Below are 55759 nucleotides of genomic sequence, written 5' to 3' on the forward strand. Positions count from 1 at the left end.
GTTCCGACAACCGTTCCTATTGCGTGCTGATGGAAGTGAAGAGTTCGGTCACGAGCGGCGTTGTCGACAAGGGCTGGGGTACCTTCATCACCTACAACGCCGGCACGCGCAGGATCAGCCATCACGCGCCGCATCCGAAATTCGATACCAGCACTACCGGCGCTTCCGAGGGCGATGCCTACTCGCAGCGTGAAGCGGTGCGCATCTTCAAGAAAACCGATTCGCGCAGCTTCCTCATGGCGGGCGCGCGCCGCAGCGCCAACCTGATCGACAGCACTTGCCAGAGCGGCAATTGGGAGGCCGACTGCTCGCACAACACCAACAACATGTTTTACGCGGCCAATGTGGCGCTCAACAATTTCTACACAGCGCGGTCGGAAGACTGGACCGCCATCGAATGGCATGCCAAGGCCGCGTCGACCTGCAGCAACGACATCTTCATGAGCCCGGGCCGCAACACAAAGCCAGCGGTCGGCTCGAAGCTCGCCTTGCTCAAGGCGGCGATCGAAACGCAGAAACCGGCCTGGGTCGTGGAAACGACGGGCGGCACCAGCAGCTGTTCGCTGACCGCCACGACCAATACGGTCGGACGCATGCTCAATGGTGTGACAAGTAACGTCTGCAATACGGCTGCCACGACGACATCCGGCAAGTTCATTCATATCGAACAGACCACGGGCCTGCTCGCCACCCTGGACGCCACCGCCACCGCGTGGGCAAACGCGGTCGTCTCCGCCTTCCCGTAAGCGTTCAATGAAGCACTGGCCATTTTGCGTGTGCATCGCCCTGTGCGCCGTCGTGAAGGCTTCCCCGCTGGCATGGGGAGCTGCCATGGACGGCGTACGGGCGCCGGCAAGGTCCCACACGATTGAGCTGAAGGGCATGCTCGCGGCCGGAAGGGCCAGCCTTGCATTGCTGTCGGTCGACCACGCGCCAGCCCGGCTGTTCGCGATCCATGCGCAGGTTGCCGGCGGCGTCAGCGTGGTTGCAGTGACAGCAGACGATGTGACGCTGTCCGACGGCCGCGTGCTGCGCCCCGTGGCAAGCCCCAGGCAGGTGGCAGAGGAGACCGGCGAGGACAGGCTTCCGGTGGCGCGCGTGCAGGTGACGACGAGGGCGCCCGACCTGCGCGGCGGGCGCGTCGAGCAGATCCACGTCAGCCAGGTCGAGTAGCGCGCGGCGGCCTAGTCAGGGGGGGCTCGATGGATTCGATTTGTTTGATCAAGCGGATATAAGCGTCCGGCAGGCCAATGAGGATGCGCGCCGCTTTAATGCGTGGTCGCCACGACCGATCGCTGGGTGGAAGCGGCGCTGGGCCGTTTCATTCAGCTGGCGACCGAGCAGCTCATGGTGCCGGATGTCTACAGACCGGGCCGGCGCCCTGTCCATACCAGCAGCGTGTCCTTGCGATAACTTATAATTCGCCTCTTATTTGAGTTGAGAGGATGGTCGCATGACCTACGAAGAATATCTGGACGAAGTCACGACGCTGATCTTCGAGAAATACGGCGTGGCCGAAGCCGCCGCCGTCAAGCTGGTGGTCAACGCGCAGGACGAGGAATTTTTCGTCAAACACGACGAAGACAAGAAACTGCGCACCATCGACCAGGCGCATAAAGACGCCAAGACCATCTACGAAGCAGCGCAGAGCGGCAAGCAAAAGCCAGCTCGCTAAGCATGTGCTGAATCTGGTTCAGGCGTCTCCTGCGTAAATGATGTCGGGCTGGCTGGGATAGCCCACGCTGGCCCGGATGTGGCGCCAGCATGGCGTCCCATTTTTTCAGTAGCGCTTCTATGTCATCGGCACCGGTCAATGGGATTCTTCGGTTGTCGTGAGCTGGCTGTTCATCAGGGGGCGGTAGGGGCCATCCCGCGTTGCAGTTCCTGATGGCGGCCCTGCTGCACAACCGTGCCTTGTTCGAATACGGCAATGCGGTCGGTTTTGACGATGGTTGAAAGCGGTGGGCAATGATGATGGTTGTGGCCTTGCATCAGCAGCACTCTAACCCGGCCCTTTAACAGTCGGAACGAGCATGAGGATCGGGATTATGCGGATGCAGGCACCAGTCAGGCTTGCCGCTGTAAAGCCCCGAGCGTCAACCGGACTGAAATCCTTTTGGGACAGCCAGGGAGAATCGTCCTGACCCGTTCGGTCGTATTGCAGGCGCTCACTTGCAGACAAACTTAATGTCCATCGGGTCGCGACCCACCTTATTCCGAATTTTCATCGTGCAGGTCTTGACCCTGTCGCGGTCATGCTTTAACTCCTCCCACCAAGCAATGCTGGTGCCCTTACCGTAATAGCAAACGAACCATCTGGTATCGAGCGGCATCTCAATGTCAGTACCCCCTTTCACCTTGCTTTCGGGGCCGCCGTGGAACTCGATTCGGGGCTTAAAGTTGTAGGGAGAGCCCATCGCGCTTGCACCTGACAGCTCTTCCCTCGCGACGATGCCCTTTCCGTTGTGCCTGTACGGGACCTCTGCGAGAGCCGTGTCTTCCCACGGATAGAACTTCGGGCACTCAACCTCCTGCGCTTGAGCGGTAGAGATGAGGGTCAGGCAAACAAATAAAAAGTTTTTCATGGCACCACCACCACATAGAATTCGCTGGCATTGTCGGACGGTGCCTTCCTCCTGCGTTTCGCTTCCTCGGGGGTATAGGCAGCAAGTCCCCGCTCGCCGACGCCTCCTCTCTTGTTGACCCATTGGTCGATCATCGAAAAATGGCATGGCTCCCCGTTCGACATGACTCTCCCGTACTCGTATCGTTGGAAGAGCCCAGCGTGATAATTATGTTCATTCGGGTATTTTAAGTAACCGTTGACGAGCTTGAAGTTGGCAATGACGGTGCCGGGAAGGAGGAAAGCGAGATCAACTACCCTCGGCCCCGGGAGCCATCGGCCCGTGTAACCAACATCTGTGAGCACTTGGGGGAGCCTGGCGCACTGTCCGTTGTCGATGTACTGATTTGCCCACTTCTCCTTTAGCTCCTCAAGATCGCCTTGGTATATAACGTTGCGGGCCATGTCGACCTCGCCTTACACGCACTTGTTTGCTGCACAGTCCCATCCGCCCGCGGTGCTGCCTTCTGCACCGCCCTTGATGCTTTGCTTGGTATACGTCCACTTCATTTTCGAGTAGGCCAAGTGAACCTGCTCGGTGATTATCCCGCCATCGCCACTGTTCGGCGTTACACCGGAGATCATCACGTTCTCTAATTCGATCGTATAGTAGTTGACCGGCTTGCCAACGCCATCAGCCCGCATAAACTCGATCCTGGCCTTGGGGATCGTCCTACCCATCGCACAGTGCTGCTGGAGGATTGGAGAGGATAGGTCGGCCAGTTTCTTGAATGTGAGATTGGACAGCTCCGACCTACCGCTGGTATGACCTCCGGCAGTTGATAGTGAGGCCGCCCTCGGCTGGTGGATGCTCCATGTGACGTGGGAAATCTCAATCCAGTTCTTGTGCTTGTCGTCCATCGATTCACCCTTGATGCCTTCGATCTGCAGATATGCGTCGATTGCCATCGTGCTTCTCCTATAGTTGGTCTACTTGCTGGGTTTGCCGGCCACGCGCTGTCTGCGGGCGGTTCGGTTTGGTCAGTACCCGTAGGGGTAGAGCGAGCGTCAAGCAATGCTAGGCGTGGTCGAGCTGATTGGCTTCCCGTTGGCGCAAAGGGCAACGCCCAAGACGCGAAGTGCCGTGTCGGCGTCGTGCCGGTTATTTGTCTTGCGCCGTTCAATCCAGCCGCGAGGTGGGATACGCTCTTGCATGACGATTGCCTCCAGAAATAGATTGGATTCCGAAGCGCCATTGTTGCGTGGCTTGCCCTGTAGGAGGTTGGCTGCTATCAATTCGGCTGGTGCGTGCGATCAATGGGTCGACTTCCCGCGCGACGCGCAAGATGGGGGGGCAGGTTAGTGACAATTGAAGCGCAAACGGTGGCTGAGGATGTCGAGTGACCGGCGCCAATAGGTGTGCCAAGCGGTGCCAAATCCGGTGCCGCGCTATGGGGCCGACGGCACAAGAGGTGGAGGCGCGCAGTGCCGCGGAAACAAAAAAGGCGTCACGATCACTCGTAACGCCTTCATTTGCTACTGCTAAATTCTGGTAGGCCGTGCTGGGCTCGAACCAGCGACCAACGGATTAAAAGTCCGCTGCTCTACCAACTGAGCTAACGACCCGGAAGGCAGCATTATAGCGGCTTCGTTCCGATCGGCCAAGAGGGAACGCGCATTCGCACCATGCCGGACCGCTCAAGGCACATCGGCCAGCTGGGGCAGCAGGGGCGTAAACTCGGCGGCCGGGACCGGGCGGCCGAAGTAATACCCTTGGAATTCGTCGCATCCCAGCTCGCGCAAGGCGTCGACCTGGGCAGCCGTTTCCACGCCTTCGGCCGTCACCCGGAACCCGAGCTCGGATGCGATCGAGATGACCGCGCCGATGATCCTGCGGTCGCGCGTATCGTCCGGCAGCCCCGCGACGAACGCTTTGTCGATCTTCAGGCCGTCGATCGGCAGGTGTTTGAGGTAGGCCAGGCTGGAGTAGCCGGTGCCGAAGTCGTCGACCACGACCGACACGCCCAGCGCGCGCAGCTGGTGCAGGGCGTGGACGGTTTCCGTCGGGTCGCGCATCAGCACGCCCTCGGTGATTTCCAGCTCCAGCCGGTTGGCGCCGGCGCCGCGTTCGGCGATCAGCCTCGACACGGCGGCAGCCAGGTCGCGGCCGTTGAACTGGCGCGGCGACAGGTTGACTGCGATCCGGAATTCGTCCGGCAGTTGCGCGTCCCAGGCGCGCAGCTGGTCGCACGCGCTGCGCAGGACCCAGTCGCCGATGTCGACGATCGCGCCGGTCTGTTCGGCGAGCGGGATAAAGTCGGCAGGCGAGACGAGGCCCAGTTCGGCGCTGCGCCAGCGTACCAGCGCTTCGGCGCCCGTCAGGCGGCCGGTGCGGGCATCGAACTTGGGCTGGTAGTGCAGCACCAGTTCGTTGCGCGCCACCGCCTGCTTGAGCAGGTTCTGCATCCTGAGCCGTGCCGGCGCCGATTCGTTCAGTGCCGGCTTGAACACGCAGTAGCCGCTGCGCTTGTCGCGCTTGGCCTGGTACATCGCCACGTCGGCGTTCTGCAGCAGCGCGTCGACATCCGTCCCGTGTTCGGGCGAGAGCGCGATGCCGGCGCTGGCCGACAGGAAGAACTTGTGTTCGCCGACCTCGATCGGACGCAGGATCTGCTCCCTGAGCGCCACGGCCAGGCGCGACACCGATTCGGCGCCGCACGCCTGGCGCACCAGGATCACGAATTCATCGCCGCCCAGGCGCGCGGCCATGGCGTCGGTGCGCGCGGCGGCGGCGTCGACCAGCCGCTGCGCGACCTGGGTCAGGACCCTGTCGCCGACCGGGTGGCCGAGGCTGTCGTTGATTTCCTTGAAGCCGTCCAGGTCGAGCAGGATGATCGCCGGGCGCCGCGCGCCACCGACGGCCGACAGCGCCTCGTTCAATGCGTCGCGCAGCGCATTGCGGTTGGGCAGGCCGGTGAGCGGGTCATGCATTGCGAGGAAGTGCAGGCGCTTGCGGTCTTCCTCCAGCCGGCCGGCCATGCTGTCGAACGCGCTCGCCAGCTCGCCCAGTTCGCCGCGCGCCTGGATCCGGCCGACGCGCGTCGAATAATCGCCTTGCCGCAGCGAGTTCGCGGCGCGCCACACGGCCCGGATCGGGCTCGAGACCAGGCGTTCGCTGGCGAACCATGCGAGCGACAGCGCAATGATGACGACCACGGCGATTGCGCCGGTATGCAGCGCGGTGTCCCAGACCACCTCGTCCAGCGCGGCATCCACCGGCACCCCGACCCGCACACCGATTGCGCCGTTGGTCGAGACGAACAACGGGACGTAGACGGTGGCCCGGCGCACGCTGTCGGGCCATACTTCCTCGTGTGCCAGCGGCGTGGTGCTGGCCAGTTGGGGGCGCAGCGCCCGCCATTCCTGCATCCGCTGACCGGCATATGCGAACGAAGCAGGCGCCGATGCGACCACGGTGGCTTGGTCGTCCACCACGACTGCCACCGTGTCGGCCGGCAGACGCAGGCGCGCGACCGCTTGCTGCAGCGCGTTGGCCAGCCAGCGCGCGTCCAGGGCCAGGATCAGCACATACTTGAGCTGGTTGCCGTCTCCTCGCACTGGACGGCTGAAGACGATCGATGGCTTGTCCGAGAGACGACTGGTCAGCAGGTTGCTGATCGTAAAGCTGCCCGTTTGCCGCACTTGGCGAAAATACGCCCTGTCCGCCACGTTGATAATGCCGCGCGCGCCGTTGTCGTTGCACATGATCGTGCCGTCCGGCATGGTCAGCGCCACCGAATTGAAATAGGGGTGCGTCTTGAGCAGCGGATCGAACAGCTGCCTCACTGCGGCGCAATCATTCGGCCGCAGGTTCTCCAGCTGGCGCGCCAGGTGCGCCATGTAATCGTTCGGTTCCGGCAGGATCACCTTCGGATGGTCGGCGATCAGCAGGGCCGAATCGGTCGCTTCCATATAGGTATGGCTGACCCGTACCTGGTACAGGGCGGCGGCTTGCAGGCTGAGGATGATGGTGACCGGCGTGACGATGAGGAGCACCAGCAGCACGATTCTCGCGCGCAGGCTGATTCCTCGCAGGGTAATTCTTGGCAACAGGTCTCTCCAGCTATGAACGGCGGAAATGATAACATTGGCATGGTTGGCTTGCGCGCCACCGCTCGGCGCGGCATGCGTGCTGCGCCGCGCCAGTCTAAGATGCTGGCATGGCCGGGCTCTCCGCCGCGGCCGTCCGTGCGGAGGCTGCCTTGTTTGGACAGATCGAGGAACAGGTCAGGAGCGCAGTCGAGTGGCTCAGGCTGGTGGTCGAGACGCTTGGCGCGTTCGTCATCGCAGTCGGGGTGGTCGTGGTCATCGCCGGGCTGGTACGCCACGTTTTGACGGACCGCGGCAGCGGCTTTACGCCGATCCGGCTGGCGTTCGCGCGCTACCTGACGCTGGCGCTGGAATTGCAGCTGGCGGCCGACATCCTGTCCACTTCAGTGGCGCCGACCTGGGACCGGATCGGGAAACTGGCCGCGATCGCGGTGATCCGGACTGGGCTCAACTACTTTCTGAGCAAGGAGCTCAGAGACGAGGGCGGCGGCGCAGGGACCTGACTGGACAAAAACAAACACCCGCTGCTTATCTCGTCGTTCCCGCGAAGGCGGGCACAGCGCCACTGGCGCTATTCCCCCCATGCTGAGTTGGAGCGGAGATTGCATACGCCGCTAGAATGCGACCTCTGCATGGGGCCGCGCCTGCGCGGGAAGTCGTTCTCGCCAGTGGCGGAAACGACGGTTAGGAACCTTAACGCACCATGCTCGGCCGCTTGGGGTCGTAGGTCCACCCCGGCACCAGGTAGCGCATCGCCATCGCGTCGTCGCGCGCGCCGCCGGCCACCCGCTTGTACAGCTCGTGCGCCTGCGCGATGCGCTCCATGTCGGGCTCGATGCCAAGACCCGGTGCGTCCGGCACCGCCACCTGGCCATTGACGATCTTGAGCGGTTCGCGCGTCAGGCGCTCTTGGCCTTCCTGCCAGATCCAGTGGGTGTCGATCGCGGTGATGGCGCCCGGCGCGGCCGCGGCGGCGTGCGTGAACATCGCCAGCGACACGTCGAAGTGATTGTTCGAATGCGAGCCCCAGGTCAGGCCCCAGTCGTGGCATAGCTGCGCCAGCCGCACCGAACCTTGCATGGTCCAGAAGTGCGGATCGGCGAGCGGGATGTCGATCGCGCCCAGCAGGTGCGAATGCGACATCTGGCGCCAGTCGGTGGCCACCATGTTGGTCGCGGTCCGGATGCCGGTGGCGCGCTTGAATTCGGCCATGATCTCGCGTCCCGAGTAGCCGTTTTCAGGCCCGCACGGATCCTCGGCGTAGGCCAGCACATGGCCCTGGCCGCGGCAGGCGCGGATCGCATCGAACAGCGACCAGGCGCCGTTCGGATCGATCGTTGCGCGCGATTGCGGAAAGCGCCGCTTGATCGCGGCCACCGCCGCCACTTCCTCCTCCGGGTGCATCACGCCGCCCTTGAGCTTGAAGTCGCGAAAGCCGTATTTGTCGACGCTCGCCGCGGCCAGCTCCGCGATCGCCTCGGGCGTGAGCGCTTCTTCGTGGCGCATGCGGTACCAGCCGTCCTGGCCGTCACTAGTCAGGTAGGGCAGGTCGGTGCGGCGGCGCTCGCCGATGTAGAAGAGATAGGCGAGCATTGGCACGTGGGTGCGCTGCTGGCCGGCGCCGAGCAGGTCGCACACGGGCACGCCCAGGTGCTGGCCGAGCAGGTCGAGCAGCGCGGCTTCGACTGCGGTGATCACGTTCTCGAGGCGCAGGTTGATTTCGTGCGGCTGCCTGAGCACGGCCTCTTCAAAGCTCGAGGTTACCTGGTGGCTGGCGCCGCCAATCGCCTCGCGCAGCGCGTTCAGGGTGCGGTTGTAGCGCGCGATCTCGGTGCCGGTGACCAGTGGCACAGCCTTTTCCAGCGCGCGCAGGATGCCGTTCGACCCCGGCACCTCGCCCATGCCGACATGGCCGGCGCTATCTTCGAGCAGCACCAGGATGCGAGTGAAGTAGGGCGCATGCGCGCCGCACAGGTTGAGCAGCATGCTGTCATGACCGGCCACCGGAATTACCTGCATCCGGGTGACGGTCGGGCTGGCTGCCCGCGAAATTGGATTCATCGAACGGTTCTCCCAGGGTGAAAAAGTGTTAATCAGACAACGCTGGCGATCGCATAGATGGCGTTGCTGTTAGCATTTTTTCTACCTATAATGGTTGCGCTATCATTTAACCAGTGTGAAGGAATTCCGATGTCGAGTCAATCTATTATGGCTGCCGGCTTGCTCGGCATCCTGCTTAGCGCCTGCGCTGCCACCGGCAACGTCGACACTTGCGCGACTGGCGCCGGGAACGGCCACTAGGTCGCGTCCTGGGGCACGGCGCAGCTGGTGCCGGACAAGCAGAACGAGCTTCCCGCCGCACATTGGGTTGACGCCACCTTGCGCCAGATCGTGCGCGTTTCGCTCGGCGGGCGGTCGGTGCGCGTGCGGATCAGCAATGCCTTCGGCACCGAGCCGCTGGTGATCGATGCGGCCAGCCTGGCGCTGGCGGCCGCCCCCCGGCCGCGCCGACGTCGACCTGTCCAGCATGCGGGCGCTGCGCTTCGATGGCAGCGCTACCGTAACAATTCCGGCAGGCGGGGTCCAGGTTGTCCCAGTGGTTCAGTACCCGCAGCGGCAGTTGCGGCTTTGATTTCAGCGCCAGCGTGCCGGCCCCGGCGCCGCCATTGACCTGCAAGTGGCGCAGGTAGGCGAAGCTCCCGTACAGCAGGCCGATGTCGCTGTTGGCCGCGATGACGGTCACGTCGGCGTTCGACAAGCGAGTGCGCTCCACCAGGTAGTGCGGGGAGGGGGCGCTAACGCAGCCACAGGTCGTAGCCGTCCTCATCGAAGGCCTGGGCGGCGGTGGTCAGCAAAATGCCTGGCAGGAAAGCGGCGAGAAGCCGCGCGAATGATCGGTGCACTTGGGTCGCCTGGTTATTCTTGGTCTGCTCGGGAATGTTTGCGCAAACCTTTAAATTGAGGATATGCTTTCTTATATTTCTCCGGCTATAAACGGTAGTCGAAGGTGAACTGTTAGCTATGTTAAGATAGCGCAAACAACAGGTTGCAGGATGCCGCGGAAATGAGTAAAACCAAAACGGATGCAGGCGGGGACGACGGCGAGCGCCGCGGCCAGCCAACCATGGCCGATGTTGCCAAGCTGGCGGGCGTGTCGGCGATGACCGTCTCGCGCGTGATGAACGGCAAGGGGCTGGTGCGCGAAAGTACCCGGCAAAAGGTGGCCGAGGCGATCGCCGCCCTGAACTACACGCCCAACCAGGAGGCGCGCAACCTGGCCGGTTCCAAGCCGATCCGCATCGGTTTCTTGTACAGTAATCCGAGTGCGGCCTACCTGAGCGAATTCCTGGTTGGCCTGCTGGGCCAGTCGGGCCTGAACAACGTCCAGCTGTTCGTGGAAAAGTGCGAGGCCGGCGAAAAAGAGGAAGAGCAGACCCGGCGCCTGATCGAGAATGGACTGGACGGCATCATCCTGCCGCCGCCGCTGTGCGACAGCGAGGCTGTGATCGACTGCATCGCGGCGGCCGACATCCCGGCCGTGGTGGTCGCCTGCGGCCTGCCCGACCAGCGCGTGGGCTCGGTCAGCATCGACGACTACCAGGCGGCTTACCGCATGGCGCGCCACCTGATAGCGCTCGGCCACCAGCGCATCGGCTTCGTGGTCGGCCACCCGAACCAGACCGCCAGCGCGCGGCGCCTGGCCGGCTATCGCGCAGCGATCGCGGAAACCGGCGCCGACGCGTCGGAAGAACTGGTGGTGCAGGGCATGTTCACCTACCGTTCGGGGCTGGACGCCGCCGAGCACCTGCTTGCGCTGGCCGACCGCCCGACCGCGATCTTTGCCAGCAACGACGACATGGCCGCGGCCGCGGTGGCGGTGGCGCACCGCCTGGGCCTGGATGTGCCGGGCGACCTGACGGTCACCGGTTTCGACGACACGGCGCTGGCGACCACGATCTGGCCCGAGCTGACCACGGTGCGCCAGCCGATCGCCGAAATGGCGCGCGAAGCGGTGCAGGCGGTGGTGCGGCGCGTGCGCGCGCTGCGCGAAGGCGGGCCGGCGGCGCCGGAGCAGGTGACGATGGACTTCGAGTTGGTGCGACGGCAGTCGGATGCGGCGCCGCGGACCCGTCCGCCGTCAGGGCTGCCGCTCGCGCCGAACAGGCAGCGTTACGTGAGCTGATTACCACGGCCAGTTGCCGGAGGCGTAGGGTGGGCACCTGTGCCCACGCGGTTCGCGAACGCGGCGTAACGAAGCAGCAGCCGCAAGTCGGCATGCCGTGACCGCGTGCGCACAGGTGCGCACCCTACGCCGCTGATTCCCGTGAACGGCCCAATAACAACGCCGACGTCCCATAACGCATCCCGTAGGGTGGGCGGCTGTGCCGCCCACGCGTCCAGCAAACGCTGGCACAGTGGTTGTGCGTTCGGTTGATCCCCCCTCTGTTTGAACGCGTGGGCGGGAAACACGCTCACCCTACGACCTGCCGCCCGCTCCCCACTCGAGCTTCTTCAGCAGAAGATCGAATATCAATTGACAAGGTCGAAGATGCCCGCATAGACTTGAATGGTTGCGATAACATTTCTGTTAATGGAATGTTTGCATGCGAACGGCAGACAAACAACAACAAGAGTGGAGACAACAGTCATGGGTATCAAACGCAGACAGTTCCTCGCATCCGTTGGCGGGCATGGCGGGCATCGCCGCCGTTCCCGCAGCCGTCGCAGCTAACAAAGCCAATAATGGCGCCGTGCCCGTCTATAAGCTGGCCAGCGCACCGGTCAACGCGCGCATCGAAGACCTGCTCGCGCGCATGACGCTCGAGGAAAAGATCGCGCAGATGCAGTGCGTGTGGCTGACCAAGTCCGATCTTCAGAACTCGGACATAACAAACGAGAGGAATCATGACTAATCAAGCCACCTTGCTGCCCGAGGACCTGGAGCACGCGCTGCTGGTCGGCCGCGTCTGGCGCATTGGTGTGGGTCCGACCGTGGTCGCGGTGCGCGGCGGTCGCTTGGTCGACATCACGCTTCATGCGGCGACGGTGTCCGACCTGTTCGAACGCCACGATCTGACAAGCCTGGTGCGCGACGCCGACGGCGAAGACCTCGGCTCGGCCCAGGAGCTGGTCGAGGCTGCCCTGCGCGGCGAGGCTGGGCCGAACGGCCTGCGCCTCTTGGCGCCGTGCGACCTGCAGGCGATCAAGGGTTGCGGCGTGACCTTCGCGGTCAGCTTGCTCGAGCGCGTAATCGAGGAACAGGCCAAGGGTATTCCGGCGCGCGCCGCCGAGCTGCGCCAGCAGATCCAGGCCTGCATCGGCTCGAACCTGTCGGACATTCGACCCGGCTCGGATGGCGCGATGCGCCTGAAAGCCCAGCTGATCGAGCAGGGCCTGTGGTCGCAGTACATGGAAGTGGGCATCGGCCCGGACGCCGAGGTGTTTACCAAGTCGCAGCCGATGTCGGCGGTGGGCCACGGCGCGGCCGTTGGCCTGCACCCGGCTTCGCACTGGAACAACCCGGAGCCGGAGATCGTTCTGGCCGTGAACAGCCAGGGCCAGGTGGTCGGCGCGACGCTTGGCAACGACGTCAACCTGCGCGACATCGAGGGCCGCAGCGCTCTCCTGCTGGGCAAGGCCAAGGACAACAACGGCTCGTGCGCGATCGGCCCGTTCATCCGCCTGTTCGACGGCGGCTTTTCGATGGACACGCTGCGCCAGCTCGAGGTGCGCATGCGGATCGACGGCGTGGACGATGGCTTCGAACTGGCCGGTGCCAGCCGCATGCGCGAGATCAGCCGCGATCCGCTCGACCTGGTCGCGCAGACTTGCGGCCCCCATCACCAATACCCGGACGGCTTCATGCTCTTCCTCGGCACCATGTTCTCGCCGATCAAAGACCGCGACGCCGCCGGTGCAGGCTTCACCCATCATCCGGGCGACCGCGTCAGCATTTCGACGCCATCGCTCGGCACACTGGTCAACACCGTCCAGCGCAGCGACGAGATTGCGCCCTGGACCTTCGGCGTGCGCGCCCTGTATCACAACCTGGCGCAACGCGGCCTGCTCGCGCCGCCGGACAGTCGCGCCGGCTGAGCCGGCGCAATCATTCGAAAGACACTTCATGCCTGACAACACAGAACAAGCCTGGGTCTATGCGACCTATCCTGACCTCGCCGGCAAGCGCGTCGTCATCACCGGCGGCGGCAGCGGCATCGGCGCCGAACTGGTGACCGCGTTTGCCGGACAGGGAGCTCGCGTCTATTTTCTGGACATCGCCGAGGAAGCCTCGCGCGAACTCGCGCAGGCCCTGAGCCGTGCGCGCCATGCCCCGCGCTTCATCAAATGCGACTTGACCGACCTTGACGCGCTCAAGGCGAGCTTCGCCGCGATCGAACAGGAAGCGGGCGGCGTCGACATCCTGCTTAACAATGCCGCCAACGACGACCGTCACGAGATCGAAGAGGTCACACCAAGCTACTGGGACAACCGGATGGCGGTCAACCTGCGCCACAAGTTCTTCTGCTCGCAGGCGGTGATCCCGGGTATGAAAAAGCGTGGCTATGGTGTGATCCTGAACTTCGGTTCGATCTCGTGGTACCTGGCGTCGTCGCAGCTCGACCTGTACATGACGGCCAAGGCAGGCATCGAGGGCATGACGCGCGGGATGGCGCGCGACCTGGGCCGCTACGGCATCCGTGCCAACACCGTGGTGCCGGGCGCCGTGCGCACTCCACGCCAGCAGGCGTTGTGGCACAACCCGGAAGAGGAGGCGCGCATCCTGGCCGGCCAGTGCATGCCCAAGCGGGTCGAGATGCAGGACGTGGCGGCACTGGCGCTGTTCCTGGCCTCGAACAACGCGCGCCACTGCACCGGCCGCGAGTATTTCGTCGATAACGGCTGGTACGGGGCATGAACAGCACCGCGCCCCGCTGCGTGTGGGAGGTGCAGGCCACCTTGGGAGAGGGCGTGCTGTGGCACGCTTCCCGCGACTGCGTCTATTTCGTCGACATCAAGGGCAAGCAGATTCACCGCTGTTCGCCTGACGGCAGCGTGCGCCGCAGCTGGAGCGCGCCGTCACAGGTGAGCTTTATCGTGCCGGTCGAAGGCGGCGGCCTGGTCTGCGGCCTCGAGGACGGTTTGTATCGCTTTATCGAGGAGAGCGGCGAATTCGTGCCGCTGCGCCAGGTAGAGTCCGACCTGCCCGGCAACCGCTTCAATGACGGCCACGTGGATGCCGCGGGGCGCCTGTGGTTCGGTTCAATGGACAACGCCGAGGCGATGCCTTCGGGCGTGCTGTACCGCTTCGATGGCGCGGGCGCTGCGCACGCGATGGGCACCGGCTACGTGATCACCAACGGCCCGGCGATCAGCCCGGACGGCCGCACGCTGTACCACACCGACACGCTGGACAAGGTCATTTACGCGTTCGACATGGCGCCAGATGGTGGCCTGTCCAACAAGCGCGTGTTCGTGACCATCGAAGGCGGCGGCTACCCGGACGGGATGGCGGTGGACGTTGATGGCAACCTGTGGGTCTGCACCTTCGGCGGCTGGCGCATCGACCGCTTCGATGCACAAGGCACCAAGACCGGGACAATCGCATTCCCGTGTTCGAATATCACCAAGCTGGCCTTCGGCGGCAATGACCTGCGCACCGTCTTTGTGACGACCGCGCGCAAGGGGCTGTCGCAGGAAGAGCTGGCAGCGCAGCCGCTGGCTGGCGCTCTGTTCACGTTCCGGTCTGATACGCCGGGATTGCCGCAGCACGCGCTGCGGCTGCAGGAGTAAAACCATGAGAGACAACAACGGCAAACGGCGCTTCCGGTCGCAGGACTGGTTCGACAATCCGGAGCGCATCGACATGACGGCGCTGTACCTGGAGCGCTTCATGAACTACGGGATCACGCCCGAGGAGCTGCGTTCGGGTAAGCCGATCATCGGCATCGCCCAGAGCGGCAGCGATATTTCGCCGTGCAACCGCATCCACCTGGAGCTGGCCAAGCGCGTGCGCGATGGCATCCGCGATGCCGGCGGCATTCCGATGGAGTTCCCGCTGCACCCGATTTTCGAGAACTGCCGCCGCCCGACCGCGGCGCTCGATCGCAATCTGGCCTACCTGGGCCTGGTCGAGATTTTGCACGGCTACCCGATCGACGCGGTGGTGCTGACCACCGGCTGCGACAAGACCACGCCGTCGCAGCTGATGGCGGCAGCCACCGTCGACCTGCCCGCGATCGTGCTGTCCGGCGGTCCGATGCTCGACGGCTGGTTCGAAGCTGAACTGGTCGGCTCCGGCGCCGCGATCTGGAAGGCGCGCCGCCGCCTGGCAGCAGGCGAGATCGACAACGAAAAATTCATCCAGATCGCCACGGCGTCGGCGCCCTCGGCAGGCCACTGCAACACGATGGGCACCGCGTCGACCATGAACGCGATCGCCGAGGCGCTGGGCATGTCGCTGACCGGCTGCTCGGCCATTCCGGCACCGTATCGCGAGCGCGGCCAGATGGCCTACGAGACTGGCCGCCGGATCGTGGAAATGGCGCGCGAAGACCTGCGTCCATCAAGCATCCTCACGCGCGAGGCCTTCCTGGACGCGATCGTGGTCAATGCGGCGATCGGCGGCTCCAGCAACGCCCAGCCGCACATCATGGCCATGGCGCGTCACGCGGGCGTCGAGCTTACATCCGAGGACTGGATGAAGTACGGCTACGACGTGCCGCTGCTCCTGAACATGCAGCCAGCCGGTAAATACCTGGGCGAGCGCTTCCACCGCGCCGGCGGCGTGCCGGCCGTGATGTGGGAGCTGGAGCAGGCAGGGCTGCTGCGCGCGCAGCGCCCAACCGTGACCGGGCGCACGATGGCGGGCAACCTGGAAGGACGCGCAAGCGCGGACCGCGAGATGATCCGCCCGTTTGCCGATCCGCTCAAGGAGCGCGCCGGCTTCCTGGTACTGAAGGGCAACCTGTTCGACTTCGCGATCATGAAGACCAGCGTAATTTCGGAAGCCTTCCGTGCACGCTACTTGTCGACCCCGGGTTCGGAGAATCGCTTCGAATGCCGGGTGGTGGTGTTCGACGGTTCGGACGACTACCACCACCGCATCAACGATCCTTCGCTTGGCATCGACGAGCGCACCATGCTGGTGATCCGCGGCGCAGGCCCGCTCGGCTGGCCCGGCTCGGCCGAGGTGGTCAACATGCAGCCGCCCGACGAATTGATCCGCAAGGGCATCGCCGCACTGCCGACGCTTGGCGACGGCCGCCAGTCCGGCACTTCGGACAGCCCGTCGATCCTGAATGCCTCGCCTGAAAGCGCGGCCGGCGGCAACCTGGCGCTGCTGCGCACCGGCGACATCGTGCGGGTCGACCTGAACGCGGGCCGCTGCGACGTGCAGGTCCCGGACGACGAGTTGGAAGCGCGCCGGCGCGAGGCGCCGCCACAGGTGCCAGCCAGCCAGACCCCGTGGCAGGAGATCTACCGCGCCACGGTGGGCCAGCTGCACACCGGCGCCTGCCTTGAACTGGCGCTGCCGTACCGCGGCGTCGGACACGACATGCCGCGCCATAATCACTGAGGGCCGTATTCAGTAACCTTAGTGGCATTTTTTCAAGCAGAATGGTGTCCGGCCCAATTCGTCCGGGGCCGAAACAAATAAGACAAGGAGACGTAGCCATGAAAAAGATGATCCAAGTGGTGGGCCTGGCCTGCGCGATGCTGTTTTCCGCCGGGATGGCGCAGGCGGATGCCCAGCATCCGAAGATCGGCTTTTCGATCGACGACCTGCGGGTCGAGCGCTGGACCCGTGACCGCGACTACTTCACTCAGGCCGCCGAGCAGCTCGGCGCCAAGGTCTACGTGCAGTCGGCCGACGCCAGCGAGCAGCGCCAGATCGCCCAGATCGAGAACCTGATCTCGCGCGGCGTCGACGTGCTGGTGATCGTCCCTTACAACGCCACGGTGCTGAACAACGCGATCCGCGAAGCCAAGAAGGCCAAGATCAAGGTCGTGTCGTACGACCGCCTGATCCTGGGCGCCGACATCGACGCCTACATCTCCTTCGATAACAAGGCGGTGGGCGAGATGCAGGCGCAGTCGCTGGTCCAGGCCCGGCCGAAGGGCAACTACTACCTGCTGGGCGGCGCGCCGACCGACAACAACGCCAAGATCCTGCGCGAGGGCCAGCTGGCGGTGCTGCAGCCGCTGATCGACAAGGGCGATATCAAGGTCGTCGGCAAGCAGTGGGTCAAGGACTGGAGCGCGTCCGAGGCGATGTCCATCGTCGAGAACGCATTGACCGCCAACGGCAACAAGATCGACGCCGTGGTGGCATCCAATGACGGCACCGCCGGCGGTGCGGTGCAGGCGCTGGCAGCGCAGAAGCTGGCGGGCAAAGTGGTGGTCTCCGGCCAGGACGCCGACCTGGCGGCCGTGCGCCGCGTGATCGCCGGCACCCAGACTATGACCGTCTACAAGCCGCTCAAGCAGATCGCGTCCAGCGCCGCCAAGCTGGCGGTGCAGCTGGTGCGCGGCGAAAAGCCGACCTACAACTCGCAGCTCGACAACGGCTTCAAGAAGGTAGACAGCCTGCTGCTCAAGCCTATCCTGCTGAACAAGTCGAACGTCGACGTGCTGGTCAAGGACGGTTTCTACACTCAAGCTCAGCTGGCGGGCAAATAAGCGGGAAAATAAGCGGCGCGAGCCTGTTATTGGGCAGGCGCCCCCTGGCGCACGCGCTCGACGCGGCCAGGGGTGCCATCTCGCCCATTCAACAACCAATGAACTGAGTCTTGAATGTCCGGCTATCTGCTTGAAATGAAGGGCATCGCCAAGCGATTCGGCGGTGTCGCCGCGCTCGACGGGATCGACCTTGCGATCCGACCCGGCGAGTGCATCGGGCTGTGCGGCGAGAATGGCGCCGGCAAGTCCACCCTGATGAAGGTCCTGTCGGCGGTGTACCCGCACGGCACCTGGGATGGCGAAATCCTCCTGGACGGCAAACCGCTGCGTGCGCGTTCGGTGCGCGAGACGGAAGAGGCGGGGATCATCATCATCCACCAGGAACTGATGCTGGTGCCCGAGCTGTCGGTGGCCGAGAACATCTTCCTCGGGAATGAACTGACGCTGCCCGGCGGCCGCCTGAACTACCCGGCGATGAACCGCCGCGCCGAGGAGATATTGCGCGAGCTGAAGCTGCCGGATGTGAACGTGGTACTGCCGGTGAAGAACTACGGCGGCGGGCACCAGCAGCTGATCGAGATCGGCAAGGCGCTTAACAAGAAGGCGCGGCTGTTGATCCTCGATGAACCTTCGGCTTCGCTCACCGCGGCCGAGATCGAGGTGCTGCTCACGATCATCCGCGACCTCAAGGCCAAGGGCGTGGCCTGCGTCTACATCTCGCACAAGCTGGAAGAGGTCGCGGCCATCTGCGACACGATCGTCACCATCCGCGACGGCCGCCACATCGCCACCACCCCCATGCAGGAGATGAACGTCGAGCGCATCATCGCCCAGATGGTGGGGCGCGAAATGAATCAGCTTTACCCGGTCCTCGAACACGAGGTGGGCGAGGTGATCATGGAGGCGCGCGACGTCACGTGCTACGACGTCGACCAGCCGCAAAGAAAGCGCGTGGACAATGTCTCGTTCTCGCTCCGACGCGGCGAAATTCTGGGCATCGCGGGCCTGGTCGGTGCCGGCCGCACCGAGCTGGTGTCGGCGATCTTCGGCTCCTATCCGGGACAGCACGAGGGCGAGGTCTGGCTCGAAGGGCAGCGCATCGATACGTCCAACCCATTCAAGGCGATTCAGGCCGGCTTTGCGCTGGTGCCGGAAGACCGCAAGCACCACGGCATCGTGCGCGACCTGTCGGTGGGCGAGAACATCACGCTGTCGGTGCTTCAGCGCTTTTCGCGGATGACGCGCATCGACCAGAGCGCCGAGGTGCTGGCGGTCAATGCGCAGGTCGCGCGACTGGCCTTGAAGACCGCCAGCCCGGCGCTGCCGATCACCGCGCTCTCTGGCGGCAACCAGCAGAAGGCGGTGCTGGCCAAGATGCTGCTGACCGGGCCGAAGGTGCTGATCCTGGACGAGCCGACGCGCGGCGTGGACGTCGGCGCCAAGTTCGAGATCTACAAGCTGATGCTCGAGCTGGCTGCGCAGGGCATCTCGATCATCATGGTGTCGTCCGAACTGGCCGAGGTGCTGGGTGTGTCCGACCGGGTGCTGGTGATGGGGGAGGGGATACTGCGCGGCGAGTTCGTCAACCAGGGCCTGACCCAGGAAATGGTGCTGGCCGCGGCGCTGGGACAGGGCCAGGCAGCGCAGCTTGACACCACGCCGGCATGATGCAACCCACGGGTACAAAATGAAAACGAATAATCTGAAACAGCTCTTCACCCAATACAAGATCCTCGCCCTGCTGGTGGCGATCGCCATCATCTGGGCCTTCTTCAGCTGGAAGACCGACGGCGGCTTCACCTCGGCGCGCAACCTGTCCAACCTGATGCGCCAGATGTCGATCACCGGCATCCTCGCCTGCGGCATGGTGTTCGTCATTATCGCCGGCGAAATCGACCTGTCGGTCGGCTCGCTGCTTGGCCTGCTAGGCGGCATAGCCGCGGTGCTGGACGTGACTGGCCAGCTGTCGCTGCCGGTATCGGTCGCGATCGTGCTGGCGTGCGGCCTTGCGCTGGGTGTGCTGAACGGCTACCTGACGGCTTATGCGGGCATACCGTCATTCATTGTCGGCCTGGGCGGCATGCTCGCCTACCGCGGCGTGGTGCTCGGCGTGACGGGGGGCGCGACGGTGGCGCCGGTATCCGACCAATTCCAGGTGCTGGCGCAGGGCTACCTGCCTCCGGCGTTCGGCATGGTGCTCGGCGTAGCGCTGTTCCTGCTTGCCGCCGTGCTGGCCTGGCGCCAGCGCGCGACGCTCGCGCGCCACAACCTGCCGGTGCCCGCAGCCTGGCGCGACGGCCTGCGCGTGGCGCTGACCGGCATCGTGCTGGCCGGTTTCGTGACCACCCTGAACAGCTACGAAGGCATTCCGCTGCCGGTGCTGATGCTGCTGGTGCTGTTTGGCGTGTTCAGCTACATCGCGCGCCAGACCGTGTTCGGCCGGCGCATCTACGCGGTGGGCAGCAACATGGAAGCGACACGCCTGTCAGGCATTAACGTGCGCGCCGTGAAGCTGTGGATCTTCGGGATCATGGGCCTGATGTGCGCACTGGCTGGCCTGATCAACACCGCGCGCCTGGCGGCAGGTTCGCCATCGGCCGGCACTTCGGGCGAGCTGGATGTGATCGCGGCCTGCTTCATCGGCGGCACCTCGATGCGCGGCGGCGCGGGCACCGTGCATGGCGCGCTGGTCGGCGCGCTGGTGATGGCGAGCCTGGACAACGGCATGTCGATGCTCGACGTGGATGCGTACTGGCAAATGATCGTCAAGGGCCTGATCCTGACGCTGGCAGTGTGGGCCGACGTGGCCACCCGCTCCGGGCAGCGTTAAGCTAGGCGCTGTCTTACTGGAGGCGTAGGGTGCGCACCTGTGCGCACGCGGTTCGCGAACGTTGCGCAGTGAAGCAACAGCCGCGAGTCAGTAGCGGTGGCAGAGCCTTAAGCAAGGGCGGAGAAAGGCGGCTGTTTATTTTCATGGGACCTTTTTTTGGTTGAGCTGGTCAAAGGCGTAGCGCAGGCAGAAGCGCTCGTGATTGCATCGGCCCAACCAACAGGAGATACCTCATGAAATTCCAGAAAGGATGCTTGGCGTTGTGTGTCGGATATCTATGCGCCAGCGCCGCGTGGTCGCAAACACCTGACGCAAAGCAAAACCCACCGGTCGCGGGTGCGTCAGCCCTGGGTGTCAGCGTCGTCGAGATGGAAAACGTGGTGCTCGGCTGGAGCGCCAAGCGTGACCTGCTCGGAAAGCCTGTCATTAACGACCGCAAGGAAAGAATCGGCACGATCGACGACCTGATCATTACGCCGAGTACGACTGGCAAGTTGCCTCGTGCAACGGTCGCCATCATCGGGGTCGGCGGTTTCATCGGCATCGGCAAGCGGGATGTGGCGATCCCGGTCGAACAGATTCAGCATACGGATAACACTTTTGTGTTGCCCGGGGCAACCAAGGATGCGCTGAAAGCCATGCCGCCTTTCGAATACCGGAAGAAGTAGTTTCCTCGTCCAGATTGCTCATGAGCTAGCGATTTCAGGCGAGCGTGGTAGTTCCGCTTCACGTCTTGGTCCTGGTCCTCTTCTTGTCTCCATGATGACGCAAGGCGCGCTGTGGTTTGTCGTGCGCGCTTGCCGTTTGGAGCCACTCATCCATTTGGGACGGGAAGGGGTATAGCTCCTGTATGCATTGAATGACATTCGACGAGTCGTTTCACTACAGGAGCAGACGATGAACACTGCATTGATCCTTGCCGCACGCTTGTTGATGTCGCAGATTTTCATCATCTCCGGCTGGAGCAAGGTGCTTGGCTACAAGGGTACGCTGGCCTATTTCGCGTCGTACGGCCTTCCTGCTGTGGCGGTGCCGCTGGTGATCTTGATCGAACTGGGCGGCGGCATCTTGCTATTGTTCGGGATAAAGGCACGTTGGGCCGCAGCGGTCCTGGCCCTGTTCAGCATCGGTTCCGCCCTCATTGCCCATACCAATTTTGCCGACCCCAATCAAGTGAATAATTTCATGAAGAATCTCGCGATGGCTGGGGGATTTTTGATGTTCGTTCGTTATGGGGCTGGAGTGCCAAGCGTGGACGAGAGGGCGGGAGGGCATCGCTAGCGATTTGTGTTTGCTGACATGAGCCTGAAAGCAACGGTTAAGCAACGGTTAAGGGGACGGATAGAAAGCGTGAATTTTTCTTAATATCAAGCTGCTATTGTTAGCGCGGGTGCCAACGCGGACGAATTGACTTCGTCGGCTTAATCGAGACGCAAACGATGGTGCCGCAAACGTCTATCGAGAGATTCCGTGAACTCAAACCAGCGCTTTCGTTTTCCGATGCTCGCCATATGCGTGTTTTTGCTGGCGCTGTGCGCTGAGCCATCCTGCGCGCAGGATGACGCTGCCTGTGATATTCCCGCAGGCCTTGAACAAAAACTTCAGCCGGGGCATTTGGTGTTGATCGGCGAGGTGCACGGTACAACGGAGAGCCCCGCAGCATTCGGTGACGTAGTCTGCCGCGCACTTGAGCAGGGACGTGAGGTGTCTGTCGGTTTGGAATTAAACCCTAACCAAGTCGATTCGCTTGCCCAGTACATGGCCTCGGATGGCGATAAGGCGGCAGTCAAACGCTTTTTGCATTCGACATTTTGGGCGCGATCATTCCAGGACGGTCGCTCCAGCACGGCGATGCTGGCACTCGTCGAACGCCTGCGGCGATTGAAACAGCGCTATCCGGCGCTAACTGTATTCGTCCTTGATGAGGCCATGAGCCCATCCGCTTCCGTGGGTGGATTGAGCCGTGACCAGCGAATGGCTGTCCGTGTACGGGCCGAGCACTTGCGTCGTCCGCAGGCGCTTGTTCTCACGCTGACCGGCAATGTACATAACCGTCTGAAGCCGATGTCTTTAGGCGCGGGAAAACAGATACTTCCGCAGCCGATGGGTGCCTGGCTCGCCGACTTGTCGCCGCACTCAGTGCTGTTGGACTCGAATGGCGGTAGCGCCTGGGTATGTGCACCAGCGTGCGCAGCGCAAATCTTCCCGGCACAGCAGGATCCTGCTGCCAATGCGGCACAAGGTTACCATGACCTGTCAGCAACTGAACCCTACACAAACCAGTGGTCAATTGGCCCGAGCACCGCCTCCATTCCGGCTATCCAGGCATTCGTCGAATAACAACCAACACCGTCGGAGGCCTCAGTCTGTGTTGGCGCTTAGCGGGCATCGTTGAGATCGGGGCCGATAACATACCAGATGCGCAATCCGATGTCGGAGGACCTGAGATTTGCAAACCCGCCCCCTGTGACCTTCGTTAAGGTTTCAATGTTTAGAGGCTTAATGCCGGCGCTTAGCATCCATTCGTTTGCTTCCACCAGTGCCCGGTCGATTCCCTCAGGACGTCCGTATTCAGCGGACGAAAAGTCTCTGAATGCAATCATATTCACGCGTTTGATGTAGTTGGGGCGAGTTCGCGACGGCTCAGTGTATGAGGGTTGTTGCCTTCATAGCAAGCAAAGTTTTGTTAACCGTGTTGAAGTCGGCGCGTGTGGAACCGGGCCGCTCCCGGAGCGACTCGAGAGGGACCAGAAAGCAAAAAGCCCACGAACCGAAATTCGTGGGCTTCCTGATTTATTCTGGTAGGCCGTGCTGGGCTCGAACCAGCGACCAACGGATTAAAAGTCCGCTGCTCTACCAACTGAGCTAACGACCCGAAAGAGGCTCGCATTATAGCGGCCAATTTTTGTTTGCGCTAGGGGAAGATGAGTGTTCCTGAACTCTGGAAGCGTGGCGGCGGTGCGGCTCGTCGCGTATGCGGTGGCGTGCTGACTTGCGGATGCTGTGCCACTGCGCCGCGTTCGCGAACCGCGTGCGCACAGGTGCACACACCCTACGATTTGTTCCGCTTCGCCGCGGTCGCGAACCGTTACGACTTGGTCAGCGCAGCCGTTACCTTCAGAACTTCGTCTGCCGTGGTAAGGCCTTCGGCCACCTTCAGCGCGCCGGCGATGCGCAGCGGCTTCATGCCGTCGTCCACGCTTTGCCTGCGCAGCGCCTGCATGTCGGTTTCGTCGGCGATCAATTTTGCGAAATCGTCGGTCACGGTCAGCAGTTCGTACAAGCCGGTGCGCCCGCGGTAGCCGGTCATCCGGCATTCCGGACAGCCAACCGGGCGATAGACCTGCGAAGGCTTGGCGATATTCCATGCGCCGCCAATGCCTTGCCAGATTTCGTCGGACAGTTCCCCGTCAGGCGATTTGCAATGTGGGCAGAGCGTGCGCACCAGGCGCTGCGCCATCACGCCGATCAGCGTCGACGACAGCAGGTAGTAGGGCACGCCCAGTTCGAGCAGGCGCATCACGCTCGATGGCGCGTCGTTGGTGTGCAGCGTCGACAGCACAAGGTGCCCGGTGAGCGCTGCCTGGATCGCCATTTCGGCCGTGGCGAGGTCGCGGATTTCGCCGACCATGATGATGTCCGGGTCCTGCCGCATCAGCGCCTTCACGCCGTCCGCGAACGAGAGGTCGATCCCGGGCTGTACCTGCATCTGGTTGAACGAGGGCTCGACCATCTCGATCGGGTCTTCGACCGTGCAGACGTTCACCTGGCTGGTCGCGAGCGCCTTGAGCGTGGTGTACAGCGTGGTCGTCTTGCCCGAGCCGGTCGGGCCGGTCACGAGGATAATGCCATGCGGGCGGCTGGTGAGCTGGTCCCAGCGCCGCGCGTCATCAATCGGAAAGCCCAGCTCCGGCAGCGTCTTGACCACCACCTCGGGGTCGAAGATTCGCATCACCAGTTTTTCGCCGAAGGCGGTCGGCAGCGTTGACAGGCGCAGCTCGACTTCCTGGCCGCTGTTGGTGCGGGTCTTGATGCGTCCATCCTGAGGGCGGCGTTTTTCGATCACGTCCATCCGGCCCAGGAGCTTGATACGCGCGGTCATTGCGATCATTACCACTGCCGGCACCTGGTACACCTGGTGCAGCACGCCGTCGATGCGAAAGCGGATCACCGCAAACTCGCGCTTTGGTTCGAGGTGGATGTCGGAGGCGCGCTGCTCGAATGCGTAACTCCACAGCCAGTCGACGATGTTGACGATGTGCTGGTCGTTGGCGTCCAGCTGGCGGTCCGACTTGCCCAGTTCGACCAGCTGTTCGAAGTTGTTGCGCAGGCCAAGGTCCTGGTTGCCCGCCCGGTTCGCGTCGCGGATCGATTTGGCCAGGCTGAAGAACTGGGCGATGTACTGTGCGATGTCGAGCGGGTTGGCCATCACCAGCTCGACCTTGCGGCGCGAGACCTTGGCGATTTCGTCGACCCACTCGCGCGCGAACGGGTCGGCGGTGGCTACCACTAGTGCGGCCGGCGTGAGCTCGACCGGCAGAATGTTAAAGCGCGCCGCGTAGCTGGCCGACATGACGTCGGCGACCTTGGTGAAGTCGATTCTCAAAGGATCGATGCGGATGAAGGGCAGGCCGACCTTTGCCGCGCACCATTCGGTGAGCACGTCGAGCGTCAGCAGGCGGTGCGGCGGCAGGTTCGACACCAGCTTGCACTGGGCGACCGCGCTCAACGGGTGCATCGAGCCGACCGCGTTCTTGAGGATGCCTTGCGCCTGCGCGAAGTTGGCTTTGACGCTGGCCTTTTCGACGATGCCGTCGGCCAGCAGCCATGAGAAGATGACTTGCAGGTCGAGCCTGGCCAGACGCTGGGAGCGGCGTTCGACGGTAGCGGGCAGTGATGCATTCGTGTTCAAAGTAGCCTCCGAAGTAGCCTGCGAATTGGCCCCGATACCCGCGCCTGGTTCAGCGCGCCGCTTCGATGCCCGCTTCGATGCCCTTTACCCAGGACTTGGCGGGCAGCTTGGTGGTGGCGACGATCTGCGCCGCCCGTTCCTTCAACCGCGCCGGGTCCAGGTCCGGCTGGCTGTTGAAGCACAGCGCGACCACGTTCCCGTCGTGGACTTCGGGCAGGCAAATCACGTGCTCGAACGCGTGCCGCATCGCCTTGATGTTCCTGGCGAAGCTCGGGTGGTCGCCGAACAGGTTGACGGTCATGATCCCATGCTCGGTCAGGCACGCACTGCAGGCGCGGTAGAACTCGGGCGTATCGAGCACCGGCCCGCGCGCGGTCGCGTCGTACAAGTCGGTCTGCAGCACGTCGTACGCGGCGTGGTTGGCCGGGTCGAGGACGAAGTCCATCGCATCCATCTCCACCACATGCAGGCGCTCATCATCAGGCGGGAGCTTGAACATCTGCTGGCAGATCGCGATCACCGACGGATTGAGTTCGACCGCGGTGACGCTCGCTTCCTGAAACTGCCGGTAGCAGAATTTGGTGAGGGTGGCGGCGCCTAGCCCCAGCTGGACGATCGCTTGCGGGGCGTCGATGAACAGCATCCAGGCCATCATCTGCTGCGCATATTCGAGCTCGGGCCAGTCCGGTTTGCGGATGCGCATCGCGCCCTGGACCCATTCGGTGCCGAAGTGCAGATAACGTACGCCGTCCTGTTCGGACAGGGTCACGGGCGCGAACTTGGGTTTGCGCGCGGGGCGGCGCGAGGATTCGGCTTGTTCGATGGATTTGCGTTTGATGAGCATAGGACGGCCTGTTGAATCGCCCTATTATCGGGGGAGGGCTTCCCGTAGCGCAAGCGGCATGGGAAGGCGGCGCGGGGAAGGGGAGGTTCCCCGGCGCCGGTGAAACGGGGAGGCCGTGCCTTAGTAGCTGACCGGCTGGAACGAGACCTGCAGGCGCAGGCGATCGCCCGGGTCACGGCTCATGACCTCCGTGTAGGAGCGGCCACGGTATTCGTAAGTGACTTCGTAGCCGGCGTTGCGGTTTTCGATCGACTCGACGGTGCGGCACTGTCGTACGGCCTGTTCCTGCACGCCCGGCGCAGTGTTGCGGCCGTCGTTTTCCATGCGATCGCCCACCACGGCACCGGCGATGGCGCCAGCGGCTGCCGCCGCCACCTTGCCGTTACCACCGCCGACCTGGCTGCCCAGCAGGGCACCGGCGATGCCGCCGATGACCGAGCCGCCGGCGCCGCGCTGCTGCTGGACCGGCACCTGGACATAGTCGGTGCGGCATTCCTGGCGCGGCACGCGTACCTGTTCGACGCGCGGCTGCACGCGCACCACGCGAGCGTAGTCTTCGAAATCGCCAGCCTGGGCAAATGGCAGGGCGGCGAGGCCAAGGGCAGACATCAATAGTTTGGCTTGCAGTTTCATTTTTTAACCTCTGGTTGGCGGGTGGTGCTTGCTGGGTTTGATTTACTGTCACGCTTGTATCTTAATCCGAGTCGGAAAACCGAAACAATCTTCGTGGCAACAAATTGTAACAGCCGGGTACACACCGTTATCGCCCATCTCAGAGGGAAAAGCGGGGCCGCGATGGGGCAAAACGCCCGCGACCAGCCGTAATTTTTTTACAAAACCCGGACAGCAGCTAACATTCGGGTTGATTCAGTTACCACAAAACGTTACCCTTACAAAATTCTGATTATTGGTGCGTGGAAACGACAGCGGGGGAACAGCAAACCTGCCGAGGTTCGCGAAGGTGGGCGCCGAGGCGAGTAATTAACAACACGTACACCAGGTCGACATGAGGAAAAAATGAGTTTGTTGATGACAGTGCCGCCCAATGTTGTACAGTCCATCCGCGCGTTTCGGGTTGCCGAACTGCAGGAAGAGGCTGGGAGGCTGGGACATCATTTCCTGTACGCGCACTGTGCCAACACGCTGACCAAGCAGCAGGTATGTGCTCGCATCGGCGAGAACTTCTATTTCCCCAAGCAGTGCAGCAAGAATTTCGACGCGCTGCGCGTGTGCCTGACCGATACCATCGCCAAGGCCGGTGCCCAGACCGGCTTCATCGTCGTTTTGGAACAGTTACCGAACGCGCAAAAATTCGATCGTGAAGCGCGCGAGACGCTGCTTGACGTGTTTCGCGATGCGGCCGATTTCTGGGGCGAGAAGAAAGTTCCCTTCCGCGTTTTCTACTCGTTCGAGTAATTTGTCCAGTTTGCGCGCTTGATTTTGGCGCCGTCCCCGGCGCATTCGCCGCGGCTCGTCCGTACCGTGGCGCAACGGTGTTTCCTACCGGCCCGACCTTGGCTCAGGGTACAATGCGCGGTATGAAAAACATTGTGATCCTCATTTCTGGCCGTGGCAGCAACATGGAAGCGATCGTCCGTGCGCTCGAAGCCGAAAAGTGGCCAGCACGTATCGCGGCGGTGATCAGTAACAAGGCTGATGCCAAGGGCCTGTTGTTCGCGCAGGAGCATGGCATCCCGACCGCCGTGGTCCCGAGCAAGCAATTCGCCAGCCGCGACGAGTTCGATGCCGCGCTGCGGGAGGTGATCGACAGTTTTGCTCCGAATCTGGTCGTGCTGGCCGGATTCATGCGCATCCTGACTGCGCCGTTCGTCGAACATTATGCGGGCCGCATACTGAACATTCATCCGTCGCTGTTGCCGCTGTTCCCGGGCCTGGCGACGCACCAGCAGGCGCTGGACGCCGGCGTCGTCGAACACGGCGCGTCCGTGCATTTCGTGACGGCGCAACTGGATCATGGCCCGATCGTGGTACAGGCCACGGTGCCGGTGCTGCCGGGCGACACCGCGGAGATGCTGTCGGAGCGCGTGCTGGTCGAGGAACACAAGATTTATCCGCTTGCCGTGCGTCTGTTTGTGGAAGACAGGCTCAGCATCAAGGACGACGAAGTCGTGATCGTCCACGCGGTGTGACAACAAATATATAACCCAAGGAATTTCATGAGATTGCCACCAGCAATCCTCGGCAATACGGAAGAGGTATTGCGCGAGGTCTTGCGCTTTGCCGCGCCGGCCGACGTTACCCTGTCGCGCTACTTCAAGGACCATCCCCGTCTTGGCGGCCGCGAGCGCGGCGCCATTGCGGAAGCGGTGTATGCCGTGCTGCGCAACAAATCGTTCTTCACCGACTTTGCCGGCGGCGCCAAGGGGTCGACGATGCGCCGCCTGACCCTGCTGGGCATGGCCGAAGCGATCGGCTTTGATTCGCTCGGCGGCCTGACGGAAGAGGAAAATGCCTTCCTTGCCCGCATCAAGGAAATCGACCGCAACCTGCTGTCGCCGAAGATGCGCGCCAACCTGCCCGACTGGCTGTTCGAGAAATTCGTGGCCCAGTTCGGCGAGGAAGAAACGATGCAGCTGGCGGCCGTGCTGAACACGCCGGCCCCGCTCGACCTGCGCGTCAATTCGCTCAAGGCCAGCCGCGAGGATGTGGTCAAGCAACTGGCCGAGGCGCCGATCGCCGCCGAACCGACGCCGTATTCGGCGCTCGGCCTGCGCGTGCGGAAAAAGCCCGCGCTGCAGAACATGCCGCTGTTTAAAGAGGGCGCGATCGAAGTGCAGGACGAGGGCAGCCAGGTGCTGTCCCAGCTCCTGGGCGCGCGCCGCGGCGAGATGGTGGTGGACTTTTGCGCTGGCGCCGGCGGCAAGACGCTGGCGCTGGGCGCGATTATGCGCAATACCGGCCGCCTGTATGCGTTCGACGTGTCGGAAAAGCGCCTGACCAAGCTCAAGCCGCGGCTGGCCAGGAGCGGCCTGTCGAATGTGCATCCGGTCGTGATCGCGCACGAGCGCGATGTCAAGATCAAGCGGCTGGCCGGCAAGATCGACCGCGTGCTGGTCGATGCGCCGTGCTCGGGCCTGGGCACGCTGCGCCGCAATCCCGACGTGAAATGGCGCCAGCAGCCGCAGGCGGTGGTCGAGATGCAGGAAAAGCAGGCGTCGATCCTCGACGGCGCGGCGCGCCTGCTGCGTTCGGGCGGGCGCCTGGTGTACGCGACCTGCAGCCTGCTGAACGAAGAGAACGATGTGGTGGTCGAGCAGTTCCTTGAGACGCATCCCGACTTCCAGCTGGTGCCGATGAGCCAGGTATTGGCCGAACAGAAGATCCCGCTCGAGATGGACAAATACCTCAAGCTGCTGCCGCACAAGCATGAGACCGACGGCTTCTTTGCCGCTGTCCTCGAGCGCAAGCCGATGAAACCGGCTGCGGAGCAAGAAGAAGAGTGAACAAGGTGGGCTCGATGCCGCTGGCGGACATGCTACAGGACCTGCTCGGCGACCTGTCCGACCCGAGCATCCTGTGGCAGGCGGCGGTGATTATCGCGTCCGCCGGGCTGGGCTGGCTGCTGGCGCGTTCCATCCGCAGCGCCTGGTTGCATGGACGCGACGATCATAACGGCATGCTGCGCATCGGCGTGGAAAGCTTCGCGCGTGTGCTGGCGCCGCTGCTGGCGCTTGGTCTGCTCACGCTGGGCAAATACTTCCTTGCCAGAAACCACCTGCACGTGAACGTGCTGCGCGTCGCGATTCCGCTGGCGTCGTCGCTGGCGATGATCCGGCTCGCGTTCTACCTGCTGCGGCGCGTGTTTGCGCGCCATGGCCAGCTTGGCGCGGCCCTGCAAACCTTCGAGAAACTGTTTGCGCTGGTGGTCTGGCTCGGCCTGGCGCTGTACCTGACCGGCGCCTGGCCCGATATCCTGCGTTTCCTGGAGCACACCTCCGTACCGCTGGGCCGCCACCGGGTGCAATTGTCGGACGCGCTGCAGGCCGTGGTGTCGGTGGTGCTGATGCTGATGCTGGCGCTGTGGGCCGGCGCGGCGCTGGAAGAGCGGCTGATGGGCGTGCCCGGCATCCATACCTCGCTGCGGGTGGTGCTGGCGCGCACCAGCCGCGCCGTGCTGGTGCTGGTCGCCGTCCTGCTCAGCCTGTCGATGGTGGGCCTGGACCTGACCGTGCTGTCGGTGTTCGGCGGCGCCCTCGGCGTTGGCCTGGGACTGGGCATGCAGCGCATCGCCAGCAATTACGTGTCGGGATTCGTGATCCTGCTCGAACGAAGTTTGTCAATTGGAGACATGATTTCGGTCGATAAGTACTCCGGCAAGGTCACACACATCAACACGCGCTACACTGTGTTGCAGGGGCTCGATGGGGTGGAGACGGTGTTGCCGAACGAGATGCTGATTTCGGGGCCGGTGCAGAACCAGTCGCTGACCAATCGCAGGGTGCGCGGTTCGACACGGGTTATCGTCGCCTACGGCAGCGACCTGGCGGTGGTGATGCCGCTGTTGCAGCAGCAGGCGGCATCGATCCCGCGGGTGCTGGCGGAACCGGGGCCGGGCGTGGGGCTGGCCCGCTTCGCGCCGGAAGGCTACGAGCTCGATGTGGGGTTCTGGATCGGCGACCCGGAAAACGGCACGGGGGGCGTGGTATCCGAGCTCAACAAGAAGATTTATGCGCTGGTGCAGTCGGGCGAGATCAAGCTTGGCATTCCAACCTTTGATACGCGTCTGCTTGATGCACATATTGCAGCAGTTGTAGCACGAAATGCGCAAAACAGCGGGAATTCCTGACCAAATTGGTGTCGCTGGGAAGTAGTTACACGTAAAATGTCGGTTTCGACCGTCTCGCAGAAAAGGCGGCGTGTGCACGCAAGCAATCCACTTTGGAGTAGTAATGAATTTGTCTAGTAACACCCTGTACGCTGTGCTCGATTTCCTGAACACCGGCGTCGCCAACCTCTCCGGCTGGCAACTAGTGGTGTACACGCTCGTGGTTACGCATATCACGATCGCCAGCGTGACCATTTTCCTGCACCGTCACCAGGCGCACCGCGCGCTCGACCTGCATCCGGCCCCGAGCCACTTTTTCCGTTTTTGGCTGTGGCTGACGACCGGCCAGGTGACCAAGGAGTGGGCGGCCATCCACCGCAAGCATCACGCCAAGTGCGAGACGGAAGAGGATCCGCACAGCCCGGTCACGCGCGGCATCGGCAAAGTGCTGCTGGAAGGCGCCGAGCTGTACCGCACTGAAAGCAAGAACCAGGAAACCCTGGACAAGTACGGCCACGGCACGCCGGACGACTGGCTCGAACGCCACGTATACACCCCGTACAGCGCGGCTGGCGTTTCAGCGCTGCTCGTGATCAACGTGATCCTGTTCGGCGTCATTGGCCTGACCATCTGGGCGATCCAGATGATCTGGATTCCGTTCTGGGCGGCAGGCGTCGTCAACGGCCTGGGCCACTTCTGGGGCTACCGCAACTACGATTGCAATGACGCGGCGACCAACCTGGTTCCGTGGGGGATCTTGATCGGCGGCGAAGAACTGCACAACAACCACCACACGTTCGCGACGTCCGCCAAGCTGTCGAACAAATGGTACGAGTTCGACATCGGCTGGTGCTACATCCGCATGTTGGAAATGGCGGGCCTGGCCAAGGTGAAGAAGGTCGCGCCCAAGCCCAAGCTGGCCAAGGACAAGCTGGTGGCGGACTTCGACACGCTGCAGGCGGTGATCGCCAACCGTTACGACGTGATGGCCAAGTACGCGCAATCGGTCAAGAGCGCGTTCCGCGAGGAACTCGAGCACCTGAAGCACAAGGCCGAGCTGGAAACGCGCTTTTTGAAGAGCTCGCGCAAGCTGATGCAGCGCGAGCCGGCCAAGCTGGAATCGTCGCAACAGCAACAGCTGGTTGAGCTGTTCCAGCACAGCAAAGTGCTCGAGACCATGCATCATATGCGCGTGGAACTGGGCGCGATCTGGGAGCGTTCGCACTCGACCCGCGACCAGCTGCTGCAACAGCTGCAAGACTGGTGCGCGCGCGCTGAAGCGTCCGGGATCAAGTCGCTGCAGGACTTTTCGATGCGCCTGCGCAGCTACGCGTAAGCGCAGCACTGGCAAACAAAAACGGCTCCCGCGTGAAATTCACGCGGGAGCCGTTTTTTATGGCTATGTCACCGGTAAGTATGGGCTCACGCGCGCCGTAGGGTGCGCACCTGTGCGCACGCGGTACGTGTGTGTACCGGAGCCAACGGCGTTCAACTGTACCGCGTGCGCACTGGTGCGCACCCTACGCCTTAGGTAAGCACGGTTCCACACTTAATGGGGACATAGCTTTTTTTATTGGCCACCTAATGGCAGGCCGCGGACTTCGGCCAGCCGCAGGCGACTAGCGTGCCGACTCCCGGATTGCTCAGGTAATTCAGGTGCGCCGCAAACGGGTCTTGCAGCAGCCCAAACCAAGTGCTGGCGTTGGAAGTGAGGATATCGGCAATCGTCACATCGTCCGCCTTGTAACGCGAAGGCAGCAGGCGGTACGACAGCACGTCATTGGGATCGGTGAACGCCACCACCGCCAGCTTCGAGAACGATGTTTCGGCGCGCGGGCCGGCTTGCTGCCGGCGCAGGGCGAGGAAGCGCTGCAGCGAATCCTGTGCCTGCGCCTGCATTGCCACAGGGCCCTGCTCGGCCAGGCCCAGCATCGGCAATTGATTGCCCGTCATGAAGATCAGGGCCATGCGGCGCGTGGCGTTCTGGCCGAGCTGGTGCAGGCGTGGCGGCGCGTCCGGCTGCAGCATCACTGACAGCGCGTCGAACAGAAGCTTCGTGCCCAGGCTTTCCGCGACGACGATGAGCGGCCCGTCAGCGCCTTCGGTTTGCGACTTTTCAAGCACCTGCGCGACCGTATCCACCATTGCCTGCTTGATCGCGGGATGGCTCGCGCCCGCGTAGACCACGGCGTCGGCCAGGCAGTCGTTCATCAGCTGGTCCTTGAGCAAGCCGTTAAAGCGGGCGCGCGTGGGCTTGCACTCGTCGGCCGTGGTGCAGTCGGTCGGGCTTTTGGTCATGTCGAACTCGAGCTGGTGCTTGAGATCGGCAGTCAGCGGCGACCAGATCAGGGCATGGAAGTGGGCGGTGCCACCGCCGATCGGCCTGGTGCGCTCGACCACCTGGACGCGATTGGTTGCCGCGCCCGATACCGACCGCGCAGCGGCGCCCGCGTTTGCGTCGACGGCGCCAGTGATAGTGTTGATCGCGCTATCGGCCCAATCCGCGGTATGGGTGCACATGCCGTGGACAAGCAGGATGTCGACCGGGCGCTTGCCGTTCTCGGCGATGATGCCGGCAATGCCCGGGAACGGCGCACTGTCGCGCACGACGACAGGCGGGTTGTAGGGAGTGGTGCAGGCGGCGAGCGGGCCGAGCAGGGCGATGAGGGCAAGTCTCATGAACCGCATATGCGTTCCTCCCGAAGGATGCCGTTCGTTACGGCAACCTTTCCAATATACGCAATTTCCTGACGGCAGGAATGGCGAATCGGCAGGGCTTGATTCTCGTCAACGGGCAAAACAAAAGAGCCGCGCACTTGCGTGGGCGGCTCTTTGGATACCGAAAAAAACCAGATTACTTGATCTTGGTTTCTTTGTAAGGCACGTGCTTGCGAGCTTTCGGGTCGAACTTGATGATTTCCATCTTGTTCGGCATGGTGCGCTTGTTCTTGGTGGTGGTGTAGAAGTGACCCGTGCCTGCAGTCGATTCCAGCTTGATTTTGTCGCGGCCAGTTTTTGCCATGATTGCAGCTCCCTAATTAAACTTTTTCGCCGCGGGCGCGCAGGTCGGCCAGCACAGCGTCGATGCCGATCTTGTCGATGACGCGCAGACCAGCGGTGGACACACGCAGGGAGACCCAGCGATTTTCCGATTCAACGAAGATGCGACGGTTCTGCAGGTTCGGCAGGAAACGACGCTTGGTTTTGTTGTTGGCGTGGGAGACGTTGTTACCAACCATCGGTCCCTTCCCAGTAACTTGGCAGACACGTGCCATAGTGCACTCCTTAATAATGTTCCAAAATCGGAAACCGCGAGTATAGCGCGAAAACCATCAGGGAATCAACAACTTGCGGAAAAAAATTGTGTCGTGATAAGCGACACTTGATTTAACAATTGTAAAATCGGGCCGGGGGCGGGTTTCCGGGCCTTAAAGTTGGCCGTTTTCCGTGAAGGAACGGATGTATGACGCGGCCACAACGAAGTGGAGCACGCGCCTATCGACCGAGTAGGGCTTGTACCCGGAGCATCGGTCAAGCGCAGGTTAGCATCACTTGACTCGCATGACCCCGGCAGTTACGCCGCAGCGCCGACTTGACCACTTCAGGCGGGCGGGGAATAAATCGATAGCAGTTTGAAAACTAGAAAACGTTGTACTGTGGCAACGTCGGGGTGGATTGCCGCTCAATGGCGCAGTAGCAGAGCGAGCGCCGAGTTCGCCCCCCGCTTCTCCATTCAACCTTGTGGACATTGTTAAGCTGCGTTGTTATTCTTGAGCTAGCCTCACCGTCTTTGCATTCGCTACCATTCGCTCCTTTTAAACTGGACTAAATGCATAAAACAGGCGTGTTCATGTCGGCCTTGGTATCGGGAATAATCAGCTTAATTTCCTATTTGCTGATTTGTTCTGCTTTGCGGCCGGGATTGTTGTCCGGGCCTCTCGACAAATACGAGCAATATTTCTCTATCGGTCTAGCCCTAATAATTTTCGCTGTCGTTTTCTATAGGGTGAGGAAAGGATTTTGGAGCCAAGAGCAGGTTGATCAGCTTATGGATCTTGACTCTGACGGCTAAGAGCATTTAACAAAACCCCGGCGCTTGCCATCACAGCACCCAAACGGTGCTCGAAGTAAGACCAATTACTTCATAATCGACTCAAGGGACGATACGCCCTATGGTGATCCAGCTAAAATAGCTGTTGGTCCTCTTACGGCTCAGGAATTCCAGCGAAAATCAATCGAAATGAAACTCCCCAAATTTTCGAAAGTGCTGGGATCTTTACAATGATCCATGTACAGTCCGCTGGACAATGACACGTAAGTTGACGGTTGGTTCAGGGTTGGAAATCCATGGCAGTGACGGTAGTGCTATCGCTGGCGTTTCGCGCTGGTCAACCTAAAACAATATGCAACCAAGGGAGGAGTCCATGGCTGAGAAGAAATCTAAAAATTGGTGGTGGCCAACCATCACTGATCAAGCAAGCGCGATTGAAGCATCAAAGGCTGGTTACTGGGCTGCGGTGATCGTTGCTGTCGTCACCGCAGCATTCGCAACTTTTGCATTAATGCTTCAAAAGGAAATCGTAGCAGTTGGCCCTTTGGCGTATATTGACGCCGTTCTGTTTGCAGTCATAGCGTGGCGCATAAAGAAGTATTCGAAGTTTTTCGCTGTGGCCGGCGTCGTACTTTTTGTTATTGAGAAGGCTCTTCTGGCCCCAGCACAAGGCGTAGCAGGGTTGCCGCTGGCCATAGTTGTGTTGCTGATGTTCGTAAACGGTGCCAGAGGTGTGTTTGCATATCACCGCTACGCTATCGGTGAAACGCATGCTGAAAATGTATAACTTTGCGCTCAGACCGACGCCTTACATAATCGTTTCAACCGGTCTGGCTAACTGCTGATGCGACGAGGCCCGCACGTCCCGAGACTCGTCATTCTTATGTAGAGAACCTTAAAGCTGGCCGTTTTCTGCGAAGGAGTGTACGTGTGACCCCGCTACAACAAAGTGGTCGAGCACGCGCACGTCAATTAGGGCAAGGGCCTGCACCAGCGCATTGGTCAAGCGCAGGTCAGCATCGCTTGGCTCGCATACCCCAGATGGATGGTTGTGCGCGAGCATGACCCCGGCCGCGTTGCGCCGTAGTGCCGCCTTGACCACTTCGCGTGGGTAGACGCTGGTGTGGGTGAGGGTGCCGGTAAACATTTCCTGTGTGTCGATCAGGCGGTTCTTCACGTCCAGGAACAGCACGACGAAGGATTCGTGTGGCTGGCAGCCGAACTTGCTGCGCAGGTAGGTTTTCACCGCATCCGGCGAGCACAGCGATTCTCGCGCGAACTGCTCGTTAAAGGCGCGGCGCGCCAGCTCCAGCACGGCTTGCAACTGGGCGTACTTGGCCAGGCCCAGCCCGTTCACAGCCGAGAACTCGTCCAGACTGGAATGGAACAGGCGCTGCAGCGACCCGCCGAAATGTTCGAGCATCTCCTGCGCCAGTTCGACCGCGTTCTTGCCGCGTACGCCCACGCGCAGGAAGATTGCCAGCAGTTCAGGATTCGATAGTGCCTGTGCCCCTTCGCGCACCAGGCGCTCGCGCGGGCGATCTTGTTCGGGCCACTGATTGATTGCCATTGCTTTCCTCGCATCCGCTTGCCTGATCCGGCATTATCGGCTTGCGATGGCGGGCGGTACTGATCTGGCTCCTGCCGGACACTGCGGCGCAAGCGCTGCTAGTGGCTTACAATAACGGTTTGTCTGTCACAACATCGAGTCATGTCCAACGCATCTCCTGCCATCGTCACCGAATCGGCCTACCTGACCCTGCATTATCGGCTTGCCGCTGCCGATGGCACGGATATTGTCACTACCTTCGGCGGCACTCCTGCTACGCTCATGCTGGGGCAGGGCCAGCTGGCGCCGTTTCTCGAAGCCAAACTCATGGGGCTGCCAGAAGGCGCGCATGAGACCTTCGAGATTTCCGCAGCAGAAGGCTTCGGCGAGCGCAATCCCGAACTGATCCAGACCGTCTCCAAGGCCACGCTCGACGCGAACTCGGAACCCGACGCCGATTACCAGGTGGGCGACCTGGTCACCTTTAACGCTCCCGGCGGCGGCCGATTTGCAGGTGTGCTGCGCGAAATGCGTGCGGATTCGGCCGTGTTCGACTTCAACCACCCGCTGGCCGGCCAGGCCATGACGTTCGAAGTGAAACTGATTTCGGTTCTCTAACCAGGAAACGTATGCAAAACGAAATTCTGTTAGCCCAGCCGCGCGGATTTTGCGCGGGCGTCGACCGCGCCATCGAGATCGTCGAACGTGCCCTGAAGCAATTTGGCGCGCCGATCTATGTGCGCCACGAGATCGTGCACAACGCCTATGTTGTGGAAGACCTGCGTAACAAGGGCGCGATCTTCATCGAGGAACTCGACGACGTCCCAGCCGGCAATACGCTGGTGTTTTCGGCGCACGGCGTGTCGCAGGCGGTGCGGCGCGAAGCCGAATCGCGCGGGCTGACGATTTTCGATGCGACCTGTCCGCTGGTGACCAAGGTGCACGTCGAGGTGTCGAAGATGCGCAAGCAGGGTTGCGAGATCATCATGATCGGCCACGCCGGCCACCCGGAAGTGGAAGGCACGATGGGCCAGGCCGAAGAAGGCATGCACCTGGTCGAGACTGTGGCGGACGTGGAAAAGCTGCAGGTTGCCAACCCTGACCTAGTGGCCTATGTGTCGCAGACCACGCTGTCGGTGGACGACACGGCGGACATCATTGCCGCGCTCAAGCGCCGCTTCCCGACCATTATCGAGCCGAAGAAGGGCGACATCTGCTACGCGACCACCAACCGCCAGGAAGCCGTGAAGTTCATGGCGCCGCAGGTGGAAGTGGTGATTGTCGTTGGCAGCCCGAACAGTTCGAACTCGAACCGGCTGCGCGAAGTGGCTGAAAAGAAGGGCACGCCGGCCTACATGGTCGACAATGCCGGGAAGATCGATCCGCAATGGATCGTTGGTAAGAAGCGGATCGGGGTGACGGCGGGTGCGTCGGCGCCGGAAGTGCTGGTGCAGGCGGTGATCGACCACCTGAAGGCACTGGGCGCGGCAAGCGTGCGTCCGCTCGAGGGTGTGGAAGAGAACGTGACGTTCCCGTTGCCGAAGGGACTCGATGGCGGCAAGGTGGCCGCGGCCTGATCGGATCACCGTAGGGGGCGCGGGGCCGCCGAGGACCCGTGCGCACGCGGTACGTGTGCACGCACGCGCCAACGGCATACGAGGGTACCGCGTGCGCACAGGTGCGCACCCTACGGCATTACCGCATACGAACGGGCCCCGCCCACCCTTCGGTAGCCGTGTGACTAGAAAGAAAAACAATATTCGGCCATCATGTGATTTTCCGATATTACTTTTCCAAAAACCTCGCTATGATGGCGACGCTCGGAATTTTTGTCGTGGGAACTGCCGCCATGCGCAGCGGGGCGCGGCCGCAGTGAAGAACAGGTTTGGTGAAACGTCTGGCCAAGAGCGGCACTTCGGGAATTCTCGGGGTGCCGTTTTTGTTAGAGATTGAGAGAGGCAAGCATTCGATGGAGACTTTCGTCCAACAGATCCTCAACGGGCTGGTGCTGGGCAGTATGTACGCACTGGTCGCCCTCGGCTACACGATGGTGTACGGGGTGCTGAATCTGATTAATTTCGCCCATGGCGATGTGCTGATGATCGGCGCCATGGTCGGCCTGTCGATCCTCAAGCTGCTCGGCGTGTACGTGCCCGGCTTGCCCGGCTATGTCCAACTGGCGATCGCGATCATTGGCGCGATTCCGGTTGCGATGGCGCTTTCCATGCTAATCGAGCGCGTCGCCTACCGGCGCCTGCGCAACGCGCCGCGCCTGGCGCCCTTGATCACCGCGATTGGCGTGTCGATCCTGCTGCAGACGCTCGCGATGCAGATCTGGGGCCGCAGCCCGCTGCCATTCCCGCAGCTTCTGTCGTCTGATCCGATCATGATTGCCGGCGCCATGATCTCGCCAACCCAGGTGCTGCTGCTGGTGCTGGCGGCCGTCGCTATGTTCTGCCTGGTGATGCTGGTCGAGCGCACCCGAATGGGCCGCGCGATGCGCGCGGTGGCCGAAAACCCGCGGGTGGCGGGCCTGATGGGCGTCGATTCGAACCGCGTGATCGTGGCCACCTTCGCGATTGGCGCCGCACTGGCCGCCGTGGCCGGCGTGATGTGGGGCGCGAACTATGCGTCGATCCAGTTCGCGATGGGCACGCTGCCGGGCATGAAGGCGTTCTGCGCTGCGGTCCTGGGCGGCATTGGCAACATCTACGGCGCGATGATCGGCGGGATCGTGCTGGGCATCCTCGAAAGCCTGGGCGCCGGCTACATCGGCGACCTGACCGGCGGCTTCCTGGGCAGTAATTACCAGGACATCTTCGCCTTTATCGTGCTGATCCTCGTGCTGACCGTGCGCCCGTCCGGCATCATGGGCGAACGCGTGGCCGACCGCGCTTAAAAACCGGGGAGATCGAACATGGCTTTCCTGTCCTTCGACGTCCGGCACAAGCCGCGCCAGGCATATATCTCGATGGGGCTGCTGCTTGCGGTACTGCTGGTGTTCCCGTTCGTCGCCTCGCAGTTCGGTAACTCGTGGGTGCGCATCATCGACATGGCGCTCCTGTACATCATGCTGGCGCTGGGCCTGAACATCGTGGTCGGCTTCGCCGGCCTGCTCGACCTGGGTTACATCGCGTTCTTTGCGGTGGGGGCCTATCTCACTGGCCTGTTCGCGTCGCCGCAGTTCGCGTCGCTGCTCGAATCGGTAGTGAACTATTGGCCCGCGTTCGGGGAAGCGTTGGTCAAGCTGTTTGGCGAAGAGATCCGCACCGACGGCATTCACCTGTCGGTGTGGTTCATCGTGCCGCTGGCGGCGCTGGCCGCGGCGTTCTTCGGCGCGCTCCTGGGTGCGCCTACGCTCAAGCTGCGTGGCGACTATCTGGCGATTGTCACGCTCGGCTTCGGTGAGATCATCCGCATCTTCATGAACAACCTGAACGACCCGATTAACTTCACCAACGGGCCGCAGGGGATCAACATGATCGATCCGATCCGCATCTTCGGCGTCTCGCTCGCCGGCGAGCCGGGATCGCGCGCCACGGTCTACGTTGGCGGCTTCGGCATGCCGTCGGTGAACGCATACTACTTCCTGTTCCTTTTCCTGTGCATCGCGGTGGTGTTCATCACCAGCCGCCTGCAGCATTCGCGCCTGGGCCGCGCGTGGGTCGCGATCCGCGAGGACGAGATCGCGGCCAAGGCAATGGGCATCAACACCCGCAACGTCAAGCTGCTCGCGTTCGCGATGGGCGCCTCGTTCGGCGGCGTCGCCGGCGCCATGTTCGCCGCGTTCCAGGGCTTCGTGTCGCCGGAGTCGTTTTCGCTGACCGAATCGATCGCGGTGCTGGCGATGGTGGTCCTGGGCGGCATTGGCCATATCCCGGGCGTGATCGTCGGTGGTGTGCTGCTGGCGGCGCTGCCGGAAGTGCTGCGCCACGTGGTGGAACCCGCGCAGCACGCGATGTTCGGCAAGGTCCTGATCGAGGCCGAGGTGCTGCGCCAGCTGCTGTACGGCCTGGCGATGGTGACGATCATGCTGTACCGCCCGGCCGGCCTGTGGCCGTCGCCGAACAGGGAGGACCGGCCGGTCGCCGCGACCGAAAGGGAAGAGGTAGAGGACAAGGCGGAGACGACGCCGGCTTGAGGCCGAGGGCAAGACTATGAGCGAAATCCTTCTGAACATCTCCGGCGTGAACAAGCGTTTCGGCGGCCTGCAGGCGCTGACCGACGTCGGCATCCAGATCAAGAAAGGCCAGATCTACGGCCTGATCGGCCCGAACGGAGCCGGCAAGACCACCTTCTTCAACGTGATCACCGGCCTGTACCAGCCCGACAGCGGCACTTTCGAACTGGCCGGCAAACCATATTCGCCGTCCGCGCCGCACCAGGTGGCCAAGGCCGGGATCGCGCGCACCTTCCAGAACATCCGCTTGTTCGGCGAGATGACCGCGCTCGAAAACGTGATGGTCGGGCGCCACGTGCGCACCCGGCAGGGCGTGTTCGGCGCGATCTTCCGCCACAAGGCCGCGGTTCAGGAGGAAGCGGAGATCCGCTTGCGCGCCCAGGAGCTGCTCGATTTCGTGGGCATTGGGCAGTTCGCCAACCGCACCGCCAAATACCTGTCGTATGGCGACCAGCGGCGTCTGGAGATCGCGCGCGCGCTCGCGACCGAGCCCAAGCTGCTGGCGTTGGACGAGCCTGCGGCTGGCATGAACGCGACCGAAAAGCTGGCGCTGCGCGAGCTGCTCGTCAAAATCAAGGCCCAGGGCACGACCGTGCTGCTGATCGAGCACGACGTGAAGCTGATGATGGGCCTGTGCGACCGCATTACGGTGCTCGAGTACGGCAAGCGGATCGCGGAAGGGCTGCCGTCCGAGATCCAGAAGGACAAGGCCGTGATCGAGGCGTACCTGGGAGGTGCTCACCAATGAGCGAGAACATTCTGAAAATCTCGGGCCTGAAGGTTGCGTATGGCGGCATCAAGGCGGTCAAGGGCGTCGACCTCGAAGTGAACAAGGGCGAGCTGGTGACGCTGATCGGCGCCAACGGCGCGGGCAAGACCACGACGCTCAAGGCCATCACCGGCACGCTCCCGTCGTGCAAGGTGGAAGGGACGATCTCATACCTGGGCCAGCCGCTCAAGGGCGCGCGCTCGTTTAAGCTGGTCGAGCAGAAGCTGGCGATGGTGCCGGAAGGGCGCGGCGTGTTCACGCGCATGACGATTCACGAGAACCTGCTGATGGGTGCCTACACCAGGCGCGACCAGGCAGGGATCGATGCCGACATCGACAAGTGGTACACGGTGTTCCCGCGGCTGAAGGAGCGCGACGGTCAACTGGCCGGGACGCTGTCGGGCGGCGAACAGCAGATGCTGGCGATGGCGCGCGCGCTGATGTGCCACCCGACGCTGCTGCTGCTGGACGAGCCGTCGATGGGCCTGGCCCCGATCATGGTGGAGAAGATTTTTGAGGTGATCCGCGATGTGTCGAAGCAGGGGATCACGATCCTGCTGGTCGAGCAGAACGCCAGGCTGGCGCTGCAGGCTGCGAATCGCGGGTACGTGATGGATTCGGGCGCGATCACGATGAGCGGCAAGGCCGAGGATATGCTGCACGATCCGCGGGTGCAGGCGGCGTATCTCGGGGAATAAGCACGGTTTGCCGGAGGGGGCGCGCGCTAACGCAGATCAGCCGTACCGCGTGCGCACAGGTGCGCACCCTACGGAGATAGGCGCCGCTTGCCGGAGGCGTAGGGTGCGCACCTGTGCGCACGCGGTCATCGCTCGCATCCCGCCAGCGTTTGCTACCGAATGAAAACGGGGCCAGAACCCCATCGGTTCTGGCCCCGTTCTTATTGGGCGCGTGAGGCTTAGGCAGCCGCGGTGGCCGGAGCAGGCTTGCGTGCGGTCTGGGCGAACTGGGCAACAGCTGCGTTCAGGTTGCTTTCCACAGCTTCGACCGCTTGCTTGGTGGTCTTGCTGAACTGCTCGTAACCGGCGTTGGCGTTGCTGATCGCGGTCTTGATGGCGGCAACGATGGTCTCCGAGCCGGCCGGCGCGTTCTTGCTCACTTCGTCAACCAGCGAGATCACCTTGCGGTTGGCTTCGACGATCTGGTGTTCGGCGGCCTTGGAGAACTCGGCGCCGGTGCCGGCGGCGATCGATGCCAGCTGGCGGCCGTACGACAGGGCCTTTTCAGCGGTCGGCTGGGCCTGCGCGGCGGACAGCGAGAAGAACTCGTGCGCATCCTTGGCCGACAGCAATTGGCGGGCGTTGTTCGAGGCGTCTTCCAGCGTGGCCTTGGCGGCGCTGATGTTCAGGTCCACCAGCTTTTCCAGACCTTCAAAAGTCTTGGAGGTCAGCGACGACAGCGTCGCAAATTGCGATTCGAGGTTGGCTTTGGTGGCGTTCGAGAACTGCTCGGGAATTGCAAACATGTGGCTCTCCAATTAGGTCGTTTCGTGGACGAATGTTGCCAAGGGGGCGGCGAAGCAGGGCGTTCAGTTTCAAGGCGGCGCATGGAATTGTGCGTCGCAACAGGATCAATTCTTACTGAGTTTGATAAGGGAGTCAAGCATTTTTGGTGCGACGCACCATAACGACCACAGGTGTTGTGCTATTGCAGCGAAAATAAGGATTTCCTGCCAATTTTGTGGCGATAACGGCAATGTTCCAGCTACGGAGTGTTGCGGCACTTCCTCCGTTTGCGATTCTTCTTGAACAGTTCAATTTGCCGCTGTCCAAGGTACAGTAGAGGCTTGGCTCTGTCCGGTGCTCGCACCGGCGCCGTACTGGTCATGAAGAAATAGGAGAAGTAATGATTTCAAGCCCGCAACAGGAAGCCGTGGACGCGGCCATCACCTCGCGCCGCTCGGTGCGCGCATTCACGGACAAGCCGGTCGAGCGCGCGGACATTGAAAAGATCCTGGAGGTGGCGGCGCGGGCGCCGTCGGGCACCAATATCCAGCCGTGGAAGGCGTATGTGCTGACCGGCGCGGCAAAGGACAGGCTGTCGCAGGCGATCCTGGCGGCGTACCGCGACCCGGAGCGTAACCGCGAGCACACCGAGGAATACGCGTACTACCCGCGCCAGTGGACATCGCCGTTCATCGAGCGGCGGCGCAAGCTGGGCTGGGACCTGTATGGCCTCTTGGGCATCACGCGCGAGAACAAGGCCGGCATGGCGGCCCAGCACGGGCGCAATTTCGTGTTCTTCGACGCGCCGGTCGGCTTCATCTTCACCATCGACCGTATCCTCGAGCAAGGCTCCTGGCTCGACTACGGCATGTTCCTGCAGAACGTGATGGTGGCGGCGCGCGGCAGGGGGCTCGATACGTGTCCGCAGGCGGCATTTACGCAATATCACCGGATTATTTCGGAGCATCTGGGCATTCCGGCAAACGAAACTGTAGTGTGCGGCATGGCGCTTGGCTGGGCCGACCCCGGCAAGATCGAAAACTCGCTGGTGACCGAGCGCGAGCCGGTGTCCGGTTTCGTGCGTTTTGTCGAGTAATGCGTATACTATTGATATCGAACGGTTTTTTTCACGCAGGCACTTGTTGCGCCTAGGTAAAAAACTTCGATTCGAGATTGAATTCGCTTGAGTTTGGGTCCTGTTCGGCTAAACTTTAAGCCGTAACTCATCAGTCTGCGTCAAAGGGTTTTCCAGATGTATAAGCTTGCGGTGGCCGCCATTTTCACCTTGTTGTTTGTCTACGAGCCTGCCTTCGCCACCGGTGCGTCGACCGGGGAAAGCGCGGGCGCGGGGCGGCCGGCACGGCACACGGTCAAGAAGGCGCGAGTCAAGCGCAAGGATCTGGCTCAGGCCATTGCCGACGAGAACCGCGAACGCATGGTGCGCCGCATTGAGATGGTGCACGGCAAGCGCAAGGTGGTCTACCATCGCGTCCGCCGCGCCGCGCCTGAGGTGTTTTCGCGCAGCGCCGGCGACCTGGCCGGCCTGGGCCTGACGCAGGATCCGCTCGCGCTCAAATCGAACGTCGCCTTCGTGCTCGACCAGGGCAGCTCGGAGGTGCTGTTCGAAAAGAACGCGAATGTCGCGCTGCCGATCGCCTCGATCACCAAGCTGATGACCGGGCTGGTGGTGGTGCAGGCCAACCAGGACATGGACGAGGTGCTGACCATTACCGATGCCGACGTCGACCGGCTCAAGTTCACCGGTTCACGCCTGCGCGTGGGCGCGCGCATGACGCGGCGCGACCTGCTGCACATTGCGTTGATGAGCTCGGAAAACCGGGCCGCTGCCGCGCTCGGCCGCAACTATCCGGGCGGCATTACGGCGTTTGTCCAGGCGATGAACGACAAGGCGCGCGAACTGGGCATGGATGACACGCGCTACGTCGATTCGAGCGGGCTGTCGAGCGAAAACGTCTCCAGCGCGCGCGACCTGGCCAAGCTGGTGGCGGTCGCGCACCAGGAAGCGCTGTTGCGCGAGTTCACGACCGATCCGAACTCCGTGGTCGCGGCCAGCGGCAAGCCGATGCGTTTTAATAACACGAACTACCTGGTCGCCCAGCCGGACTGGAACATCGGGTTGCAGAAAACCGGTTTTATCAATGAAGCCGGGCGCTGCCTGGTGATGCAGGCCATGATCCACGGGCGCAACGTGATCATGGTGTTCCTCGATTCCAAGGGAAAGATGTCGCGTACCGCTGATGCCGGGCGCATGCGGCGCTGGCTGGAGGCGCTCAATCCGGCCAACCTGGTGGAGCCGGCGGCCGATGCCGCCACCGCGGCAGTGTCGGCGGTGACCGGTTCCTCGGCGGCACATGCGGCCGAGCCGGTGCCGGCGGTGGCAACCGAGGCCCCCGCCGCGCATTGATTCTTCAGGCAGCGGAAGCCGGGCTGAACCCCAGCGTCGCGGAAATCTGCGCCGCTGTCGTCACCAGGTCTTCCAGCCAATCCTCCTGCAGCCGGTCGGCCGGGGCCGAGATCGACAGGCCGGCCACCAGCTTGCCCGTGTCGTCATGGATGCCCGCCGCCATGCAGCGCACGCCCAGTTCCAGTTCCTCGTTGTCGCGCGCATAGCCGCGTGCGCGCACCAGCGACAGCTCGCGCTCCAGGCGCGCCAGGTCGGTGATCGAATTGCGGTTGTGTCCCGCAAGTCCAGTACGCGTGGCGTACGCGCGGATCGCCTTTGGTTCGTCCACCGACAGGAACAGCTTGCCGGTCGAAGTCAGGTGCAGCGGACCGCGCCCGCCGATCGCGCGCACCACCTGCATGCCGGAGCGCTCGGAAAATGCGCGGTCGATGTAGACGATCTCATCGCCTTGCCGTACCGACAGGTTGACCGTCTGCTGCGTCTTCTTGTGCAGGGCGCGCATGAAGCCCAGCGCCGCTTCGCGCACCGACAACCGGCTCTTGACCACGTTGCCCAGTTCGAGCAGGCGCATGCCCAGCCGGTAGGTGCCTGGTTCGACCCGGTCGACGAAGCGGGTCACGACCATGTCGTTGAGAATCCTGTGTGCGGTGGAGGGGTGCAATCCGGACACCTTCGACAGTTCCTTCAGGGTTACCGGATCGGGATAAGTTGCCAGCGCATCGAGCAGGGCGACCATCCGCTCAATCACCTGAATCGATGTTTTTGCTGGCTCGGCGTTTTCGATTTTCATGATGTGGTTGGTGCAGTGCGGTAAAACAGCATCTTTATATCACATGGTGAAAAAAAATGGCAAACGCATAGAGATAGGCGCAAATAGCGTTTCTGGCTGTTGAGGCGGGAGGGCATAATGTCAGTTCTGCAAGCACACAGGGAAACGCAGATGGAACCCATGACAAGCGAATTCAAAGGCAAGCGCGGCTGGCGGCGCATCGTGACCGCAACGGCAAACACGACGGACGGTCTGGTTTCGGCATGGCGCAACGAGTCGGCATTTCGCCAGGAAACTGTGGCGCTGCTGGTTGGCAGCGTCGTCGCCTTCCTTCTCAAGATATCCGCCTTTGAGCGGTTCGTCCTGATCGGGGTGCTGGTGCTGGTGCTGATTGTCGAACTGATCAATTCCGCGCTGGAGGCGGTGGTCGACCGCATCTCGCTCGAGCGCCACCCCCTGTCGAAGAACGCGAAGGACTTTGGCAGCGCGGCGGTGGCGCTCGCCATTGGCCTGGCCACCGCCGCCTGGGTGGTCGTGCTGTACAACAGGTTTTTGTGATGCCCCGGCCGCGGCCGGGCCCTTTGATGTTCTAACTTTCTGGAGATGACGATGACATTACGTCTGGGCGATACCGCTCCCGACTTCGAACAGGATTCGACGATCGGCAGGATCAAGTTCCACGATTGGGCAGGGGACTCGTGGGTCGTGCTGTTCTCGCACCCGGCCGACTTTACGCCGGTATGCACCACGGAACTGGGCCTGACCGCCAAGCTCAAGCCGGAATTCGACAAGCGCAACGTCAAGGCGATCGCGCTGTCGGTCGACCCGGTCGACGCGCACAAAAGCTGGATCAAGGACATCGAGGAAACCCAGGCGACCGTGGTCGGCTTTCCGATCATCGCCGACGCGGACAAGACCGTGTCGGAACTGTACGACATGATCCACCCGAACCAGTCGGCCACCGCCACGGTGCGCTCGCTGTTTGTGATCGACCCCGCCAGGAAGGTGCGCCTGACGATCACCTATCCGATGAGCACCGGGCGCAACTTCGACGAAGTGTTGCGCGTGATCGACGCGCTGCAGTTGACCGACGGCTACACCGTGGCCACGCCGGGCAACTGGAAGGATGGCGACGACGTGATCATCCCGCTGACGGTGCAGGATCCGGACGTGCTCAAGCAAAAGTACCCGAAAGGCTACAGCGCGCCGCGCCCGTACCTGCGACTGACGCCGCAGCCGAATAAGTGAGCCGGATGGCTTGAACAGAAAACGCGCCGGCAGGCGCGTTTTTTCTATCGAGGTGTCGTAGTGTCGTAGGGTGCGCACCTGTGCGCACGCGGTACGTGTGCAAACCGTTGCCAACGGCATTCAACCGTACAGCGTGCGCACAGGTGCGCACCCTACGCGATTCAAAAACAGCCTCGGCATAAGCAAATAAGGAAGCTGTCGTTTGCGCGCCAAGCCGCGCGCTTTACCCTTGCGTTCAACATAGGGGTAAAGCATGTCTGTTACGTACATCATCTCGGGTTTCGCGGTGGGTCTCTTGGTCGGCATGACGGGCGTGGGTGGCGGCTCGCTGATGACGCCGCTTCTCACCTTGCTGTTCGGCGTCTCGCCGTCCGTCGCCGTGGGCACCGACCTGGCCTTTGCTTCGCTGACCAAGGCGGCCGGCACGATCACGCACCGGGTCAACGGCACCGTCCAGTGGCAGATCGTGCGCCGCTTGTGCCTGGGCGCGCTGCCCGCCGCCATCATCGCGGCGCTGGCGCTGCGCCACTTTGGCGCGCTCGATGACCGTATCGGGCAGGTGATCCGTTATTCGATCGCGGTGTCGGTGCTGCTCACGGTGTTCGCTCTGATGTTCCGCCGCCGGATGATCGCGTGGATCCAGGCCAGTCCCCGCCGCCAGCTCGAAGGCACGACGCTCGCGCTGGCGACCATCGTGGCCGGCGCCGTGCTGGGCACGCTGGTCACGGTGTCGTCGATCGGCGCCGGGGCGATCGGGGCCACGCTGCTGGTGCTGCTCTATCCGCGCCTGACCCCGGCGCAGGTGGCGGGCACCGACATCGCCTATGCCGTGCCGCTGACGGCGATCGCGGCGGTCGCGCACTGGTGGCTGGGTTCGATCGATTGGGCGCTGCTGCTGACCCTGCTGGTCGGTTCCGTGCCCGGGATTACCCTCGGTGCGTGGGCCGCGCGCGCCGTGCCCGAGCGCTTCCTGCGCGGCCTGCTGGCCACTGCGCTGACCGGCATCGCGGTCAAGCTCATCTACTGAGTCCTTTGCTAATGCCGGAATCATCTTTGCAAATAAGGAATGCTTCGTTTGTGTTATGACTCATGCGTGAGATGATGCGGCCTTCTTAGAAGGAATTGTAATAAGGCTGCGCATGACCCTGTTTTCCTCAGCCCGCGGCAAGTCGGGCCGGGTGCTTCCCGGATTCGGCCTGTCGCTCGGGTTCACCCTGTTCTATCTGGCGCTGATCGTCCTGATCCCGCTGTCGGCGGTCTTCCTGAAGACCTTCACGATGAGCTGGGACGCGTTCTGGAACGCCGTCACCTCCGAGCGCGTCGTCGCGTCCTATCGCCTGAGCTTTGGCGCGGCGGCGCTGGCGGCGTTCATCAATGTGATCTTCGGCGGCATCGTCGCCTGGGTGCTGGTGCGCTACCGCTTCCTCGGCAAGCGCTTTGTCGACGCGCTGGTCGACCTGCCGTTCGCGCTGCCGACGGCGGTCGCGGGCATCACGCTCACCGCTCTCTATTCGGCCAACGGCTGGATCGGCCAGTACCTCGCCAAGCTCGGCCTGAAGGTCGCCTTCACTCCGCTCGGCGTGGTGGTGGCGCTCACCTTCATCGGACTGCCGTTCGTGGTGCGCACCGTGCAGCCGGTGCTGGAGGAATCTGAGCGCGAACTGGAGGAAGCGGCGGCCAGCCTGGGAGCAAAGCCGCTGCAGACGTTTGTCCGTGTGATCCTGCCGTCGCTGGTGCCGTCGCTGTTGACCGGCTTTGCGCTGGCGTTCGCGCGCGCCACCGGCGAATACGGCTCGGTGATCTTCATCGCCGGGAATATCCCGCTGGTGTCCGAGATCACGCCGCTGTTCATCGTCACCAAGCTGGAACAGTATGACTACACTGGCGCCACCGCGATTGCGGTCGTGATGCTGGTGGCGTCGTTCATCCTGCTCCTGGCGATCAATCTGCTGCAAGCGTGGGCGCGCAGGAAGGCAGGTGCGAAATGAGCGCAGTCCTCGAAAAACCGGTGGCGGAAGCAAAGCGCGGTGCCGCCCCGCGCGCCACCAACCGGCTGGAACCGAACTGGGTGCGTTATGTGTTGACCACGATCGCGCTGGCGTTCCTGACCCTGTTCCTGTTCGTGCCGCTGGTCGCGGTGTTCACCGAAGCGCTCAAGGACGGCTGGGATACCTACGTCCAGTCGATCATCGAGCCGGACGCGCTGGCCGCAATCAAGCTGACCCTGATCGCGGCGGCGATCTCGGTGCCGCTGAACCTCGTGTTCGGCGTGGCGGCAGCGTGGGCGATCACCAAATTCGAGTTCCGCGGCAAGAGCCTGCTGCTCACGCTGATCGACCTGCCGTTCTCGGTGTCGCCGGTGATCGCTGGCCTGATCTACGTGCTGATGTTCGGCGCGCAGGGCTGGTTCGGGCCGTGGCTCCTTGAACATGACATCAAGATCCTGTTCGCGGTGCCGGGCATCGTGCTGGCTACCGTGTTCATCACCTTTCCGTTCGTGGCGCGCGAGCTGATTCCGCTGATGCAGCAGCAGGGCAGCGAGGAAGAGGAAGCGGCGCTGGTGCTGGGCGCATCCGGCTGGAAGACCTTTTTCAAGGTCACGCTCCCGAACATCAAGTGGGGTCTGCTGTATGGCGTCATCCTGTGCAATGCGCGGGCGATGGGCGAGTTCGGCGCGGTGTCGGTGGTCTCGGGCCACATCCGCGGCGAGACCAACACGATGCCGCTGCAGGTCGAGATCCTTTACAACGAATACAACTTCACCGCCGCGTTCGCGATCGCGTCGCTGCTGGCGCTGCTGGCGCTGGTGACCCTGGCCGTGAAGACCTTTATCGAATGGCGTTTGCACCAAGGTCGTAAAGCAGACGCCGGCAATACGGAGCGCGCAGCATGACCATCGAAGTCCAACATATCCGCAAAGAGTTTGGCCAGTTCACGGCGCTGGACGATGTTTCGCTCAAGTTCCCGGACGGGCAGCTCACCGCGCTGCTCGGCCCCTCCGGCTGCGGCAAGACCACGCTGCTGCGCATCATCGCGGGTCTGGAGACGCCGGACCAGGGCCGGGTCCTGCTCGATGGCGAGGACGCCTCCGGCACCCACGTGCGTGAGCGCCAGGTCGGCTTCGTGTTCCAGCACTACGCGCTGTTCAAGCACATGACGGTGTTCGAGAACGTGGCCTTCGGCCTGCGCGTCAAGCCGCGCCGCGAGCGGCCTTCGGAACAGCAGATCCGCGACAAGGTGCGCCAACTGCTGGAGCTGGTGCAGCTGGACTGGATTGCCGACCGCTACCCGCCGCAGCTTTCCGGCGGCCAGCGGCAGCGCATTGCGCTGGCGCGCGCGCTGGCGGTCGAACCGCGCGTGCTGCTGCTGGACGAACCGTTCGGCGCGCTGGACGCCAAGGTGCGCAAGGAATTGCGGCGCTGGCTGCGCCGCCTGCACGACGAGCTGCACGTGACCTCGATCTTCGTCACCCACGACCAGGAAGAGGCGCTCGAGGTGGCCGACCAGGTGGTCCTGATGAACAAGGGGCACATCGAGCAGATCGGCACGCCGGACCAGGTCTACAACCATCCGGCCTCGCCGTTCGTGTACGGGTTCCTGGGTAACGTCAACCTGTTCCACGGCCGGGTGCACGAAGGCGTACTGGCCAGCGGCGACGTACAGCTGCAGGCGCCGCAGCACGCGGACGTGCGCGATACCGAGGCGATCGGCTATGTGCGCCCGCACGACCTGGACGTGGAACGCTACGCGCCGGGGTTAGCGGGCATCGTGGCGACGCTGCGGCGCGCGCACGCGATCGGCCCGCTGGCCCAGCTCGAGCTGGAGCGCGCCGACAACGGAGAACTGATCGAGGCGGCGATGTCCAGCGAGCGCTACGGGCGGCTGGGCCTGAAAGAGGGCGAGACCCTGGTGGTGCGGCCGCGGCGCATGCACGTGTTCGTCGACGAAGGCGCCAACATATGAACTTCCAGCAGCTGCGTTCGGTGCGCGAGGCGGCGCGTCGCGGTTACAACCTGACCGACGTCGCCAACGCCCTGTTCACCTCGCAGCCTGGCGTGTCGCGCCAGATCCGCGAGCTGGAGGAAGAGCTCGGAGTCGTGATCTTCGAGCGCAACGGCAAGCGGCTGACGGGACTCACCAAGCCCGGCAAGGGCATCCTGACGATCATCGAGCGGCTGCTGGTGGAGGCGGAAAACCTGCAGCACGCGGGGCGTGAGTACGCGGACCAGGACAATGGCACGCTGACGGTAGCCGTCACGCACACGCAGGCGCGCTACGCGCTGCCGCAGGTGGTGCAGGCGTTTCGCGCCGCTTTTCCCAACGTGCGCATCGCGCTGCAGCAGAGCGCGCCGGAGCATATCGCGCAGTGGGTGCTGTCGGGGCGGGCCGATATCGGCATCGCCACCGAGGGCTTGTCCGCGTTTCCCGACCTGGTGTCGTTCCCGTGCTACCGCTGGAGCCACCTGGTGGTGGCGCCGGATGGGCATCCGCTGCTGGGCAAGACGCCGCTAGGCCTGAGGGATCTGGCGAATTATCCGTTGATTACCTATGACGTCGGGTTTACCGGGCGCGGGCATATCGACGCGGCGTTCGCCAAGGCTGGGCTGGCGCCGGATATCGTGCTGACCGCGATGGATTCGGACGTGATCAAGCAGTACGTCTCGCTCGGGATGGGAGTGGGGATCGTGGCGGCGATGGCGTTCGACCATGGCCGCGACAAGGGGCTGCGCGCGATCGAGGCGTCGCACCTGTTTGCGCAGAACGTGACGCGGCTGGCGGTAAGGCGCGGGGCGTTTTTGCGCGCGTATGCGTACCATTTCATCGAGCGCCTGGTTCCGGGGATAACCCGGGAGCAGATCGAGAGCGAGCTGTATTCCGCGGCGTGAGCACATCGTAGGGTGCGCACCTGTGCGCACGCGGTTCGCGAAAGCAGCGTAGAGAAGCGGCGGCCGCAAGTCAGCGTGCGGTGACCGCGTGCGCACTGGTCCTCGCCGGCCGCGCGCCCCCTACGCCTTCGTCACTGTCCCGGGGGCAGATCGTAGGGTTTGAACGCGTGGGGTGAGTCGGGCTAAATGCCCGACGAACGAGCCGCCCACCCTACGGTCACTGGCCGGGGTTGGTGATGCGCGCGTGGATCGCATCGATCGCGGCCACTACCTCGCTAGATAACGTGATCGCCTCGGCGTCGATGTTTTCCTTCAGCTGATCCAGGTTGGTCGCGCCGATGATGGTCGAGGCGACGAACCAGCGCGAATAGCACCACGCCAGCGCCATCTGCGCCGGGCTCATGCCGTTATCGCGCGCCAGTGCGGCATACTCGCGGGTCGCTTCCAGCACTGCCGGGCGCAGGTAGCGCGGGCTCCAGGTCGGCGGGTAGATCGTCAGGCGGCCGTGCGCCTTCGGGTTGTCGATGTACTTTGCGGACAGCTGGCCGAACGCGAGCGGGCTGTAGGCCAGCAGGCTGACGTTGGTGCGCATGCATGCTTCGTCCATCAGACTGGTCTCGAAGGCGCGCGCGGTCAGGTTGTACAGGTTCTGGACGGTCGCGATGCGCGGCAGGCCCTTCATCTCGGACTGCTTGATGAATTCGCACACGCCCCACGCGCTTTCGTTCGAAACGCCGATGTGGCGGATCTTGCCTTCCTTGACCATGTCGCCCAGCGCGGCCAAAGTCTCTTCGATCGCCACGTGCGCCCGTTCGGCCTCGGGGTTGAAGCTGTTGGCGCCGAAGATCGGCAGGTTGCGGCTCGGCCAGTGTAGCTGGTACAGGTCGATGTAGTCGGTCTGCAGGCGGCGCAGGCTGTCCTCGACCGCCGTGCGTACGTTGGCCGCATCGAGGTTGTGCTGAGGACCTCGGATCCAGGTCTGGTTCGAGTTGGGGCCGGCGATCTTGGTGGCGAGGACGATCTGGTCGCGCTTGCCGGTCTTCTTGAGCCAGCTGCCGATGAAGCGTTCGGTCAAGCCTTGGGTTGCGCCGCATGGCGGCACCGGGTACAGCTCGGCGGTGTCGATGAAGTTGATGCCGCGCTCAAGCGCGTAGTCGAGCTGGCTGTGCGCGTCGCTTTCGGTATTCTGCTCGCCAAAGGTCATGGTGCCCAGGCACACGCGTGACACGCGCAGCTCGGTGGTTCCAAGCTGGTTTTTTTTCATATTCGTTTTCGGTTTAAGACTTGAGGGCGTCGGCGCATTCGCGCACGAGGGCGGGGCCGGCGTAGATCAAGCCGCTGTACAGCTGGACTAGCTGGGCACCGGCGTCGATCTTGGCCTTGGCGTCGGCGCCCTGCATGATGCCGCCGACCCCGATGATCGGGACCGCGTCGCCCAGTTCCTTTTTCAGCGCGCGGATCACGATGTTCGACAGGTCGAACACCGGCTCGCCCGACAGGCCGCCGGGCTCGTTGGCGTAGCGCAGGCCTTCCACGTCGCGCCGGTTGAGCGTGGTGTTGGTGGCGATGACGCCGTCGATCTTGTGCCGCAGCAGGGCACCGGCGATGTCCAGGATCTGGTCGGCGTCGATGTCCGGCGCGATCTTGAGCGTGATCGGCACGTAGTGGCCGTGCTTGTCCGCCAGGCGCGCCTGTTCGCCCTTGAGCTGCGACAGCAGGGCGTCCAGTTCGGATGCGCCTTGCAGCTGGCGCAGGTTCTTGGTGTTGGGCGATGAGATGTTGACCGTCACGTAGCTGGCGTACGGGTAGACCTTGCGCAGGCAGTGCAGGTAGTCGTCGGCCGCGCGCTCGATCGGGGTGTCGGCGTTCTTGCCGATGTTCAGGCCGAGTACACCTTGCTTTTCCTGATAGAACTTCGACGCTTGCACGTTGGCGATGAACGCGTCGACCCCGCCGTTGTTAAATCCCATCCGGTTGATGATCGCGCGCCTCGCTGGCAGGCGGAACATGCGCGGCTTCGGGTTGCCGGGCTGGGCGCGCGGGGTCACGGTGCCGATTTCGATGAAGCCGAAACCGAGCGCGGCCAGGCCGTCGATGCAGGAGCCATCCTTGTCCAGGCCGGCGGCCAGGCCGACCGGGTTGGGGAACTTGATGCCCATGACGGTGCGTGGGTCGGCAGCAGGCTTTCTGACATGCAGCAGGCCGAGCGCCTTGAGGCGGCGCAGGTTGTGCAGGGTAACGTTGTGGGCTGTTTCCGGGTCGAGCGCAAACAGCAGAGGACGGGCTAGTGCGTACAGAAGTTTGTGGGACATGGAATGCTCGGTGATGATATACCGACATTGTACCGTGAGGAGATGACGGGGTGCGCCGGCACGGGCCGCGGCGAAGTGTTTCCCGCAGGGTGGGCGGGGTAAAGCGTTCAACTGAACGCTGCTACTTGGATGAGCCTCTTTGCACGCACGGTTTGAACGCGTGGGCGGTCAAGCCGCCCACCCTACAATCACCGTTCCAGCACGCCCCATACGCCGTCGATGCGCGCTTCCAGCGGCCGGAAGTTGATCTTGTAGGCCATCTTGGGGCTCTGTTCGATCCAGTAGCCGAGGTAGACGTAGGGCAGCTCCAGTTCGCGCGCCTGCTCGACCTGCCACATGATGTTGTAGGTGCCGAACGAGGCGCCTTCCACGTCCGGGTCGAAAAAGGTGTAGACCGACGACAGGCCGTCCGAGAGCACGTCGATGATCGACACCATGCGCAGCACGCCGTCCGGTTCGCGGAATTCGACCAGCCGCGTGTTGACCCTGCTTTGCAGCAAGAACTGGGCGTATTGGTCGCGGCTGTCCTGGTCCATGCCGCCGCCGACGTGGCGGGTGGTCTGGTAGCGCAGGTAGAGCGCGTAATGTTCGTCCGAGAACGACAGGTTGGCCACCATCGCCACCAGGTCGGCATGGCGTTTCCATGCGCGGCGCTGGGCGCGGTTGGGGGTGAATTGGCCACACACCACGCGCACCGGAATGCACGCGTTGCAGCCGTCGCAATAGGGACGGTAGGTAAAAATGCCGCTGCGGCGAAAGCCGCTTTTGACCAGCTCGGAATACACGTCGGCGTTGATCAGGTGCGAGGGCGTCGCCACCTGCGAACGGGCCTGGCGCGCATCGAGATAGCTGCACGGATACGGTGCTGTCGTGTAGAACTGCAACGTAGAAAATGGCAGGTCATTTAGGTGCGTCATGCAATGCTCTCGAGACGACGTGTTGTATGTATTGTAGACAAAGACGGCCGGCGGCGGCGTTAGTCAGGCAATGGTGGCGCCACTTCCCAGCGGCCGATCGGCGGTTCGCCGATTGCGTGGCGCAAATGCTGGAGGAAGCGCGCGCGTGATATCGGCGCCGCGCCGAGCGAGGCCAGGTGCGCGGTCTCCTGCTGGCAGTCGATCATGCGCACGCCATGCCGGCGCAGGAAGGCGACCAGGTAGGCGAGCGCGACCTTGGACGCGTCCGACACCCGCGCGAACATCGACTCGCCGTAGAACATGCGGCCGATGCAGACGCCGTAGGCGCCGCCGACCAGATTGCCGTCGAGCCATAACTCCGACGAATGCGCGTAGCCCAGCGCGAACAGGCCCGTGTAACCACTGATAATTTCCTCCGAAATCCAGGTGCCCGGGCCATCCTTGCGCGGGGCGGCGCAGGCGCGC

General features: G+C 62.8%; 57 protein-coding genes and 2 tRNA genes (2 of these 59 only partly in view). 37 read left to right on the forward strand and 22 right to left on the reverse strand.

Translation table 11 applies throughout. From position 1 onward, the window contains the following. The 3 genes from E4O92_RS16720 to E4O92_RS16730 all read left to right on the forward strand — a co-directional run. A protein-coding gene (locus E4O92_RS16720) for a hypothetical protein (RefSeq protein ID WP_135190845.1) crosses the window boundary here: on the forward strand, positions 1–746 show its 3' portion. It extends 322 nt beyond the left edge of the window; only the last 746 of its 1068 coding nucleotides appear in the window; its start codon lies off the left edge, out of view; its stop codon occupies positions 744–746. A 7-nt stretch (positions 747–753) separates the two neighbouring features. Continuing rightward, positions 754–1173 (forward strand): type II secretion system protein N, encoded by a 420-nt coding sequence (locus E4O92_RS16725; RefSeq protein ID WP_135190844.1) that lies wholly within the window; start codon positions 754–756, stop codon positions 1171–1173. 280 nt (positions 1174–1453) lie between these two features. Then, complete coding sequence (locus tag E4O92_RS16730; protein ID WP_135190843.1) at positions 1454–1675, forward strand: hypothetical protein; 222 nt, start codon at positions 1454–1456, stop codon at positions 1673–1675. Positions 1676–2168: 493 nt separating this feature from the next. On the opposite strand, the gene E4O92_RS16735 is transcribed toward E4O92_RS16730, so the two are convergent. The 5 genes from E4O92_RS16735 to E4O92_RS16755 form a co-directional block, all read right to left on the reverse strand. Then, on the reverse strand, positions 2169–2585 hold the full coding sequence (locus E4O92_RS16735; RefSeq protein WP_135190842.1) for a hypothetical protein: 417 nt from the start codon (positions 2583–2585) through the stop codon (positions 2169–2171). Then, positions 2582–3028 (reverse strand): BPSL0067 family protein, encoded by a 447-nt coding sequence (locus tag E4O92_RS16740; protein ID WP_135190841.1) that lies wholly within the window; start codon positions 3026–3028, stop codon positions 2582–2584. Before E4O92_RS16740 ends, E4O92_RS16735 begins: the two co-directional genes overlap by 4 nt. A gap of 12 nt (positions 3029–3040) precedes the next feature. Beyond that, complete coding sequence (locus E4O92_RS16745; RefSeq protein ID WP_135190840.1) at positions 3041–3532, reverse strand: Hcp family type VI secretion system effector; 492 nt, start codon at positions 3530–3532, stop codon at positions 3041–3043. Positions 3533–4113: 581 nt separating this feature from the next. After that, positions 4114–4189: transfer RNA gene (locus E4O92_RS16750), tRNA-Lys, on the reverse strand. Between the two features lie 72 nt (positions 4190–4261). After that, the gene (locus E4O92_RS16755) at positions 4262–6673 is read right to left on the reverse strand and encodes a bifunctional diguanylate cyclase/phosphodiesterase (protein WP_135190839.1); all 2412 of its coding nucleotides are present in this window, start codon (positions 6671–6673) and stop codon (positions 4262–4264) included. 110 nt (positions 6674–6783) lie between these two features. Between E4O92_RS16755 and E4O92_RS16760 the strand changes: the two genes are divergently transcribed. After that, a complete protein-coding gene (locus E4O92_RS16760) occupies positions 6784–7176 on the forward strand; it encodes a DUF1622 domain-containing protein (RefSeq protein WP_135190838.1) in 393 nt (130 codons plus the stop codon). 190 nt (positions 7177–7366) lie between these two features. Here E4O92_RS16760 and E4O92_RS16765 read toward each other — a convergent pair whose 3' ends face one another. After that, positions 7367–8734: an enolase C-terminal domain-like protein gene (locus E4O92_RS16765; RefSeq protein ID WP_135190837.1), complete on the reverse strand. Its 1368-nt coding sequence runs from the start codon at positions 8732–8734 to the stop codon at positions 7367–7369. A 370-nt stretch (positions 8735–9104) separates the two neighbouring features. Then, a complete protein-coding gene (locus tag E4O92_RS16770) occupies positions 9105–9446 on the reverse strand; it encodes a hypothetical protein (RefSeq protein ID WP_135190836.1) in 342 nt (113 codons plus the stop codon). A 291-nt stretch (positions 9447–9737) separates the two neighbouring features. Between E4O92_RS16770 and E4O92_RS16775 the strand changes: the two genes are divergently transcribed. The 12 genes from E4O92_RS16775 to E4O92_RS16830 all read left to right on the forward strand — a co-directional run bounded on the left by E4O92_RS16775 (position 9738) and on the right by E4O92_RS16830 (position 22523). After that, on the forward strand, positions 9738–10856 hold the full coding sequence (locus tag E4O92_RS16775; protein ID WP_135190835.1) for a LacI family DNA-binding transcriptional regulator: 1119 nt from the start codon (positions 9738–9740) through the stop codon (positions 10854–10856). A gap of 421 nt (positions 10857–11277) precedes the next feature. Then, positions 11278–11586: a hypothetical protein gene (locus tag E4O92_RS16780; protein WP_135190834.1), complete on the forward strand. Its 309-nt coding sequence runs from the start codon at positions 11278–11280 to the stop codon at positions 11584–11586. Further along, positions 11579–12769 carry a fumarylacetoacetate hydrolase family protein gene (locus E4O92_RS16785; RefSeq protein ID WP_135190833.1) on the forward strand — a complete coding sequence of 397 codons (1191 nt, stop codon included), beginning with the start codon at positions 11579–11581 and terminating at the stop codon, positions 12767–12769. Before E4O92_RS16780 ends, E4O92_RS16785 begins: the two co-directional genes overlap by 8 nt. 28 nt (positions 12770–12797) lie before the next feature. Continuing rightward, positions 12798–13589, forward strand: a complete 792-nt coding sequence (gene xylB, locus E4O92_RS16790) for a D-xylose 1-dehydrogenase (RefSeq protein WP_135190832.1) — start codon at positions 12798–12800, stop codon at positions 13587–13589. Continuing rightward, a complete protein-coding gene (locus E4O92_RS16795; protein ID WP_135190831.1) occupies positions 13586–14464 on the forward strand; it encodes an SMP-30/gluconolactonase/LRE family protein in 879 nt (292 codons plus the stop codon). Before xylB ends, E4O92_RS16795 begins: the two co-directional genes overlap by 4 nt. Before the next feature lie 4 nt (positions 14465–14468). Beyond that, on the forward strand, positions 14469–16250 hold the full coding sequence (locus tag E4O92_RS16800) for an IlvD/Edd family dehydratase (protein WP_135190830.1): 1782 nt from the start codon (positions 14469–14471) through the stop codon (positions 16248–16250). Between the two features lie 98 nt (positions 16251–16348). Next, complete coding sequence (gene xylF / locus E4O92_RS16805; protein WP_135190829.1) at positions 16349–17353, forward strand: D-xylose ABC transporter substrate-binding protein; 1005 nt, start codon at positions 16349–16351, stop codon at positions 17351–17353. Positions 17354–17467: 114 nt separating this feature from the next. Next, positions 17468–19021 (forward strand): D-xylose ABC transporter ATP-binding protein, encoded by a 1554-nt coding sequence (gene xylG, locus E4O92_RS16810; RefSeq protein ID WP_135190828.1) that lies wholly within the window; start codon positions 17468–17470, stop codon positions 19019–19021. A 19-nt stretch (positions 19022–19040) separates the two neighbouring features. Continuing rightward, the gene (locus tag E4O92_RS16815) at positions 19041–20183 is read left to right on the forward strand and encodes a sugar ABC transporter permease (protein ID WP_135190827.1); all 1143 of its coding nucleotides are present in this window, start codon (positions 19041–19043) and stop codon (positions 20181–20183) included. A 233-nt stretch (positions 20184–20416) separates the two neighbouring features. Then, the gene (locus E4O92_RS16820; RefSeq protein ID WP_135190826.1) at positions 20417–20851 is read left to right on the forward strand and encodes a PRC-barrel domain-containing protein; all 435 of its coding nucleotides are present in this window, start codon (positions 20417–20419) and stop codon (positions 20849–20851) included. A 229-nt stretch (positions 20852–21080) separates the two neighbouring features. Continuing rightward, complete coding sequence (locus tag E4O92_RS16825) at positions 21081–21464, forward strand: DoxX family protein (protein ID WP_135190825.1); 384 nt, start codon at positions 21081–21083, stop codon at positions 21462–21464. Positions 21465–21653: 189 nt separating this feature from the next. Next, the gene (locus tag E4O92_RS16830; RefSeq protein WP_135190824.1) at positions 21654–22523 is read left to right on the forward strand and encodes a hypothetical protein; all 870 of its coding nucleotides are present in this window, start codon (positions 21654–21656) and stop codon (positions 22521–22523) included. Between the two features lie 38 nt (positions 22524–22561). On the opposite strand, the gene E4O92_RS16835 is transcribed toward E4O92_RS16830, so the two are convergent. The 5 genes from E4O92_RS16835 to E4O92_RS16855 form a co-directional block, all read right to left on the reverse strand. Beyond that, on the reverse strand, positions 22562–22786 hold the full coding sequence (locus E4O92_RS16835; RefSeq protein WP_135190823.1) for a hypothetical protein: 225 nt from the start codon (positions 22784–22786) through the stop codon (positions 22562–22564). A gap of 196 nt (positions 22787–22982) precedes the next feature. Beyond that, positions 22983–23058: transfer RNA gene (locus E4O92_RS16840), tRNA-Lys, on the reverse strand. Positions 23059–23271: 213 nt separating this feature from the next. Then, the gene (tfpB, locus tag E4O92_RS16845; RefSeq protein WP_370660015.1) at positions 23272–25095 is read right to left on the reverse strand and encodes a type IV pilus assembly ATPase TfpB; all 1824 of its coding nucleotides are present in this window, start codon (positions 25093–25095) and stop codon (positions 23272–23274) included. A gap of 49 nt (positions 25096–25144) precedes the next feature. Then, positions 25145–25939, reverse strand: a complete 795-nt coding sequence (locus E4O92_RS16850; RefSeq protein ID WP_135190822.1) for a fused MFS/spermidine synthase — start codon at positions 25937–25939, stop codon at positions 25145–25147. Between the two features lie 120 nt (positions 25940–26059). Continuing rightward, the gene (locus E4O92_RS16855; RefSeq protein ID WP_135190821.1) at positions 26060–26572 is read right to left on the reverse strand and encodes a glycine zipper 2TM domain-containing protein; all 513 of its coding nucleotides are present in this window, start codon (positions 26570–26572) and stop codon (positions 26060–26062) included. Between the two features lie 384 nt (positions 26573–26956). Here E4O92_RS16855 and E4O92_RS16860 point away from each other — a divergent pair, with 384 nt between their 5' ends. The 5 genes from E4O92_RS16860 (at position 26957) to E4O92_RS16880 (ending at position 32061) form a co-directional block, all read left to right on the forward strand. Next, complete coding sequence (locus tag E4O92_RS16860; RefSeq protein WP_135190820.1) at positions 26957–27355, forward strand: barstar family protein; 399 nt, start codon at positions 26957–26959, stop codon at positions 27353–27355. 122 nt (positions 27356–27477) lie between these two features. Further along, a complete protein-coding gene (gene purN, locus E4O92_RS16865) occupies positions 27478–28089 on the forward strand; it encodes a phosphoribosylglycinamide formyltransferase (RefSeq protein WP_135190819.1) in 612 nt (203 codons plus the stop codon). Positions 28090–28116: 27 nt separating this feature from the next. Further along, a complete protein-coding gene (locus E4O92_RS16870; RefSeq protein ID WP_135190818.1) occupies positions 28117–29403 on the forward strand; it encodes an RsmB/NOP family class I SAM-dependent RNA methyltransferase in 1287 nt (428 codons plus the stop codon). Next, the gene (locus E4O92_RS16875) at positions 29400–30746 is read left to right on the forward strand and encodes a mechanosensitive ion channel family protein (RefSeq protein ID WP_229483430.1); all 1347 of its coding nucleotides are present in this window, start codon (positions 29400–29402) and stop codon (positions 30744–30746) included. Before E4O92_RS16870 ends, E4O92_RS16875 begins: the two co-directional genes overlap by 4 nt. 103 nt (positions 30747–30849) lie before the next feature. Then, complete coding sequence (locus tag E4O92_RS16880) at positions 30850–32061, forward strand: DesA family fatty acid desaturase (RefSeq protein WP_135190817.1); 1212 nt, start codon at positions 30850–30852, stop codon at positions 32059–32061. Positions 32062–32306: 245 nt separating this feature from the next. On the opposite strand, the gene E4O92_RS16885 is transcribed toward E4O92_RS16880, so the two are convergent. The 3 genes from E4O92_RS16885 to rpmB all read right to left on the reverse strand — a co-directional run bounded on the left by E4O92_RS16885 (position 32307) and on the right by rpmB (position 34000). Then, positions 32307–33404, reverse strand: a complete 1098-nt coding sequence (locus E4O92_RS16885) for a hypothetical protein (protein WP_135190816.1) — start codon at positions 33402–33404, stop codon at positions 32307–32309. A 175-nt stretch (positions 33405–33579) separates the two neighbouring features. Next, positions 33580–33750, reverse strand: a complete 171-nt coding sequence (rpmG, locus tag E4O92_RS16890) for a 50S ribosomal protein L33 (RefSeq protein ID WP_206076894.1) — start codon at positions 33748–33750, stop codon at positions 33580–33582. Positions 33751–33763: 13 nt separating this feature from the next. After that, positions 33764–34000: a 50S ribosomal protein L28 gene (gene rpmB, locus E4O92_RS16895; RefSeq protein ID WP_135190814.1), complete on the reverse strand. Its 237-nt coding sequence runs from the start codon at positions 33998–34000 to the stop codon at positions 33764–33766. Positions 34001–35149: 1149 nt separating this feature from the next. Here rpmB and E4O92_RS16900 point away from each other — a divergent pair. After that, on the forward strand, positions 35150–35563 hold the full coding sequence (locus tag E4O92_RS16900; RefSeq protein ID WP_135190813.1) for a hypothetical protein: 414 nt from the start codon (positions 35150–35152) through the stop codon (positions 35561–35563). A 108-nt stretch (positions 35564–35671) separates the two neighbouring features. On the opposite strand, the gene radC is transcribed toward E4O92_RS16900, so the two are convergent. Beyond that, positions 35672–36346 (reverse strand): RadC family protein, encoded by a 675-nt coding sequence (gene radC, locus E4O92_RS16905; protein ID WP_135190812.1) that lies wholly within the window; start codon positions 36344–36346, stop codon positions 35672–35674. Between the two features lie 141 nt (positions 36347–36487). On the opposite strand from radC, the gene E4O92_RS16910 reads away from it, so the two are divergent. The 6 genes from E4O92_RS16910 to E4O92_RS16935 all read left to right on the forward strand — a co-directional run bounded on the left by E4O92_RS16910 (position 36488) and on the right by E4O92_RS16935 (position 41972). Then, on the forward strand, positions 36488–36943 hold the full coding sequence (locus E4O92_RS16910) for an FKBP-type peptidyl-prolyl cis-trans isomerase (RefSeq protein WP_135190811.1): 456 nt from the start codon (positions 36488–36490) through the stop codon (positions 36941–36943). An 11-nt stretch (positions 36944–36954) separates the two neighbouring features. Continuing rightward, the gene (gene ispH, locus E4O92_RS16915) at positions 36955–37902 is read left to right on the forward strand and encodes a 4-hydroxy-3-methylbut-2-enyl diphosphate reductase (RefSeq protein WP_135190810.1); all 948 of its coding nucleotides are present in this window, start codon (positions 36955–36957) and stop codon (positions 37900–37902) included. 392 nt (positions 37903–38294) lie between these two features. Further along, positions 38295–39224 (forward strand): branched-chain amino acid ABC transporter permease, encoded by a 930-nt coding sequence (locus tag E4O92_RS16920; protein WP_135190809.1) that lies wholly within the window; start codon positions 38295–38297, stop codon positions 39222–39224. Positions 39225–39242: 18 nt separating this feature from the next. Then, positions 39243–40466, forward strand: coding sequence for an ABC transporter permease subunit (locus E4O92_RS16925; RefSeq protein WP_135190808.1), 1224 nt, complete (start codon positions 39243–39245; stop codon positions 40464–40466). Between the two features lie 16 nt (positions 40467–40482). Beyond that, positions 40483–41253 carry an ABC transporter ATP-binding protein gene (locus tag E4O92_RS16930; RefSeq protein ID WP_135190807.1) on the forward strand — a complete coding sequence of 257 codons (771 nt, stop codon included), beginning with the start codon at positions 40483–40485 and terminating at the stop codon, positions 41251–41253. Continuing rightward, positions 41250–41972 carry an ABC transporter ATP-binding protein gene (locus tag E4O92_RS16935; RefSeq protein ID WP_135190806.1) on the forward strand — a complete coding sequence of 241 codons (723 nt, stop codon included), beginning with the start codon at positions 41250–41252 and terminating at the stop codon, positions 41970–41972. Before E4O92_RS16930 ends, E4O92_RS16935 begins: the two co-directional genes overlap by 4 nt. Positions 41973–42190: 218 nt before the next feature. Here E4O92_RS16935 and phaP read toward each other — a convergent pair whose 3' ends face one another. Then, positions 42191–42757 (reverse strand): TIGR01841 family phasin, encoded by a 567-nt coding sequence (gene phaP / locus E4O92_RS16940; protein WP_135190805.1) that lies wholly within the window; start codon positions 42755–42757, stop codon positions 42191–42193. A gap of 380 nt (positions 42758–43137) precedes the next feature. On the opposite strand from phaP, the gene E4O92_RS16945 reads away from it, so the two are divergent. Together E4O92_RS16945 and pbpG are read left to right on the forward strand one after the other, a co-directional pair. After that, positions 43138–43833: a nitroreductase gene (locus E4O92_RS16945; protein ID WP_135190804.1), complete on the forward strand. Its 696-nt coding sequence runs from the start codon at positions 43138–43140 to the stop codon at positions 43831–43833. A gap of 156 nt (positions 43834–43989) precedes the next feature. Then, the gene (gene pbpG / locus E4O92_RS16950; protein WP_135190803.1) at positions 43990–45162 is read left to right on the forward strand and encodes a D-alanyl-D-alanine endopeptidase; all 1173 of its coding nucleotides are present in this window, start codon (positions 43990–43992) and stop codon (positions 45160–45162) included. A 4-nt stretch (positions 45163–45166) separates the two neighbouring features. Here pbpG and E4O92_RS16955 read toward each other — a convergent pair whose 3' ends face one another. Then, positions 45167–45952, reverse strand: coding sequence for an IclR family transcriptional regulator (locus E4O92_RS16955; RefSeq protein ID WP_135190802.1), 786 nt, complete (start codon positions 45950–45952; stop codon positions 45167–45169). A 150-nt stretch (positions 45953–46102) separates the two neighbouring features. Here E4O92_RS16955 and E4O92_RS16960 point away from each other — a divergent pair, with 150 nt between their 5' ends. The 7 genes from E4O92_RS16960 to E4O92_RS16990 all read left to right on the forward strand — a co-directional run bounded on the left by E4O92_RS16960 (position 46103) and on the right by E4O92_RS16990 (position 52065). Continuing rightward, positions 46103–46489: a diacylglycerol kinase gene (locus E4O92_RS16960; RefSeq protein ID WP_135190801.1), complete on the forward strand. Its 387-nt coding sequence runs from the start codon at positions 46103–46105 to the stop codon at positions 46487–46489. 51 nt (positions 46490–46540) lie between these two features. Beyond that, positions 46541–47179, forward strand: coding sequence for a peroxiredoxin (locus E4O92_RS16965; protein ID WP_135190800.1), 639 nt, complete (start codon positions 46541–46543; stop codon positions 47177–47179). A 253-nt stretch (positions 47180–47432) separates the two neighbouring features. Continuing rightward, entirely contained in the window at positions 47433–48206 is a 774-nt protein-coding gene (locus E4O92_RS16970) for a sulfite exporter TauE/SafE family protein (protein ID WP_135190799.1), read from the forward strand. Positions 48207–48318: 112 nt separating this feature from the next. Beyond that, on the forward strand, positions 48319–49167 hold the full coding sequence (gene cysT, locus E4O92_RS16975) for a sulfate ABC transporter permease subunit CysT (protein ID WP_135190798.1): 849 nt from the start codon (positions 48319–48321) through the stop codon (positions 49165–49167). Continuing rightward, positions 49164–50072 carry a sulfate ABC transporter permease subunit CysW gene (cysW, locus tag E4O92_RS16980; RefSeq protein WP_135190797.1) on the forward strand — a complete coding sequence of 303 codons (909 nt, stop codon included), beginning with the start codon at positions 49164–49166 and terminating at the stop codon, positions 50070–50072. The genes cysT and cysW overlap by 4 nt, the downstream gene beginning before the upstream one ends. Further along, positions 50069–51142, forward strand: coding sequence for a sulfate/molybdate ABC transporter ATP-binding protein (locus E4O92_RS16985; RefSeq protein ID WP_135190796.1), 1074 nt, complete (start codon positions 50069–50071; stop codon positions 51140–51142). The genes cysW and E4O92_RS16985 overlap by 4 nt, the downstream gene beginning before the upstream one ends. Further along, positions 51139–52065 (forward strand): CysB family HTH-type transcriptional regulator, encoded by a 927-nt coding sequence (locus E4O92_RS16990; protein ID WP_135190795.1) that lies wholly within the window; start codon positions 51139–51141, stop codon positions 52063–52065. Before E4O92_RS16985 ends, E4O92_RS16990 begins: the two co-directional genes overlap by 4 nt. Before the next feature lie 217 nt (positions 52066–52282). On the opposite strand, the gene E4O92_RS16995 is transcribed toward E4O92_RS16990, so the two are convergent. The 4 genes from E4O92_RS16995 to aat form a co-directional block, all read right to left on the reverse strand. Continuing rightward, on the reverse strand, positions 52283–53329 hold the full coding sequence (locus tag E4O92_RS16995; protein ID WP_135190794.1) for an aldo/keto reductase: 1047 nt from the start codon (positions 53327–53329) through the stop codon (positions 52283–52285). Positions 53330–53342: 13 nt separating this feature from the next. Next, on the reverse strand, positions 53343–54377 hold the full coding sequence (locus E4O92_RS17000; RefSeq protein WP_135190793.1) for a quinone-dependent dihydroorotate dehydrogenase: 1035 nt from the start codon (positions 54375–54377) through the stop codon (positions 53343–53345). A gap of 188 nt (positions 54378–54565) precedes the next feature. Further along, positions 54566–55294 carry an arginyltransferase gene (locus E4O92_RS17005; RefSeq protein WP_135190792.1) on the reverse strand — a complete coding sequence of 243 codons (729 nt, stop codon included), beginning with the start codon at positions 55292–55294 and terminating at the stop codon, positions 54566–54568. Positions 55295–55353: 59 nt separating this feature from the next. Further along, positions 55354–55759, reverse strand: partial view of a leucyl/phenylalanyl-tRNA--protein transferase gene (aat, locus tag E4O92_RS17010; RefSeq protein ID WP_135190791.1) — the 3' portion only. 317 nt of this gene lie beyond the right edge of the window; the window shows 406 of its 723 coding nt (coding positions 318–723); its start codon lies beyond the right edge, outside the window; the stop codon is at positions 55354–55356.

This window comes from Massilia horti (genome assembly GCF_004614195.1).
GTDB lineage: Bacteria > Pseudomonadota > Gammaproteobacteria > Burkholderiales > Burkholderiaceae_D > Telluria > Telluria horti.

Coding starts and splice junctions, on each gene's coding strand:
- E4O92_RS16725 (WP_135190844.1), top strand. CDS start 754: ATGAAGCACTGGCCATTTTGCGTGTGCATCGCCCTGTGCGCCGTCGTG.
- E4O92_RS16730 (WP_135190843.1), top strand. CDS start 1,454: ATGACCTACGAAGAATATCTGGACGAAGTCACGACGCTGATCTTCGAG.
- E4O92_RS16735 (WP_135190842.1), bottom strand. CDS start 2,585: ATGAAAAACTTTTTATTTGTTTGCCTGACCCTCATCTCTACCGCTCAA.
- E4O92_RS16740 (WP_135190841.1), bottom strand. CDS start 3,028: ATGGCCCGCAACGTTATATACCAAGGCGATCTTGAGGAGCTAAAGGAG.
- E4O92_RS16745 (WP_135190840.1), bottom strand. CDS start 3,532: ATGGCAATCGACGCATATCTGCAGATCGAAGGCATCAAGGGTGAATCG.
- E4O92_RS16760 (WP_135190838.1), top strand. CDS start 6,784: ATGGCCGGGCTCTCCGCCGCGGCCGTCCGTGCGGAGGCTGCCTTGTTT.
- E4O92_RS16765 (WP_135190837.1), bottom strand. CDS start 8,734: ATGAATCCAATTTCGCGGGCAGCCAGCCCGACCGTCACCCGGATGCAG.
- E4O92_RS16775 (WP_135190835.1), top strand. CDS start 9,738: ATGAGTAAAACCAAAACGGATGCAGGCGGGGACGACGGCGAGCGCCGC.
- E4O92_RS16780 (WP_135190834.1), top strand. CDS start 11,278: ATGCGAACGGCAGACAAACAACAACAAGAGTGGAGACAACAGTCATGG.
- E4O92_RS16785 (WP_135190833.1), top strand. CDS start 11,579: ATGACTAATCAAGCCACCTTGCTGCCCGAGGACCTGGAGCACGCGCTG.
- xylB (WP_135190832.1), top strand. CDS start 12,798: ATGCCTGACAACACAGAACAAGCCTGGGTCTATGCGACCTATCCTGAC.
- E4O92_RS16795 (WP_135190831.1), top strand. CDS start 13,586: ATGAACAGCACCGCGCCCCGCTGCGTGTGGGAGGTGCAGGCCACCTTG.
- E4O92_RS16800 (WP_135190830.1), top strand. CDS start 14,469: ATGAGAGACAACAACGGCAAACGGCGCTTCCGGTCGCAGGACTGGTTC.
- xylF (WP_135190829.1), top strand. CDS start 16,349: ATGAAAAAGATGATCCAAGTGGTGGGCCTGGCCTGCGCGATGCTGTTT.
- xylG (WP_135190828.1), top strand. CDS start 17,468: ATGTCCGGCTATCTGCTTGAAATGAAGGGCATCGCCAAGCGATTCGGC.
- E4O92_RS16815 (WP_135190827.1), top strand. CDS start 19,041: ATGAAAACGAATAATCTGAAACAGCTCTTCACCCAATACAAGATCCTC.
- E4O92_RS16820 (WP_135190826.1), top strand. CDS start 20,417: ATGAAATTCCAGAAAGGATGCTTGGCGTTGTGTGTCGGATATCTATGC.
- E4O92_RS16825 (WP_135190825.1), top strand. CDS start 21,081: ATGAACACTGCATTGATCCTTGCCGCACGCTTGTTGATGTCGCAGATT.
- E4O92_RS16835 (WP_135190823.1), bottom strand. CDS start 22,786: ATGATTGCATTCAGAGACTTTTCGTCCGCTGAATACGGACGTCCTGAG.
- E4O92_RS16850 (WP_135190822.1), bottom strand. CDS start 25,939: ATGCTCATCAAACGCAAATCCATCGAACAAGCCGAATCCTCGCGCCGC.
- E4O92_RS16855 (WP_135190821.1), bottom strand. CDS start 26,572: ATGAAACTGCAAGCCAAACTATTGATGTCTGCCCTTGGCCTCGCCGCC.
- E4O92_RS16860 (WP_135190820.1), top strand. CDS start 26,957: ATGAGTTTGTTGATGACAGTGCCGCCCAATGTTGTACAGTCCATCCGC.
- purN (WP_135190819.1), top strand. CDS start 27,478: ATGAAAAACATTGTGATCCTCATTTCTGGCCGTGGCAGCAACATGGAA.
- E4O92_RS16870 (WP_135190818.1), top strand. CDS start 28,117: ATGAGATTGCCACCAGCAATCCTCGGCAATACGGAAGAGGTATTGCGC.
- E4O92_RS16880 (WP_135190817.1), top strand. CDS start 30,850: ATGAATTTGTCTAGTAACACCCTGTACGCTGTGCTCGATTTCCTGAAC.
- E4O92_RS16885 (WP_135190816.1), bottom strand. CDS start 33,404: ATGAGACTTGCCCTCATCGCCCTGCTCGGCCCGCTCGCCGCCTGCACC.
- rpmB (WP_135190814.1), bottom strand. CDS start 34,000: ATGGCACGTGTCTGCCAAGTTACTGGGAAGGGACCGATGGTTGGTAAC.
- E4O92_RS16900 (WP_135190813.1), top strand. CDS start 35,150: ATGGCTGAGAAGAAATCTAAAAATTGGTGGTGGCCAACCATCACTGAT.
- radC (WP_135190812.1), bottom strand. CDS start 36,346: ATGGCAATCAATCAGTGGCCCGAACAAGATCGCCCGCGCGAGCGCCTG.
- E4O92_RS16910 (WP_135190811.1), top strand. CDS start 36,488: ATGTCCAACGCATCTCCTGCCATCGTCACCGAATCGGCCTACCTGACC.
- ispH (WP_135190810.1), top strand. CDS start 36,955: ATGCAAAACGAAATTCTGTTAGCCCAGCCGCGCGGATTTTGCGCGGGC.
- E4O92_RS16920 (WP_135190809.1), top strand. CDS start 38,295: ATGGAGACTTTCGTCCAACAGATCCTCAACGGGCTGGTGCTGGGCAGT.
- E4O92_RS16925 (WP_135190808.1), top strand. CDS start 39,243: ATGGCTTTCCTGTCCTTCGACGTCCGGCACAAGCCGCGCCAGGCATAT.
- E4O92_RS16930 (WP_135190807.1), top strand. CDS start 40,483: ATGAGCGAAATCCTTCTGAACATCTCCGGCGTGAACAAGCGTTTCGGC.
- E4O92_RS16935 (WP_135190806.1), top strand. CDS start 41,250: ATGAGCGAGAACATTCTGAAAATCTCGGGCCTGAAGGTTGCGTATGGC.
- phaP (WP_135190805.1), bottom strand. CDS start 42,757: ATGTTTGCAATTCCCGAGCAGTTCTCGAACGCCACCAAAGCCAACCTC.
- E4O92_RS16945 (WP_135190804.1), top strand. CDS start 43,138: ATGATTTCAAGCCCGCAACAGGAAGCCGTGGACGCGGCCATCACCTCG.
- pbpG (WP_135190803.1), top strand. CDS start 43,990: ATGTATAAGCTTGCGGTGGCCGCCATTTTCACCTTGTTGTTTGTCTAC.
- E4O92_RS16955 (WP_135190802.1), bottom strand. CDS start 45,952: ATGAAAATCGAAAACGCCGAGCCAGCAAAAACATCGATTCAGGTGATT.
- E4O92_RS16960 (WP_135190801.1), top strand. CDS start 46,103: ATGGAACCCATGACAAGCGAATTCAAAGGCAAGCGCGGCTGGCGGCGC.
- E4O92_RS16965 (WP_135190800.1), top strand. CDS start 46,541: ATGACATTACGTCTGGGCGATACCGCTCCCGACTTCGAACAGGATTCG.
- E4O92_RS16970 (WP_135190799.1), top strand. CDS start 47,433: ATGTCTGTTACGTACATCATCTCGGGTTTCGCGGTGGGTCTCTTGGTC.
- cysT (WP_135190798.1), top strand. CDS start 48,319: ATGACCCTGTTTTCCTCAGCCCGCGGCAAGTCGGGCCGGGTGCTTCCC.
- cysW (WP_135190797.1), top strand. CDS start 49,164: ATGAGCGCAGTCCTCGAAAAACCGGTGGCGGAAGCAAAGCGCGGTGCC.
- E4O92_RS16985 (WP_135190796.1), top strand. CDS start 50,069: ATGACCATCGAAGTCCAACATATCCGCAAAGAGTTTGGCCAGTTCACG.
- E4O92_RS16990 (WP_135190795.1), top strand. CDS start 51,139: ATGAACTTCCAGCAGCTGCGTTCGGTGCGCGAGGCGGCGCGTCGCGGT.
- E4O92_RS16995 (WP_135190794.1), bottom strand. CDS start 53,329: ATGAAAAAAAACCAGCTTGGAACCACCGAGCTGCGCGTGTCACGCGTG.
- E4O92_RS17000 (WP_135190793.1), bottom strand. CDS start 54,377: ATGTCCCACAAACTTCTGTACGCACTAGCCCGTCCTCTGCTGTTTGCG.
- E4O92_RS17005 (WP_135190792.1), bottom strand. CDS start 55,294: ATGACGCACCTAAATGACCTGCCATTTTCTACGTTGCAGTTCTACACG.